We start from the raw sequence: 57,671 nt of genomic DNA, 5'->3' as shown, positions 1-57,671 counted from the left end.
TGTCGCGACAAAGTCAGACACTAATGTGTTTAGCGTCTGGTCAAAACGACGTGGTTTTCACGCTGGCTTAACCAGACGTTAAAATCACATTTTGAACATAGACAAATTCGTCTAACTTCAGTAATCAAGCGGTTTAGAAGAGGACATGTAACAAAACAAAATTTACAGTATACAAAATAAGATATTGGCATTAACTAAGCAACAGTGTGCAGTTAATTTAAAAATAATACCGCACTGGTGTACAGTTATTTTGCCAAAGGAGGAATCGAGAATGGATAAGAAAACAATAGATGAGATGGTCAATGAATTTCTAGCTAACACAAAAATGACTGATTCAGCAGGCAATAAAACAAGAGTGCCTAGAGTGCCCAAGAGACTATCAAACACTGTAGATGAAGATAATTCCTTTACAACAAGTGCCATATACAAGAAGGCTAATGGTAAAGGAAAACTTAAGATTTCTGTCTGTATTGAAGAGAGATGATTCGAAAAAAATAGGGCAGAGCTAAAAAATCAATACCATAGTATGATTATCATTATTTCGTAGCATCGCTTGCTGATATAACATTTATAGAATGTAGAGTATTATCATGCTATTATAATTATTGTCGTATAATTTCTTAATGATTACAGCCTAGCTTTTTCTATTTAACCCCTTATTCTAGGGGATTTTCGACAAAAGGCAACTACATATGTTATAATATGTATATAGTTTTTATGTTTAAGGTTAAATCGTCTTTTGTAGACGATAGTTGGTGAAGTCCTGGATAACGCAGGCATGTTTTTGAATTGTAACAGGAGAGTTATAACCATTTAAAAGGATGTGAATGGCTAGTGAATTTAGGACTGATTTTTTTTTTACTTTTTATCTCATTTTTAAGAGCATAGCAAAGTTGGTCTGAATTCAGCAAAAAGGAAGAAATGACGGTTCTCCACTATCTGCTTTTGTTTTTGCCACAATGGTAATAGACAATTGATGCATCTTGGAGACACAACTAAATATACGGGCACGTGCCCTGAAAGGATAAAAACAATCAGGGTACGGAGTAGAGGACAACTCCTTTCCCTGTTAATATAAATATTTTCATAGAAAGGAGATGCAGGAGTATGATTATGAAAATACCGATGGAGACAACTGTAAGTAACCTAAATAAGCTTAGCGAAAATGAGTACGAGCACATATCTATTCTTATTAACAATATCGTTGATAAGAAAGACAACGTTTCTGTTGCTGAAGCGCTCTCGTTTGGAGATAAGATGTGTGATAAATACTCAGATGCATTTAAGGTGCTTGCAAATTGAAAAAGCTTAACGAAGAAATAATACTTGCCTTACACGATCAACAAAAAGAAGACAGATATATCGAAAATGATATATCTGTCTTTGTTATAACTCCTGTTCTTATGTGGACAAAACAGCGCTATTGGCCTTTAGTCATTGTCACCTTTTTTAAGAAAAGAATCGAAAACAGACTGGATGTCCACTGGCTCTAATTCAGGATATGCCTTTGTCGCAGTATCCACATCCTTGATTAGCCCTATTTCTATTTGATGTTGTAAATTATCCATCATAGCATCAATAACCAATGATTCGCCGACTCCGCTCATATTCTTCACTTCCTTTCTGATTTCCGGCTCACTGTCTACATCCGTATATTTTTCAAGTGTTTTAATATCACCTTCAAATACACTGGTCAAGTAATCGAAAATCTTTTCGTTGCTCTGCTGTTTTCCGGTTCCACGCCTGATAATAATAACACTCATCAAATCGTGTTCGCTCGCAGGTTCATTTGTATTACCAATGATATCTTCCTTTTGTATCGAGTACAAGCTTACTGTATTCTTTAGCTTGGGATCTGAAACATTATTGCACACCCAAATTGAATATACTTTTTCAAGATCACCATAATTAGTGGTATCTTTAAGATCTCCAAGTTGAGAGCTTAGTTCTCTCGCTGCATAATATACAGCTCTTTGTATTATTGCATATGATGGAGAACTTGGCTTGTAATTGTTTTGAACTTCAAAATCAATATGAAGCATTACTACAATATCATTTGAAAGCTTTGGGTTTTTTACTATAAAATGCTTGTCATAAAAAATGGTTTTCTCTGTATAGGATGACATCTCTGTACCACGATCAATTACTTCTGGAGGGATGTCCTCTACAGGAATATTATCACTTATGCTTTCAGCATCAATGCTCCTGATCACCTCTTCGATTGAATAATTTCTAAATTCTGGTACCGTAAATTGCAATACAGGTGCCAATATCGCCTTATGTCCAAACATTTGCTTGACAACTTTGTCTGCTGTTGAACCTACTGCATTACCTGCAATGACAGCCCTTTTTGTTTCTTCGTTCATTTGCGATTCCCCTTTTCTGAATCTTTGTTTACAGTTACATATATATAAACAGAGACTCAGCCATAGGCGGTCTCTGATAGATAAATAATAGAGACCTGATCCCTATGCTAAAGGAGTTAAATCCTCCTTATCAGACTAATATAGTCCACATATAATTGTTCCTCATCCATTTATCACTATCAGAAATAGATGAGTCTATTACTTCCTTTTCCTAAAATACAAAATTCTGCCTCCGCTATTGAGGGCTTTACAAACTGTGCATCACAAAGACGCAGCTAACCTTAAACATAATATTATTAATTGCATTATAGCATATTTATGAGAATTTTGCTGGATTGATGCCTGATTGGGCTGTTAACTGAGAAGCTGAATGCTCAGCTGTATTCTGTTTAATGGGGAAATAAAGTTTGCGATAGATATGAGAAACATGGCTTTGACAAAAGCAAGTATGTGCGTCAAGATGTAGTTGTAAAGTTGTAAAATCAAAAGTTATAGTTAAAACGTTTTTTCACATTTCGTTAAAAGCTGTACAGAAAACTTATACCAGATACAGAGCGTCTATATATGTCGAGTCTTTTAAAGATTCCTGCTCCAAAGTATATTGTTTTCTATAACGGTAATTCGGCAAAGATGCCAGATGATATCATCGAGTTAAAGCTTTCATCTGCTTTTGAGGGTGATTATGAACCCGGAAAGTTTGAATGGACAGCTACAATGATCAACATCAGATCCGACAGAGACAGAGATATCCTTAACAAATGTAAACCACTTAAGGAATACTCCACTTTTGTCGAAGAAGTAATTGTAAACAATCAGACAATGGGTATTGAAGATGCCGTAAAGAAATCAGTTGATGACTGCATAAAGAACAATGTGCTAAAAGACTTTTTAGAGACACATAGGAAGGAGGTTGTTGATATGTGCTTGACTGAGTTTGACGAGACCAAATGGGGTGAACTCATGAAAGAAGAGGGGCACCAGAAAGGAATAATTTCTTTGGTAAAAAAAGGCAAAATATCTGTAGAAGATGCTGCTGAAGAACTTGGGCTTGATGTACCGGCAACCGAGAAGCTGCTTGCCGATAATGGCATTCAAGTTCCTTCTGTGGTGTAATCTAATCAAAATGGCTTTCAAAAGAAGACAACCCCAGATGCATTGTGGCACTTGGGGTTTTTCTTTATAGCAAATCATCTGGCCTAGGATGCTGTATGAAATAGACATGAAGATTAGTATGCCTCTCTACAGAATGCAAATCCTCCTTGATATAACTCCAAGAACCTGGTAAGGAGTCCGGAGTGCCATTTACAACATCAGTCTTTAGAAAATCAATAAATTTCTCTTCTTTGCCAATGAATCTTTCATAAAAAGCATCGGCATAGTCCTGTTTCTTATCTGCATCAAGATTACGTTCGTTGTATAAAGCATGATCAAGATTACATGACAAAAAATACATTTCATAGGGTATACCTTTTATATCCGTTATGGACAAAAGAAAGCTTATGATTTCTGACTTCTTTTTATTTCGTTCTTTGACTTTTTCAATATCTTTGCAGTAAATTCCATCATCCTGATAAACAAATCGGTAAGTCTCTCCTGCAAAAATGGCAGAACCAGGAATAAATGCTCCGTCCATATCAAAGATCTGTACTACTTGATAAATGTCACTTTTTTGGAGCTTTTGATCTTTTGTAAACCTGTCTATAACATCGTATATTTTATCTTCAACGTTTTTCGTATCAACATCTGGATCACTTGATATATCACCATTTGTGAATTTGAAAACAATGTTTTTAGATCTTCTGTAAATCTTCTTAAAGATTTTTTCGAGGGCTGTCTTATCCGATGGACCCTCGACAATAAACAAAACAGTTTTCTTTACTTCTCCCATTTCGAAACCTCCCTATTAGTTTGCTTTATGAAGGTCTTCCTCAAATTGTGGAGAAAATTGGAGGGTCACTCTATTATTGGGATTCCCAGCTTTTCTGAACGCATAACCCATTGCTATTAAATCATCTTCGTCATATAAATCTTCCTTTTGTCCTCCGACTGTAAGAGCGCGGATATAGTAGTCACGTTTGTTGTGATTTTTTTCTATCCCCACCATTCTGATATATCTATTATCGGGGTTGGTCGTTGTGCATATGATATTTTTTGCATCGAGTTTCTCGAGAATGCGCAGATTATGAGATGTAAAAATAAGCTGACCCTTCATCTCCTTATGCATTAATCCTAATAGCTCTCCAAGTAAATATTCAAAAATACCAGAATCAAGCTCATCAACCACGAGGCAAACACTGGATTCGTTAAATGCCGATATTAAATAATTAAGGATTGAAATGATTCGCTTAATACCTTCAGATTCATATCTGAAAGGAAACTTCTTTCCGCCTCGTTTTGAATATATGTTAACTTTAAACGCTTTTTTTCCATCTGGTTTTTCAAATTCTGCAGTTTTATCAAGCTCAATTTGCAGATCAGGAATAATTGATTTCAATGCAGTATTAATTGCATCTATAGTCATTGTAACCTGATCGTAGAGTTCTTTGTCTATGTCTGATTCACCTGCGATGTAAAGAGTAACCCTAGACTGAGTGATTGTATTTTCTGTAGTGCTTCTGCCATTAATTGGGATTACAATATTTGAATTAATCTGTCCCAATTGTTCTATACGTATTACATTTAGGTCTACCATTCCAAATTTCATAAGACCATGAATAATATTGCTGAAATTAATGGCTTCTTCGTCAGACTTCATTGACTTACAAGAATCGGAAACAAGCGTATTAAAGAATACGGAAATATGACGTTGAGAGCAAATCAATGCGAGCTTCTGCATTGCCCACAGGAAAGGAATTGATTTGAGATTAGCTGCATGGTTCGATTTTACTGTTAAATCCTCCTGATCCAAAAGATCTACTGCATCATAGTTTGGATTTTCAAAGTCAATATCACGCTCACTTTTCCAAGCGGACCCTCTTAACCAATAGACAAGTGTCTCTCGAATAATCTCAATTTTCTGGATTTCTTCATTCACACGTAAATAGACGGCATACTGTACTTTGTACTTGGACTGCTTTGTTTCTATATAAAAGTCAGTAACAAGCTTTGTCTGTTCTTCTTTTGAGATGATGCCGGCAAAATCATAGGGAATTGGCATTCCCATTAATACATACTTCAGTATATCAAGTGACTCTACCAAAGCAGTTTTCCCAGAGCCATTCTGTCCATAAATACCTACAACATCTGTTTTATCTGCTTTTCCCTTGGTATTTATGCTTCCATGATTCATGTAAGTAATTTCGCCAAAATTTACATTTTTCAAGTAATTAATCTCCGAACGCATAATTCTAACGCTATACCTATTATCCATTTTCCACCTCATATATTACTTTTTATACTATTTGCATATTAGTTAATGCCGAATTCGAGGAATTCTTTCTATACAATAATAATATAAATCCGACAAAATATCCAGATTAATTTGAAAAGAACAACGCTTTTAACTTTTCTTTTATTTCATTTTCAATCACATTTTATTTTTCTCCTCATAAATTAGGAAAAACAGACTTGTTTCAAGACTTGTCTTTTCTTAATATCATATCACTTATTAAGTGTAAAATTTTGTTTTGTTACATGTCCTCTTCTAAACCGCTTGATTACTGAAGTTAGACGAATTTGTCTATGTTCAAAATGTGATTTTAACGTCTGGTTAAGCCAGCGTGAAAACCACGTCGTTTTGACCAGACGCTAAACTCATACAGTGTCTGACTTTGTCGCGACAAAGGACGAATAATTTCATATGAAAGGGGACAATTTATGAAGAAACTAACAAAAGGTAGGCTTCTGTCAGGCGCGTTGGCAACAGCTCTGACAGTGGCAAACATGGGCGCTTTGATGCCCATGACAGCATTGGCAGCCGGAAGTGTTATAGACATTACCTATTACAACTCAGGTGTAGGAAGTCTTTCTGCTGATGGTAAGACATTTGAGAACAGCAAGATATATGACAGCACAGGTACTCAGATCACAGCAGCCACTGATATGGTAGCGAGTAATACGAATAAGAATGTGGTTGTGGATGAAGACAAAGATGTTGAAGATGCATATTCATTAACCGCTTACGGTAATTCATCTGGCAAAGTGTTCGAAGATGGTGCGAATGCTCCGAGTGGGTATACTTTCGCGGGATGGAGCAATGGTACTGCTGGCAAGGTGTACACTAAGAGCGCTGATGTGGACTACGAGGATGCTCATGAATTTACAGAATTGCCACAAACCACAGATATGAATCTTTATCCTGTATGGCGAGCTGAAAAAAATGATGTAACATATAATTTGAACATTCAAAATGGTGAGGCTGTTGATATTGATGCTAGCCATACTATTGCAACGGGGGCTGGTTTAGTTAAGTCATATACCTCGGGTGATAAATTGACAACTTTAACGCTAGCAGACTTTAACGCCAAGACATCAGATGCTTATTATTTTGATGGATGGACAATAGGAACTATAAATGATGATCCTAGTACAGCAACTGTTGAGACAGCATATAAAATAGCAGAGGGTGGTAGTACAAATTTTGCTATGGCGGGTAATATAACTGTTAAGGCAAACTATAAGGCATATTGGATATTAACCCCTGATGTAACGACTAACGGTACAGGAGCAATTCTTAAGAATAAATGGAGTGCTGGACCTTTTTATGCTGCAAAGGATGGAACTATAACTCTTCCTGGAACAGATGATGTTTATCTGAGCGGAAAGAAGCTTGCAGGATGGTCTAAAAAGCCTAACGATGTTGAGGCTGACTGGGTTGCTCCTGGTAGCAAAGTAACACTGTCGGCGAACACTCCATATTATGCTCAGTATGAAGACAATACAACTAATCTTACAATAACACTTACAGGTGCTAAGGTAGCAGGAGCAGCGTTCGTGGAGACATCAGACGAGTTCTCATTTGATAGTACTGCGACCGGAAGTGCGAGTGCAGTTGCAACAGCTGTAATTACATCTCTCAAGGTAGGAGAAACTCTTGATTTATCTAAGATTAGATATACAGAGACAGGTAAGGCAATTATAGGATGGAGTACAAATGCTTCAACCATGGTTAAGAGTTATGCAAAAGATGCAAAGGTTACTCTTAGTGAGAGTATACTCACAGTGTCTGGTTCCAATTATACACTTGCACTTTATCCAGTAACTGAGGAAGGTCACAATGTTGTATATAATGGAGTAACGGACACGACAACATTGTCAACTAATCCTAGCTATGTAACAAAGTATGCAGATTATATAGCAACCTATAGCGAGAGTACAAGTCATGTAGCATTGGATTATCCTAAAGAACTTATTCCTGCAGAAAATACATTTGTAGGATATGCTACGCTTGATGCTGATGTAGCTTCTCCTAGTACGAGTTTAGATATCTCAAATGGAAAGTCCACAGGTTCAGGCAAATTTTTAAATGTTGGTGATAGTTTTACTGTCGGTAATGCTCCATATAATGCTGATATTACACTTTATCCTGTTTTGTTACCCATTAAAGCAATAAGCTATAACCCTAAAGGCGGAGATGGTGAAATTGATGCAACTGAGTACGTTTATGGTGATAAAGAAGTTACACTTGCATCAGAAGGATTTACTAAGAAGGGTTATGCACTTAAGGGATGGGATACAACCAATACTGGAACAACAGTGGTATATGAACTTGGGGAAACTCTTGATGCCAACGATACAAATGGTCTTAATAACGCTACTTTAACATTGTATGCTGTTTGGGGAAATCCTGAAACATATAAGATTACATTTGTAGCAAACGGCGGTTCTGGAACAATGGATGTTCAGGAAATTACACAGCAGGCTGGAGATAAGCTCAATGCAAATGCATTCACAGCTCCTGCAGGTAAGAAGTTTGCAGGATGGGCAACATCAGCATCAGGTGATGTAGTTTACACAGATGAGGCTACAACTGAGAATATCAAAGAAGCAACAACCCTGTTTGCAGTATGGGTAGATGATGGTTCAGCAGAAGCAGCTAAGGCTGATGCAATCGCAGCAGCAGTTAAGGCAGCTGACGCAGCAGTAGCTAATCCTACAGAAGCTAGTATTAAGGCAGCTGATGATGCTATCGCAGCAGCTAAGGCAGCTGGAGCAACAGATGCAGAGCTTAAGGCAGCAACAGATAAACTTGCTACAGCTAAGACCGCTTATGCAAACAGAGGTCTCCAGCCTAATGAATCAGGTAAGTCTGACGACGGTGCATCTGTAAAGGCTACATCTGATGGTAAGGGCGTTGTTGTTACATCAACAGACAACAAGAATAAAGTTAAAATTGGCGATACAGTCAAGGTTAACGGTGTTGAATATCCTGTAGTAGAACTTGCCAAGAAGGCTATCACAGGCAAGAAGGTTAAGAACGTTACTATCAATGCAAAGAATCTTACAAAGGTTAACAAGAATGCATTTAAGGGCGCTAAGAACCTTAAGAAAGTAACAATCAAGGGCGTTAAGAAGACTTCCAAGGTTGCTAAGGCTATCGTTAAGGCAGCTAAGAAGGTAAACAAGAACGTTAAGATTGTTTACAAGAAGTAATTATTTAAGCTATTGATTAATTAAGTGTTTAGGAATAACACATAAGTATTAAGCATTAACTACTATTTCAATTAAAGAGGCTTGCAGCCGTGATGGCTGCAAGCCTCTTTTCATTGAAATAGTAGTTAATTGTACCTCTTTTTACTTTTGTATAAACCGTTAATTACTTAACTTTTACGTTACCCTTCTTAACAGCTGTTGTCTTCTTAAGAAGCTTCTTGTTGGCCTTCTTGTTAGCGCCTGTAACCTTGATTGTAGCGTTCTTCTTGATGCCATTGAAAGCGTTCTTCTTAACTGTCTCGAGCTTAGCACCCTTTACGTTGATCTTCTTAAGGTTCTTAGCATTCTTGAATGCATTAGAATTGATCTTCTTGATGGATGCAGGGATTGTGATAGTTGTAACAGTCTTGTCGTTCTTGAATGCATTTGCTGCAATCTCGGTAACTGTGAATTTCTCACCATCGATTGTTACTGTTGAAGGAATTGTAACCTTCTTTGCCTTTGTAGCAGGAGCTGTGTAAGCAACTGTCTTGTCAGCTGTGCTTGTAACTGTGAAGTTAGCATTAGCTGTAGCGTCTGTGCCTGTAGCACCTTCCTTCTGGTCGGCTGCCTTCTGTTCTTCTGCTTTCTTCTCTTCCTCGGCCTTCTTAGCCTTCTCAACTTCTGTAGCTGCCTCCTTGAATGTTGCCTCAGCAGCTGCTACATCCTCTTTTGCTGTTTCAACGAGTGCCTTTGCTTCTTCAACCCTTTCTTCTGCAGCATCAACTGCCAGCTTTGCAGCATCTGACTTTGCACCAGCAGCAACTGCTTCTTCATAAGCTTTCTGCGCTGCCTCAAGTGATGCCTCTGCTGTCTTAAGGTCTTTCTGTGCATCCTCAAGAGCGTCTTGTGCCTTTGTGAGATTTTCAGCTGTAGGATCTTTCTTTGTAGCTTCTGCTGCTTCAGCTGCCTTTGCTGCTTTATCAATAGCATCCTTTGCTGAACTTTCTGCATTGTCAGCTTCATTTATAGCTGTCTCTGCCTTCTGTGCAGCACCTTTGCCGGCATAGATAGTTGTTACAGTAAATGTACCTTTAGCATTGACTGTAGTACCGGTCTTGTTTTCAACTTCTATTGTAGCCCCAGAACCTTCTCCTATAACTGTAAGTACACCATTTTCGATGTTAAATACTTCTTCGTCATAAGTATATGTTGTACCCTTAGTTGTAATGTCCTCTGAACCAAACATGAACTTAATTGTGTGAGACTCGCCTACTTCCATATTTCCTATTGTATGGGCATAGTTCTTTCCTGCCCATGTTGTAGCAGTTGTCGGAGCTGCAAGTGTATCATCAATATAAAATTCATAAACGTTCGCTTTGACCTCAACATTTATTGCTGATATATCAGGTGTTGTTGTCTTATTTGTTGAAGCAAAGAATACAATTCCGTTATCACTATCATCTGATGCGGGAGCTGTTGTTGCTTTAAGCACGTTTCCGCTAATTGAAATACTTGCATTTGTCTTACCTGTGTCGAGTTTCCATTCGCCATCTACAGGTTCGCCATTACGGAGCGCTGTAAGAGTGATAGTTTCACCATTGAAAATGCTCGGAGCAGTTACGGTATCACCATTTTCATCAACTACGGACCATATTACATCCTTTGCATTAACTGTAATTGTTGCAACTGCTGTTCCATTTACAAGTGCCTTAACATGTGCTACGTCGCCTGCCTTAGCACCACTCTGGACTGTAATTGTTCCATTGTCTACAGTTATGTTCTTGTCATCAGAAGACCATGTAAGATTCTCTATCTCACTGCCATTAGATGTAACAAGCGTAAATGTCTTTGAATCTCCAATCAGTATATTTGTTGTTGGAGTGGTGGTTCCAAAAGATTCTCCATCTTCGTCAATCACATCATATGTAATCGCGTCCACGGTAATTGTAAGAGTAGTAGGAGTTGATGGATATACAACACCTTTTTTATCCGTATACTTAGCTGTAAATACTGCTGCACCGGCACCTACTGCTTTAATATTACCATCGTTATCAATTGTTGCGATCTTTTCGTCGTCTACACTCCACTCAAGACCATCAGCTGAACCTACCTCTTTTCCAGCAAACTTTGCAACTACCGTGGTTGTTTTACCAATCTCAAGATGACCTGCAGCATTTAGATCCTTGCCAGCTACAGCTTTCTTTCCAAGAGCGACTGTAAGTCCGTCTGCTACTGTTGTAAGTGTGTACTGTTCACCTGCTGATGTCTTATCAGAAACGCCATCTACTATCTCATAGGAAGCATTGATCTTAACTGTTCCACCTGATGTAGTCTTCACTTTATTTACAGTAACTACATTTCCGCTTATAGTTACAAATTCTGCATCTGTTGCATCATCAAGTGTAAATGTTTCATTAGAAGTTCTCTTCTCTTTTGTGCCTGCATAAAGACCAAGTTCTGCCCACTGTCCTACATAAAAACTTCCAGTTGTTTTATTATCTGCATCCTTGATCTTCAAAGCAGGTGCATCTACAACTGTAAATTTCTTTGTAGCTACCGGATTAGCAAAAGTAGTTGCCGTATTTGCCTCACCACCTGTATAGGCAATAACAGTATACTCTCCAACATCAGCCGTAGCTAAGCCTGCTCCAGCGCCAATTACTGCTGTATCCGTAAATCCTGTTCCTGTAAAAGGTGCTTTTGTTGCCTTTGTTGTGGCATCATTTCCACCGTTAACTTTTATGGTAAACTTTGCAGTTCCTGTTGCTGCAGTTGTTTTTCCATAATCCTTTACAATCGCCCATTTTATCTGTGCACCACCATTTGGATGATTGTATGTCTCAGAAGCACTTAATGAGATACCAGTGTTTGTTACATTAGCATCATTTATACCAATATTCTCACCTGTTCCAGTAAGTGTAAGCCCCGTGATATCTGCTTTAACAACTTCAATTTCTTTAATATCTAATGCCTGAATATCAGTACCCTTAGATGCAGCCCATACACCAATTTTGGCCGTTCCTGATGTCGAAGGGGTTACTGACACCTTCTTGTCTGCTCCATATGCTTCTGCTGTGGTGTAGTCACCAGATAGAGTTGCGGTTACCGTATTACCAACTGCTTTATCAACTATATAAGTCGTAGAACTATCTATGTAATATCCTTCCGCCGGAGTTCCAATTTCCAATCCCAGATCAACCGCCTGACCAGTATAGGTACTCGGACTTCCTGTTAATGTAACGACACCTTTGAGAGCCTCACCATCAGCTTTGGTCTTGAAAATATAACTCTTACTATCAACTTCAATGGGGGTATAACCTGTTCCCGTACCGTCTTGGTCATATTCAACAGCAAAAGTTGTTGTCTCTCCTGGAGTTGTAAGAGCATTAAATTTTAGTTTACCACCTAGCTCATTACCGGTGCTTCCATCACAACCGCTTGATGGTAAAGTTGCCGTCGCTGTACTATCTAATAAAGTAGCTCCATTCTTTATTTTAATCGTCCATACACCATTTGTATCCGCTTGTATATCATCTTTTATTGTGAATGTTACCGTTTTATTGGCCTCATCCTTGTCATAAAATTCACTCGATGCACTAGGATCCTTATCTGTAAAAGATATATCCCATACTGCATTATCCAAGTCAAAAGCTGCCGGTAAAGTTGATGGTTGAGGGTCAGCTGCATATGCCGTCATAGGCATCAATGCACCCATGTTTGCCACTGTCAGGGCTGTAGCAAGAGCACCTGACAGAGACCTACCTTTTGTTAGTTTCTTCATAAATTGTCCCCTTTCATATGAAATTATTCGTCCTTTGTCGCGACAAAGTCAGACACTAATGTGTTTAGCGTCTGGTCAAAACGACGTGGTTTTCACGCTGGCTTAACCAGACGTTAAAATCACATTTTGAGCATAGACAAATTCGTCTAACTTCAGTAATCAAGCGGTTTAGAAGAGGACATGTAACAAAACAAAATTTGTCACACATCTTCACAACAAAAAGTAAAAAGCAATTAACTACCATATTCAATTATCAAGGTGCGTTTACTCCAGGGAATTCTAAAAAAGAATATGAGAATAGAATAAAGGATAAAGAAAATCCTTAAACCAAATCCGGTTGTGACATTACCGGAAACAAACAAACCATTCCTCATCATGGTCTTCCGACCATTTCCCCTTCATAAGAAATTGTTAACGATTAACCATTAAGTTATTCACTAACATTAATGATTATACCACTTAACAACCAGACCTGAAGAACAAAATTATTAAAAAAGTATAAAATACATTTCATTTATTCTGTTCTTTTAGTCATGTTATATATATTCACAAGGCCAAAATAATAAAATGGGGTTTGAATTTATTTTTTATCGTAAAAAATGATTGCATAGTAATTGTGCGGTAATCTCCACTGATAGCCTTACCCTCGTATCAGAAAAGCATATATTACACCCATTACTGCTTTCCCGGATACAAAAAAACTGCCACACGGGCGTATGGCAGTTTTTCATTCATCTGACTATTCTAAACATATCCGACTTACTTATTATTTCTTAGATACTCTTAGGCCCTCAAAAATGGTCTCATAACCCCGTCCCTAGGGACCAAAATGCTTTAGAAGTTATTGTTAAGCTGCATTTTTTTATTATTACTACTAACTCTGCTGGTTCTTTTCACATCGGACTTTGTACTGAATGCGATATTGTTATCCTTCATTACTTCATCCATATTCTTTGAATTGACTTTGCCTGTAACTGTCTTATACTTATTCTCAAGTTCTTTGAGTTTATTTTTAAATTCTATATTTTCAAGCTTCTCTGACACTTTTACAAGCTCTTTAAATTGTTCTTTATACCTTTCTTCTAATCCGTTATAAGATTGATTCTTACTGATATTGAACTTAATAGAAGCCACCATAGTTTCTGCGCCACGATAAAGCTCATCAAAACTATTAATTGCATTATCTTTTTCTAGCTGAGCTGCCTTTAGTTTGTATTCCTCTTCGGATTTTTTCCTATTCTGATTATATGCATTAAGCTTTGTCTCATAATCATTCATCATCTTAATTGACTCAGAGTTTTTTCTGCCAAACAGCTTAGCAACTTTTGACTTAAACCATACCCATATGCCCGGATACTTTGGCTTTCCGACTGTTTCCTTTGCTAATGACTCTTGTCTTTGTTCTTCCTTAAATTGTTCCAAAGCCTTTTCAGATGCAGGTCTGACTTCTCTGCCGTCATAGGTTGCTGTATATTTGCCTTGTGCAATATCACCATCGGTAAAGTTTAATGCAATGTGAGCCGCAACAGTATTTGCTTCTTCATTAGTTGTGACTTTACCAAATCCATATGCCTTAGCATAAGACATTTCTTTGCCATCTTTGTTAATCTTCAGATTCTCAAGAATTGCATTAATACCAACGGGTGAAAACCTGTACAAATCATTAGCATTATTTATGTAGTCCTGCTTTATTACCTCATAATTCGATCCTTTTGCATAGGTCAATGTACTATTCAATGAATCATGGAAAGATTCCAAAGCACTGATATCATTTCCTAGAAGTGAATTAAATTCTTTGTAATCTGCACTTTCACCTACTTTGTTATTGTAACAATTGGTTGCAGCATTCCATAATTTTGTTCTTACTTTTTCATCGACATTGTTTCTTACATTACCGCTAAATTGGATAGGCATAATTTTTCCCCCTCTTCGAAAATATCATACCAGCACTTAAGTGTGCTGCCCTATTTCTTTATTACGCCCTCATTTTAAAACAGTCAGTCCAACAAATGTCCAACAAAAATTTCAAAATATAATAAAAAAAATGAAAAAAAGTTTTAAAGCATACTAAAAGGGTCTGACTCCACGTCAGACCCTCAAAAATGGTCCACTAACCCCGTCCCCTAGTATCAGAAGTTGTCAATCATATCATCCAATGCGCTTTCCATAGCGATATTAACCTTCTCCTGCATGTCGTCTGTAAGTTTGGTGTCAAGCATATCAATTATCTTATTTCCGCCTTTTGAAAACATCATGCCCTGAGAACGCTCTTCCAGATCATCCTTATGATTGTTCTCATAATTCGTCCGCATGGTAGAATCCAAAGCACGCATACCTGTCAGCGAATCGTAAGCTTTTGCAAAAGCATCTCCGAATTTTTCTTTGGCCTCTTCTACTGTCGTATAATCTTTTACGTCTTTCTTCCCAACAATTTCCGAGCTCATGTAGAGATCAGTCAGTTTACTCATGGAAGCAGAAAAATCATAACTCATAAGCGCCTCCTTTAGGTATGTAACCTATTTTCCCTCTTAAATAATTTTATCACATACCTAATATATGTATCGGCGTATACCAATTATTTATTAGTTTTTTATTAATTCCTTAACAATTAATTGTCACTTTTAAGATATGCAGAATATGCGGCTACTATCTTTTTTCCGGCTCTTGCTTTTATATATGTGCAGTCCTTTAGATACTCGGTTTCAAGTATTTCCGCGGATTTGGTTATGGCATGTATAGCCTCACCGTCGCTGTAGGGGATCATAAATTCGCACTCGGTTTTTTCCCCTTCAAGTGTGTGCTCTATGAGGGTTACCAGCTCATCAATACCTATCTTATTTTCCGCAGACATGTATATCCTGTCTCCACGAACATGCGGAATGGTCATAGATGCGTGCTCAGCATTTCCTATAACCAGGTCAGCCTTATTGAAAACGTAGATGATCGGAATAGACTGTGCTCCTATTTCCGCCAGAGTCTTCTGCGTTACCTCGATCTGAGCCATATAATCCTCATCCGAAAAATCGATCACCATGAGAAGGATATCCGCGTAGACAGCTTCAGCAAGGGTTGATCTGAATGCCTTTACAAGGGTTGTCGGCAGTTCGTCAATAAATCCAACTGTGTCCGATAAAAGAAAAGGATCATGCCCCGGTATCTCAATTCTTCTGACTGTTGTATCCAGGGTTGCAAAAAGCATATCCTTCTGCATTACGACTTTTTTATCTATATCTTCTGTATGACCGGCTTCAAGCATAGCATTTAAAAGTGTGGATTTTCCTGCGTTGGTGTAACCGACAAGAGATACTCTGGCGATATCTGAGCGCATTCTTTTTGAGCGCTGCACCTGTCTTTCATGCTCTATCTCAGATAGTTCTCTCCTAAGCTCTGCCATACGGTGCTCTATTCTTCGCCTGTCCAGTTCAAGCTTCTTTTCACCTGCACCTTTGTTGGATAATCTGCCACTACCTCCGCCCTGCCTGCTAAGCTCGCTTCTCATTCCGGCAAGTCTGGGAAGCATAAACTGAAGCTGCGCATATTCAACCTGCATTTTTGCTTCCTTGGTCTTGGCTCTGCTTGCAAAAATCTGAAGGATCAGTCCCGTTCTATCCATAACTTCGGTATCAAGTGCTCTCTCAAGGTTTCTTATCTGAACCGGGCTCAAGGTGTCTGATACGATCACTATGTCAGCATCGAGCATCTTAATAAGGTTATATAATTCCTCTACCTTGCCGCTTCCTATGAAAGTAGCATTATCAGGATGAGGAAGGCTCTGGGTAATTGTCCCAACAACCTCTATATCGCATGCAATTGTGAGCTCATTAAGTTCCCGCATTGACCTCTGAAACCTGTCATCATCGGTGCTGCCTGATGTAAGTCCCACAAGTATTGCATAGGGAGCGTCCTTCCCCTCAAAATATTCAGCATTTTGATCTGTACTGTATGTAGTTTCTTTGTAATTAGTATTCTTCTTATTCATGTTTTTTATTATATATACTTAGTGCACGGCACACAACAAAATACAATATTTACCCATAAAGAAAGAGCGTCACTTTGTGACGCCCCTTCTAAAATTTATGATGGAAGAATATTATCAGTTGTTCTTATCTTCCTTTTTCTTTCTGCTTACAGCAAGTATTGATGCGACAGCGCCTGCTGCAATGAGGATAACGATTACTCTTGCTGAGTTTGTGCTATCTTCTGTTCCTGCGCGTCTTGCTCCAAGTACTGCTGCTTCTTCGCCCTGTCCATCAGCTTCTCTGTTTACGCCGAGAACCTCACCGTTATTTGCAGGTGCACTATTTGCAGAATCATTTGAAGAATCATCGTATGAAGAATCATCGAAAGGTGCACTGTTTGTGCTTTCCTTCTTTTCTTTCTTATCCTTCTTGTCATCCTTCTTGTCATTCTTCTTGTCATCTTCTTCCGGAGGATTTTCTTCAGTCTGCTTAGTAACTGTAAGTGTTCCTTCCTCAGTTGAGATGTTATAGTTAGCTGCAAGTGTGTTTTCCTGAAGTGCATATGTAAATGTATTTGAAACAGTTCCGGGTTCGGTAATTGTTCCTGTTACATTGTATGCTGCACCTTCACCAGTGGCGAATCCTGTCTTCTCAGTGTTCTCAGAAGCTGTAACTGTAGGAGCTGTAAGAGGTGTTCCGTCGTATACCTTTGTAGCTGAAGCTGATGTAAGTACTACATCTTTCTTAAGTACGTGGAGGTATCCGATGATATCCGTCTTATCTTCTACTACAGTCTCATCCTCTGCATCAGCTGCAAGTGTTGCAGCATCATCTGTAGTAACCTTCTGACCGTCTTTCTCTATCTCAATTTCAAATTCATCTGAAAGATCAAATGTCTTTCCATCATAGAGAAGCTCGATCTTCATGTTGCTCTCGTGAAGGAAGATCGGATAATCACCTGCATCTGTTCCTGCACCACCTGTAAGGTAGAGCTGGCTGATTCTTACTGACATCTTGTCATTTATTGTTTCGTTATGCTCAGGGATAAGTACTGCACCATCAGGTAAAACAAATCCCTCTTCTGCATGTGCCTTGATGCTTCCAACAGCTGCGTTAAGAGCATTCTTAACTGCACCTGAAAGACCTGCAAAGACATCAGAATCTGTAATAGCATCTGTAATCTGGTGTGTATCAATAGTTACATCAACCTTCATATTTGCCTTCTGCTCAACACCACTGTAGTAAACAGTTGTGTCTCTGCCTGCTTCATCAGTCTGAGCAGAAAGTGCAATCTTGATCTTGTACTTATGTTCAGGATCACGCTTTGTAACAACAAGATCTCCATACTCTGATGTGATCTTGTAGTTGGTAGCCTTAGTGTTGTCCTTTAATACATACTCAAATGTATTTTCTTTTTCATCTGTGCCACCAATATCAATTCTTTCACCTGTAAACTTGGTCTTCTCGGTGTTAAGTCCTTCACCTTCTACGAAACCATCACCCTTAACAAAACCATCAACTGTGTAATCCTTATACGCATTTGCAGTTATCTCTTTAGCGTCTGTTTCACCGGCCTTAACTCTCTCATCTGCTGTAAGCGGAACACCAAGTTCAAATTCCTTGGTAAGTGTCTTAGATGTAAGAGTTACATTCCTGCGAAGGATTCTGAGGCTACCCTTTGAAACGATAAGTACTATATTTGCATTTGATGTATCCTTATCCTGATCGTCAGAATAAACTACCTCATAATCAACAGGATCATTATTTTTATTTACTATAACAGTATTATCGGTATCAAGAGTTACAGCATCCCTATTCCAGTCAGCTACATCATATTCCTGATTGTAGATAACATCTGTGTAATCAGCAAGAGATACCTTAACTTTACCATCCTTAAATGAAAGACCACCAGGAAGGTTTGTATAGCTTTCGTTTGTATTATTAGCAGTAAGGAATGCACTGTACTCTTCGTTACTAAATGCCTTACCGTTGTAAACCTTCTCAGCAGAAGGAATTGTAATTGTTGCTGTTACAGGCTTAATAACAAGGTCTCCGTTTACAATGGTCAGATCGTAGTTGTCATAATGTTTCTTTTTGATATCTTTTCCATTGAGCTGGATTTCCCAACCATTCTTTGAACCTCTGACTTTTTTTCCTGTATTTAACTTGATCTCATCTGTACCCCGGCTATCTGCTACTGTTACTACATTATTGTTAACTGTAATTGCATTCTTTCCAAGTCTGAGTGACAAGTTCATATTGTTCTTGTGTGTTGCAATCTCTTCTGCAGTATACTCAGCTGTGATTGTCACTTTTGACTTATCATAATCACTTGCGCTATAAGCAGTTCCATCATAGAACTTCTCAACACCGGGAACTGTGATAGTTACTTTTCTGGGAGTAACTGTAAGAGTTCCTTCCTTAACAATGATATAGTTTACAAAGAATCCGGTATTCTCTATAAGAGAACTTTCCTTCTTTCTAAATACGTAAACATTATCAGTCTGTTTTTTATACTTAGCGCTCTGGTAAGCATAAACCTGGTTCTTTTCCTTATCTTTAATCACAAAAGATTTAACTGTATTTGAAGTAGATCCTTTTCCTTGAATCTTACCTGAATTAACTACTTCTACCTCAAAACGATCCTTAAGATCAACATCTTTTCCATCTGCATCCTTACCTGTAGCTGTGTAGGTAAATCCTGCATCTGTAAGATCAGTACCATCATAAATCTTTTCATTAGTGTTAGAGGTGATTGTAATTGTAATGCCTGCCAAATCATCTCTTACATAATAAACCTTGAGGATAAGGGGATTCTTCTTTGTATTATCCTTTGTTACAAATCCGCTCCAAAGATTTCCTTCGCCCTCATCGAGAAGCTTAAAGACATCTTTCTTGGTACGTGTCTTATCAGCAGCTTCTATTTCAACCAATGTCTTGCCATCATTTATTGATGTATTAACATAAGCGGTTCTTAATTTTGACGCCTCATTAGTGTTCTTCGGGATAGTACCTTCTTTCGTCTGATAATAGTACTCTACCTTATAATATGCTTTGAATATTACCTGCTTATATGTGGCAATATAAGTAACATCGCCTGTGACTTTTGTCTTCTTAATATCAGCTGTTAAATACTTTGTATTATTTACATCATCCTTCTTAACCCAGCCTGTGAACTCATATCCTTCTTTTGTAGGATCCGTATCAAGAGTATATGTTGTATCACCATAATGCTGATCTTCTTTTTTGCCAAGTTCTTTCTTATCCTCATCAAGATATATAGTTTTATAATCTACAGGCTTCCACTTTGCATAAAGAACAAGGTTGCTTCTAAGAGAAAATACATCATTGGCATTATAAGTTTCTCCAGTACCATCTGGCTTAGTATTCCAATTAACAAATGTATACCCAGGATTATTGAAGGAATTGTCTTTTATTGTATACTCGCCTGTCTTTTCTTTAGATGAAACTTTTGTTTCCTTATCTGTCTTGGAATTAAGGTAATATGTCACATCGACATCAACGCCCTGCACATATCCGTCAAAATGCCATCCAGCGCCATCATTAGCATTCTTATATGTATACCATACAACATTATCTACAGAATAATTATTACCATAAAGCTTCTGTATGTTTCCTGTAATCTTATTTTTGGTATCCTCAGGCATATCAACTATACAGTTCTTGACATTTACTCCTGTGATATCATAAATATTTTTACCATCATAACCAGCTCTTTTTTTGAAATCCTCAGTTGTATAATCAACACCTACACCCTGGCAGCTATGATATTCTCCACCTTCACCCGGTGTAAATCTTGCCGTACTCTGTGGACTTGAATCCTTAGGAACATTCGTGTTCTCTGTAGGAATAAGTACGTAAAAGAATGCCCTTTTCCCAGTTACATCTTTCTTAAAGTAAACTTTAAGAGTTGTCTTTTCATCAAGCTTAATCGTCTTCTGTGAATCATTAGTCTTAGATTCATCATATGTGTAGCCTTCTTTAGTAGATTTCTTATCATCATCTGTAACCTGAGCAGTTGTTCCAATCTTACCAGATCTTACAACATTACTATCAGGCTGCTCAGGATAATTACCAAGAGAGTCTTGATAATAATACTCTACTTTGTAGTCCGCACATTTAAGGTCATATACCTTAATAATCTTAGTTGTTCCGTCTTTAGCAACTATTACTTTTCCGCTTGTGCTTTCATTACTATTAAGCTCATACTTCGTACCATCTATATTTTTATCAATTGTATCAGCATCAACTTCTGATCCAGCAACAACACCACTTACAGTCTCTGTTGTTACCTTATATTTGTTTTCAGGTGTTTCATACTTAGTAACTATAGTATAACTAGTTGTATTTTCTTCCCATACTGCATAAAGATCTAAAGTAGTACCCTTTGTTACTTTGCAGTAAGCAGGAGAGAATTCACCATTATTATATTCATATACAAGATTTATCTTGCCACTTGCATCTTTGGTTCTCCAGCCCTTAAATACATGATCTGCATAAACATTGAACTGCTCAGGTGCAGATTCTTTATTAGCGATAGTATCTATTGAAAGAACAGAATAATCTTCCTTTGTAGTATTCCATCCAAAGTTGACAGTATCTGCCCATTTTACTTCAGTGCCATCATTCTTGTGGTATACAACGTCACCCTTTAATTTGAAATCATCTGCAAAGCTAAATACATAGTCAAATCCATAAGCTCCCTGCTGTCGCCAATTATGATTTGTATAACATCTTTCTGCAGCCTCTGCATTATCCTTCTTAGTTGTTGTCTTTTCAAATACCTGGTCACCAATTTGGATAGTAAACTTGATTGTTTCAGTTGCAATCGCATACTGATCAGCACCATAATTATATAAATCTGCTCTGTACTCATAAGAATTGATGTCAGCATCCTGTCCTGTTGAATACATTTGAATAGGTTTGCCATTACTAATCTGAGCTGTTATAACAGCTTTATTATTTTTGTAATAGTTGTACTCTTCCGGATCCATGAATCCAAAGTCCAGGTGATCTAGCGTAACATGTGCATACTCAAATGTAATTCCGGAATCCTTAACATCATCCAAGTCTGCTACTTTTGTATTGCCATTATAAAGTTTTACCTTGTTATCGCCATCAGCTTTATTAAATCTATCGAACTCTTTACCATTACAAGTAGCACGTACAAATGTAAAAATCTGGTTATCTACAAAATTAACCATTTCCTTTGCAGCATCAGCTGTAGAAATGTAGTAATGATTTTTGTATCCTCTATCCAAATAAATAGTTACTTCTTTGCCTTCTGTAATATCATTTCCGAGTTCATCAACTACGGAAATATTTACAGGATACTTGTGATCTTTATGAATAAGATGATCCTCATATAATACAACAGAATAGATTGAGAAGTGCTCTGCATCAACAACTACATCTGTAGCTGTCTTGCTATCAGCTTCTGCAACTATATCAGCATCTGAAATATCATCCTCTACGTGGTAAACTGCAAGCTCTGTATCAGCACTTGCTGCTTCTTCGATCTGTGAAAATTTGATCTCTACTGTCTTCTCATCTTCGGGCTGAACGATACCCTCAGGGTTCTCTTCTGTCTTAGCACTCTCAGCCTTGAAAGTGATATCGTAAGAATATGTCTTTGCAACTTCTACATCATCACCGGTCTTCTCATCAAGAAGTTCTGTGATCTGCTCTTCAACTTCGTTCTCAACCTTTACGATGTTGAGTTCAACGTCTGCAGGAAGGACACCTTTATCTGCGGATAATGTAATCTTAATTCCATCAATTTCTTTCTCGCATCTAAATTCCTTCTCAGCCTTCATGAAGTTGGCATAGTATACAGCTCCGTCAACAAGCTGATCGCCTGAAGGAGTAAATGTAGCATCCTCTGAAACGATCACTTCGTCTTCATTTGTCCAGTTGACGAATTTGTACCCATCGTCAGCAGTAGCTGTAGCGCCGGCAGCAGCATCAGTTACCTGCTCAGACTCTATGCTGACAGTTCCACCAACACCGGCGGTATAAGTAATATTTACTACAGAAACATCCTCAGCTGTTTCTTCTGCAGCTGCATCTTCTGCAGGTGTCTCCTCTGCGGGAGTCTCCTCTACAGGAGTTTCCTCTGCTGGAGTTTCCTCAGAAGCTACTTCTTCGCTTCCTTCTGTAGATGTCTCTTCTGCATCCTCAGCAGGCTCAGCAGCTTCTTCTGTCTGCTCCTCTGCCTCAGCTGTTTCTTCTGAATCCTCTGTTGTTTCAGAAACTTCTTCAACAACTTTCTCTGCTTCTTCAGTCACTTCCTGAGAATCTTCGACAACTTCAGATTCTTCAGAAGCTTCTGCATCCGTAGCTGTTTCAAGTGTTTCAGCTTCGATTGCATTTTCTTCAGAAGCCCTCGCACCGATGCTGTTGTAATCAGACGCAAATGTAGTTGTCATTACTACAATTGCCAGCAATCCGGCAAGTTTTCTTGCAATACTTTTTCGCATAATATCCTCCTAGAAAAGATTTTCTTCATAGCACAATGTATATTTTATGATATTTTCTTTCAGCCTAGGATACGAAAAATGTAATAAAGTATGCAAAATTCGTACTTGACAAATATTAAACAAGCGAGTTCACATTTTATTCACATCAAAGTTCTTTCAAAGCAGCAAGAAGGAATTCGTATGTATTCTTTGTTGACTCTACGCTCAGCCTTTCAGCAGTTGAATGAATATCGTACAGATCAGGACCGATTGATACGCAGTCAAGATCATCGATTTTCTCAGAAAAGAGTCCACACTCAAGTCCCGCATGGATCGCTTCGATCTTAATATCCTTTTTAAAGAGCTTCTTATAAACTTCAGCCATCTTGTCACGAAGAGGTGAGTTTTCACGATAAGCCCATCCGGGATATTCGCCCGTAAGTTCATGTATTCCGCCAAAGCTCTCAACTATTATCTGCATCTTTCTGATAAGAGCTTCTTTCGCTGATGCAACTGAGCTTCTTACCGAGTAGTCGATAAGGAATGCTTCATCCAGTGTTCCGGGGCCCATGCTTGCTGCGCCTTTGCCTTCTATAGCGCCGCTTCTGCTTGAAGTGATCTTCAAAATGCCAAGGTTAAGGCTGGTCTCAACGAGTCCCTCTATAGCTGAACTCATTGCCTGTACTCCATAAGGCATAGCACAGATGCATCTAGCCAGTTCTCTTACCTGACTGCAAGGGATGATTCCCGATACAACCTCTCTCTTATCCATCATGTCAACATAGGTATCAACACTTGAATCAAGGTTAACTGATGCCATGTTGGAAACATCTCCTGTTTCCGGAAGGTGCCCTTCCTTAACCTCCTCAACAACGATCTCAAGTCCGGGATCGCGTGATCCAAGCTCGCCTTTGATATCTTCCTGCACCTTATATGCAATAGATGTAAGCTTTCCATACATTGAAAAGAAGGAAATGTCGGGTCCTTTGATATTGCCATGTCCGTCAACCGCTGCTCCCATTAGTAGAAGCTCAGCCTCACAGTCACTAGCAATAGCATTGTCGGCAACACCACCGTTTAAGCTGATCACACCAACTTCAAGTACATCAGTTACTTCAAGGAGCAGTCTTCCCATGATAACATTGGCATTTCCTCTGCCTTTGTTTATCATCTCACCTGAATGTCCGCCCAGAAGTCCCTTTACATGTATCTTAACCTTGATTCCGCTTCTGTTCTCTCTTGTAATAGGAAGAAATCCGTGAAAACGTGCGCCGCCTGCGCAGCTTACGATCATCTCGCCTTCCTTTTCATTATCGATATTGATAAGTCTTTTTCCTGCAATATCAGAGCAGTCAAGGGCAAAAGCGCCGTCCATTCCAACTTCTTCATTGGTAGTTATTATTACTTCAAGCGGAGGATGAGCGATTGTCTTGCTATCAAGGATTGCAAGGCAGCATGCAACTGCGATTCCGTCATCACCGCCAAGGCTTGTCTTGTCGGCCCATACAAACTTGCCATCTGTCATCACATCAAGACCGCTTTTTTCCATGTTGATCTTTGCATCTTTTTCCTTAACGGCAACCATATCCATGTGTCCCTGCAAAATAACAGGTTCATGGTCTTCGTAGCCCTTGGTTCCGGGCTTTTTGATTATTACATTAAGTTCCTTGTCCTGTCTTACATAGAGATCTCTGTCCTTTGCGAATTTAACGAGGAAATCGCTTATCTTCTTAACGTTATAGGAGCCATGCGGAATTTTGCATATCTCCTCAAACCATTTAAAAACTTCTACGGGTTGTAATTTTTCAAGAGCCATAATACTATATGTCCTTTCTTTCATTATTATATGTTTTTATATGTAAATGGCTTACAGGCGCTTAGCACAGAGCCCCTGCCACCATCAAAAAGCACATTTATTATACACCATATACTACAATAGAAAAAAGCTGCCATGATTTTGTTTTCATGGCAGCCCATATACCGTTAGTCGGCGGTTACTTTATTTTCAATCTCATTTACAACTGATTCTCCGGAGCCCGGTGTTACTACTTTCACAAATTCACAGCGCACCGTAACGCGGCTTGCTCCGCCCTTTGTGCAGGTAAATACTGTGAAATCCCAATCACCTTTATCCATTGCATCAACATCATAGGTTCCTATTGTCTCCGTGTAGGTCACCTCGTAGTAGTACTGCCTACCGTCTATGTCGGTAACAATGACTGTATCTCCGCTTAGAAGCTGGTTTAATTTACCAAAATGTCTCTGGTAATTATGACCGGCCACAATCAAATCATTCGAGTAAACAGAACCTTTATATCTGCAGGGTGATGTCTTAGCATTCTCCGAAGACCATTCCTGCTGTATTGGAAGTCTTATATCTATTGCAGGAATAGTGATTATTCCTATAAAAGACTGTCCGTTCACATCTACCGATTTCATATCACCTGTCGGATCTGATTCAACAGGCGAATTAGTTATCTGCGCATCAACACCTTCAAGAAGACTGGCTGCACTTACACCGGCAGCATTGTCCTCATTACGATTGTAGATGATTATGGAAATCGCTATGGCAAAACATACAATTCCAAGGAAAATAGAAACTTTACCTTTTGTGATCATAAAAATGAGCCTACTTTCTACATATTGCTATTATTATCCCCACAATTTCCATACCACTAAAAATGCTGATCATTTCTCAGTCTTACGCTTTTTCTCACTTCTAATGCCAAATCCTACAAGTACTATGCCAAGGATCGCAAGTACCGGAATAGGCCACCAGAGTTGTCCTGTCTGAGGAAGTCTTCTGGCACCGAGTACTGCGGGAAGATCTCCTATGAAATCTCTAACCGCTCCAAGCACCTCAGGAAGTGAAGATGGAGCTTCGCTCTCTGTACCGGGGTTATCAACAACAGTTGAATCATCCGGTGAGTCAGGTGAGTCCGGATTGTCCGGCGGATTATCTGTCCTCTTCGGATTACCGGGAGTTTCCGGTGTCTTGGTGTTTACAATTATAAAGCTTGTCTCATTCTGAGTGATCGTAGGTGTATAGCTCGTATCTGAGAGTATCTCTTCAACATTGAAAAAATGGCCTTTTTCATACACCCAGCTATACTGCCAGTTATTCATGCTTGAAAGTTCTACTGTTTCAAATTCAGCACCGTCACAGAATATCTTAACTGTGACAGATGAAGGTCTTGTCTTGGGGTCATCACCTGACCACTGCTTATAAACCTTGTATTCTGTAGGGTCATCAAGTTTTGACACTTCTCTCTTTGGTGCTACAACTACATCATAGCTTATATCATCCCATGTAAAGCCTGTCTGAGTTGTTCCGTCTTCATTAACAGGAAGTGTCGGTACCATTGAAAGGAATGGATAATACTGATAAAGCTTACCTTCAAATTTAAGAGGATCACTAAGTCCCATGTAAAGACCAAGTCCTACCTCACCAACTGCAGCTTCGCCGTTCTGATCGGCTGTTACAGTTGCAAAATCCGGAACATTATTAGCCTTGATATACTGAGTGAGTGTTTTGATTATCTCATCCCACTGGCTCTGCTCAGCAATTGAAAAAACATTTTTCAATGTATCCGGATTGATGGCCTTATTATAGGGAGAAAGCAGATTGAAATTACCATTTTCATCAACATCTGCAATCTTATAAATATGTGTCACTACGCCGGGCGTCGGATACGCCTCGCCCTCTCCGGCATCCTTGAATATGTATTCAACTGTGAGTGTTCCGTTTCTTGAGGTGTCTATAACACCGCTTCCGGAAGAAGATGTATCACTTGCTCCGGCATTATCAGATGCGGCAAAAGCACCGATTCCGGGAGCAGCGATCATCACCGCAAGCGCGGATGCGCATACCCCCACAACTAATTTCTTTAGATTTTTCATAATCCTCATAATTTAATTCCTCTTTGCCTATTCGGCAATATAAAAACATGTTACATCTATATAATTAGTTTATATAAAACTATTTATGTTCTGATTTTTTGTTTGATAATTCTTCTTCCTTTATGTTCTTTATAATGGTTCTCTTACTTGGTTTTGAAGTACTTATAAGGAACCAGATGAACAATATAAGAATTATCGGTGCTGCAATAAACGGTGCTACTACAACATAGCTGTATCTTGTAGCATCTGCCGGTATGATGAGCTTGGTTTCTTCGCTGTAATCAACGCGTTTTGCTCTAACAAGAAGGCGATGCGTATTTACGCCATAAGGTGTACATGTAACCAGGGTAACATAGTCTTCACCCGGATATATTCCCAGGCTTCCTGTTTCCTCCGGAAGTACGATGTTGATCTGATCGACCTCATAGGCAAAGGTCTGATCCATTATATGTAAAAGGAATGTATCTCCAACAATCATCTGATCCAAATCCGAAAAAAGTTTGGATGAAGGAAGTCCGCGATGCCCTGATAAAACGGCATGTGTGCTCTCTGTTCCCGTTGGAAGTGAGGATCCCGGAAGATGTCCTATTCCAACTTGCAAAACAGACTCCTCTACTCCATGATAAATCGGAAGATCTACTCCTATATTTTCTATTTCTATATGTCCCATGATCCCTGTCCCAGTAGGATCAAGAACCTGATAATACTCTGCAATCTGTTCGTCTGATAAATTAAAGCCGCTTCCACTTGCTGCAAGTGCTTCATTATATTTATATGCAGCTTCCCAATATGCTTCATAATCCTCTTCTGTCATATTGGACAACAGTTCATCATAGTTAGTAATTGCTCTCGACTGTGTCTTTGAATTAATGTAGTTGCTGACAGACGGATATAAAAAAATACCAAGGCCGACAACAAATATCGCCGCAAATATTAGGTTTGGAATTTGGCTTTTTAGGCCTTTTTTCTTCTTTTTCTCCATCTGTTTTCATCCAAAATATCAATCAAAACTATACTGTAAAGCTTAATTATCACTTGGTTTTCTTAAAGTTCACTCTAATCTCAAGTTCACCGCCCATTGCTTCTGCAAGTCTCTGCAAAGTAGAAATTGAAGGGTTAGCTACACCTCTCTCAATTTTAGATATGTCTGATTGATCAATTCTTGTCAGTTCCGATAACTGTTTCTGTGATAAACCAGACAGGCTTCTTGCATACGCAATTGCCCTAGCAGCAGTATTTGTATTTGTACATTTTTCTATTGTCAGTATCTTAGCACCTTGCTTCATCAGTCCGCCTCCAAGTCAAGGGTTACAGCAGTTACTCAGTTATGCCATATTTCTTATAAAGTTTTTTCCTGTCTTCCTTATTGGTAAGCGCCGCATTATATTCATCGCTGTCTGGTGTCAGAAGTACTATAAGTCTCGCAAGCATATCCTCGCCTTCATTTATTCCTTCTTTTATTCCTTCTTTTATTCCTTCTTCTCTTCCCTCATTACGTCCATCCTGTATGAGTTCCTGTATTGCTTTGCACATATTTACCTTTCCTCCAACTGCTCCCTTTGTTGATATTTTTGAATTAGTAAATTCATTTATCATGTCAACCGTACTTATATCCATGTTACTATATTCAGGTCTGCTTTTCAGTAGTTCATAGAATTCTGTCTTATTATCAGCATTATGGATAGATTCCAGCACCAATCCAAGTTCAGATGTGAATTTTGTAAAATCAGGTACCTCATGAGGTGTTATCAAATTTAGTTTATAATCATCTATATATTTTCTGAATTCCGGCTCAACATGATCAAACATATCATACAGAGACCTAGGGGCATCCCATATGTCCTTATCAAAACAGATACATAAAGTTATAACCGGTATCAGCTTATCTTCTTTACTAAATCCGGAAATATATTCATTTCCTTCTATGTCTTTTGTATTTCTATGCCGTTTTCTGGCATTTTCTACCTGTGATGCATAATTTAATGCATCATATAAATAGTGTCTTACTGGCATTGCATAATGGATATTTGCCTGTCCTTCTAACCCCAATAATACTAAAGTAGCATCCTTGCTATGCCTAACAGTACATAGTTTTAAGGCATCCCTATATTTTTGATTCTCGAATGTTTTCTCAAATTTCCTTACAAAACCTATCTCTGTAGGATCCTGTTCCACAAGATCCTCTGGCCTAATTACCTTTCTGCCCTCATATAAGTAAAAATTAAACGCATCTGCAAACACATCATTCTGTGACAGATACTCCTTTGTGAGTGTATCTCTCTTCCCCATATATCTAACTTCCTATTCAATATTGCTATAGCATGTTAGATTATATGGGATATATCCCATACTGTCAATACATGGCGCGAAAATTTGTTCGATAAAATCTTTTATATCCCCGGAGCAGTCTGATGAGACTGCTCCGAGCATACAATCGTTTCTATATATAGTCTACAGAAACAAGATTCAATTTAATGTAATAATTTTGCCTATATAATTCTTAAATACTTTGTATAAATCCCCTACTGAATTCTCTTATTATTCAGCATCAGCTTTGTTTAATTCAATAGGTATAAAGTCCTGTCCCACTATCTATCCTCCTTGCAGATAGCATTATTGCAAAAAATCTATTGTCAGATAATGTTATATTTTTTGTAAAGCTTCATTCTGTCTTCTTCTCCTGCATTTAAAGCCTTATCAAACTCCTCGCTTCCGGGAGTCAAAAGTCTTAAAAGCTTTGCAAGCCTGTCTTCCCCTTCTTTTATTCCTTCTTCTTTCCCATCCTGAATAAGTTCCTGCATTGCTTTACACATATCCATTTTCCCTCCAACATTATCCTTGGTTGATATATCTATTTTCGTATATTCGTTTATCATATCAACACTTCTGTTGAGTCCTGCTCGGTAAGTTCATCAGGCTTAATTACCTTTACTCCATTATACAAATAATAATTGAATGCATCTGCAAATACATCATTTTGCGACAAATATTCCTTTGTAAGTATGTCCTTCTTCCCCATGTAAATCATTTCCTATCCAATATATTTTTTCAGATGACCAATCTGAAAATCATAATGGATATTATAAGGGGATATATCCCATATAGTCAATAGAATTTTAGAACATTTGTTTAGTTTTTCATCAGCATTGCAAATATCTCAAAATCAGTTTATCTCAGATCAGGGGCAATCTAAGCCATTTTGGCAAAGCTTGAAATATTTGCAAACACCGGCGAAATATTATATCCACCGAAGCGGGATTATGCACCCGCTCCGGCAATATATGTTTCTATATATAGTCTACAGAAACAAGATTCAATTTAATGTAATAATTTTGCCTATATAATTCTTAAATACTTTGTATAAATCTCCTACTGAATTCTCTTATTATTCAGCATCAGCTTTTCTTCTTACTACGAAGAACACAACTGCTGCTACGATGAGAAGTCCACCAACGATGTAGAAGATTGTTGTACCAATTCCACCTGTTGAAGGAAGAATTACACCTGATGTGTTTACAACAGTAATCGGAACAACTGCAGTTCCACGGGTCAATATCGTTACTGCTTCTCTTGCCTCAAGCTTATTATAACCTGCAGGAACTGTGGTCTCTTCAAGGTAATAGGTTCCGGGATGAAGACCTCTTACATTTACACCATCTGCACTGTTAACCAAAATCTCTGTGTCTGCATCGCCAGCTGCATCAAGATAGTAACCTTTGCCATCCTTGCTTACTGTAATCTGGTTTCCACCAGTTGCGGCATCATAGAGCTTGAAGCCGGCACCATCAAGGAAATTAGTTCCGTCAGTCTTATAGAGCTGGAAGTCATAGGTTTCAACATAAACCTTATCTTCAGAGTGCTGAGCGGAATAGTCAAGTTCAACTTTGTTTTCGTTACCGGTTGCGTTGTCAATTACAGCATTCTCATTGATAGTTGCATCATACTTGACATTGATTGTTTTACCCTCATCAAGAGAAGCTACATATGATGCCTTAAACACTATTTTGATAACACGGCCATCAACTGTAACTGTCCAATTATCTGTGTCGGCATTATCAGCAACCGGAGCATCGTTAATATGAATTGTATTAGCAGTATAATCAAGGCCAGCGCTCATGGTATCAGTCATGGTAATAGCAGCATCAGTGCCTACACCATCAGTGATAACAATCTGATAGTTTACTGTTCCGCCAATTTTTCCATCTACAGGACCATTGACGTAATCATCACCACTTGTCTTTTCAGTTTTATCAATTGTCGGAATGGTATTCTTCTCAACCAGAGTTTCAATACCTGAATCCTCGTGCAGAGCACACAGAGAACCGGCACTTGTAGTCACGAAGAAGTAACCAGTACCAAGATCATCAAATTTAGCCTCGCCATTTGCACCGGTAGCAGTTTTAGTTCCAAGAGCACTTCCAAGGTTAGTAGTATGTTCTCCAAGATATGCAGCAGCTGCAGCAGCATCAAAACTTGCCCCATTATTTACATAATACTGTGATCCATCAGAGGACGCAGTAAATTCAAATCCGGCAGCTTCAAGAACAGAACCTATAGAAGCATACTCAGAAGCTGTCAGATAGTAGGATACAGCATCACCACTTCTTGTGTAGTTCAAAATCTTATATGCGGTGTAGGTCTCATTATCAATAACGTTCTGCACTTCGATACCTGTTGAAGCAGCAGCGGGTTCATCCGCAAATGCTGTGAGGCTTGAACCCATAATAAGGGTCGCAGCGAGAATTCCTGTCAGTAGTTTCTTAAATCCTTTCATATTTAACTTTTCTCCTTTTTCACAATTGAATCTTGTCTGTTCTAGACGTTTAAAGTTTCTTTATAAGTGCAAATGAGCACCTTGTTTTGAAATGCCTTTCGACATCAAAAACCTTTGTGGTTTAGTACCTGCGGGGAGCATCCCCGCGGTACTCATTAGTGTTGTTTGTTAACTGTCTTCCTGTTTTTGCCTTTTGTTATTCAGGCTTATTCCTATGAAGGATATAACAAGAAGTGCCAGGCCTCCGAAGGTAAACGGAGCAGTTCCTGTGGAACCGGTTGATGGAAGTGAATAGACTGGCGTATTATTCCAATGATTCATAATAGATACGACCCTTGTTCCATCCTGTTCCGACTCAGTAATTTCCGGTGAATAATATATATTTGACACCTCAGTTACCGTATAATTCCAAACATATCTATGCTCTGTTCCATTCTCATCCTTTATAAATTTATATTTGGGCAGATCAGAAACTGTTAATTCCCAATTATCGGAAGCTGTAACATTATATGTTTTCTCATAAGTCGGCAAAGCATTTTCGCCATCTACTGTGTCTGATGCTTTAGAGCTTTTCTTAGCATTTGAATCAGGAGCACTTACAACATACTGCATATTATATGAATAATTCTGGTTACAGTCATAAATGATAATATTCATGTCACTGTTAACCTGCAGTGTATATTCCTCGTAGACTCCATTTTTCACCGAAGAAGCCTTTATATCCGGAGAATCCTTCCTTGCATTAGGCTCCGTTTTAACACCATTTATAATTACCTCGTTATTTTCATCAGTCCAACCACCATCATTCTTCCAAAGCTGTGGCCAAAAAGTGACTGTACCACCTTTCTTTACACGCAGTAATGTATACTCTTCTATTCCATGATTTTGGCCTCTATTGTATCTGTGATCTAAACGAACTGTATAATAGTTTTCTTCAGTAGATGTTACTTCATCTCCAACTGAACCGCTTATTTTTACCTGTATAAAGCTTGGTCGTACTCCATATTGATTATTGTTATCATCCCAATCTTTTTTGACCTTAATCGAAGTATTTTCCTTTTCATTTGAGAAGAATACCGCGTCACCGGGTATTACATCTTTTCCATTAAGTTCTGAATAAAATCCAGCGGGATATGTTAAAGGAAACTCACTCATATTATTGCTGGTCTTAATCAGGAAATACAGTGGTTCGTCTCGCTTTATATAACCTTTCGGCGCTTCTACCTCAACCAGTTTGTAAGCCAGGTTATAAGTAAGATCCTGAATTGCGCAAAGTCCATCAGAAGCAGTTATATACAAGCCTCCATTTGATGAATTAGGCTTTTCAATCCAAACTCCAGAGCCTTCAGCATTTTTTCCGTAGTAATACAACTTAAACTTAGCTCCGGATAGCCTTTCTGTACTACTTTCACTATCGACCTTATAAAGATTAATACCACTTACATCAGCAATAGCACCAACCTCTTGGATCTTTAATTCAGTACTATCATCGTCGTAATAGTTTTCTACAGCTATGCCGGAAAGTTCAGCCTTATTACTAATACTTATCGTTACATCCTTCTCTCCGCTAAAGCTGTATCTATACCTGATTCTTAGATGTTTCTTATCCGGAATTTTCAGGGTAATAGTGAATATTTCATTATATTTCTGTGATTCTTCCGCCTCTGTAATATAACTATCTGTAGTATAAGAATAATCACCATTATTAAGGATATTCTCTACTTCATTTCCCTGGTCATCTTTTGTAATTTCTACTACTTCAAGAGAGTCTATAACCAAATGTGCGGCAAATTCACTGCTTGATTTAGCCGTAAGTGTATCTTTTAATTCCAATACATCACTGCCATTTAGAAGATCATCTCCATTAGGATTGATATCAATCGCATAACCTACTACATTAGCAGAATCATTTGGTCTGTAGCTATCTTTCGTAATAATGGTATCCGTATTTGTAATTGTCTGCTTCTGAGTATCTGTACCAAATGGTTCATCGCCATTTCCCTTGCTGCCAATAAGTACACTATTCTCAAAAGCCTTCTTAACTACTTCACCATCATCGCTTCCGGTCATGACTCCATCGTTAATCTTAGCTCTTATTCTAAAGAAAACAGTCTGACCTTTAGCATTATGCGTATCAAATGAAATCTTTACTTTGTTACCTTCTACGGTAGCAGTGTATACTACATTATTGGATGTTGCCTTACCACCCGTAAACTGCTTAGCATTATTGAAACTGTTATTATCGGCAACTTCCAGACCATAAATCTCTTTATCGTTATATTTGATACTATTATCGATAAAAGTACAATCATTCGGTAAAGTATCTATAACATAAATATCTTGATATTTAGTCTCATCTAAGTTCGCAGGTATGTTTGCTTTAATATTCCATGTAAGAATACCCTGTCTAAACAATGCTGTATCAGAATAAAGATACTCTGTATCACCTGAGTTATTATTTCCATCGTATTTTTCTATCGTTGGAAGACTATATTTCTGCTCAGCTTCTCCTTTAAAGCTCCGATCATAAACCCAAGCTGTATTCTTGAAGGTAGCTTCTTTAGTGCCATCCCCTACATAGCCTGTGCTAGTGAAGGTTAGTGTCTTATTCTGAGTAAGATTACTATATATTTTGATAGTAAGCGAACGATATCCTTGTGTTCCGTCGGGTAATGTAACTAAAGTCCCTTTCTCTATTCTATATGTAGTATACTTTTCTTCTCTCCAACGGAAATTGTCTTTTATAGTGTTTTTTATTGCTTTTATATCGTCATTAGTAAAGACCTGATTATCTCCTAACTCTTCATGAATTGCCCAATAATTACGTGTTCTCGGAATAATAAACCATTCTATATCAGATTCATCAGTTTTGATAGGCTTTCTATCCGTTGCATACAAATTAATATTCCATGTAGCCTTTACCACTCCATCATCATTGCCACTAAGACCACCAGCAACTTTATCTAAAAACTTTTCATTTACATAAACTTCAGCAGTAGATGAATTTTCCTCTCCCGGATCACGGCTTATTTGGGCAGTATTCTTTAAAGCACCATAATACAGGTCATCTGTAGTATATTTTTGAGTATATGTAAACACATAACAACTATAATCATCTTTTGCAAACCAGCTTTTATTGCCAGGCGTCCGTTTTTCGCCAACCTGTAGGGTTTGAGTCGTTGTGGGTGTTAAACTGCTTGGCCTTACCTCTACAACTTGCCATATTGTACTATTATTATTAGGGCTCCCATCTGATGATAAGTATGTGTCACTTATCTTATATCCCTTCAAATTCCTATTATTACTATTCAGTACAACAGTCCATACAACAGATCTAGTTCCATCTGGATTTACCACACCGGTCTTTTGTATATCCGGTATAGGATTCGTACCATACTCATTTTCGGTACTAGCCTCTTTTTCATTACTATCGTTATAATGAGATTTTGCCTCGTTACGAACTATTACCTTTTTTTCTGACCTAATAACATCTGAAGGAACCTTAAAATCATATTCAATAACATACTTCCAACCTGCTTCCAGCGCGGGAAGTGTCATGTTCCATCCATTATTACCAGTTCCTGTAAAGCCATAATTAACAGCCTCATAATTACCACTATAATCTTTGTAAAGCTTTACACTAATACCTTTATCTTGTAGCTGGCTTACGAGAGTAATATTATTTGTAATACTTGAATCATTTCTATTTTCATCAAGGACCTTGATGACATCATTTAAAATGATTTCCTTGCCACCTGTTCCTTTATCAGAAGAAAGTTCAATCTCATAATGAATAGAATCTTCATCGGGTGTTTTGGGTGTAGCTTTCTTTTGTATTGAAAGGTTAGACTTATTATCATTATTAATTCTGATAATAAACGGCTCCAGATTGTCAAATTGATATTTTTTTACATCCTCGCCATGAGTCTTATCTGATGTTGCCTGCGCCACAAAATAAAACTTACCAAGAACTGCCTGCTCATTGTTTTTCTCAGCAAAATTAGGTCTAAAGTTAAATGTAACCATACCGTCTTCTGCTACGTCAAATGAACCAATTATCTCACCATTATTATTTAAAATATCACCGCCCATTCCGATATATGGAGTGATCTCATAATCAGCCAGGTTATAGTACACCACGGTATTATCTTTACTGATAGTACCGGGATTTAGTCTGTATGAAAGTGTGAACAAGAGCAGATCTCCATTATCAACCTGCTCACCACTTTGAATTTTGGTTCCGCCGGAATATGTCTTTTTATTATCCTTCCATACTTCACTGGGATTCTTAGCTATAGAAACATCCTCAATATACATTCCGGGATCACCGACTACAGATTCAGAAGTTACAGAACCTCTTACAACACTCTCCCCTTCTGCATGTGCCGTAATGACGAATCTATTCAAAATTCCATCTAAACGGCCAATCTGAAAAAAATAGTTTAGCACCCCTGCTACGGAGAATGATGACATGGCATTGAATGCACTATTGTCATCTTCTTCACTATTTGCATCAGCTCCTTCGCCTTCAATTACTTCCCTTTTGAAGTCGTCGCTATACTGAATCTTAATCTGATTATCATCTGTTACTTCATAATTACCATTGCCATCCTCAAGATCTGATTCACTGGCAATTGTTTTTCCATACTGTTCAGGAAGTTCGAAATGGATATCCTCACTGGCAGCTACTTCTTTAGGCATTACATAATTAAGAGTAACTCTAAGATGATCACCATCTTTGATATCTTCTTCAGTTATTACTTCCCACTCACCATCTTCATTAAGTCTCTCGATGATAGTCTCAGTAACATACTCTGCAAGGTCCACAGACTCAGGAATTTCATCGGTGATATCGGAAGCATCTTCTGATTCTTTTACCTTACTATCTGAAGTGTCTGCGGAATCAGATGCAGCGCTCTGTGTCTCGTCAGATGTAGCAACTGCGGCATCCTCAGATGCTGTCTCTGATGTGTCACCTGCAGCTGCAGCATCTTCGCTTGTTGTAGTTGCATCGGCGCTTTCACTGCCCTCTGCAGCTGCTGCATCTTCGCTTGTTGTAGTTGCATCTGCGCTTTCGCTACCCTCTGTAGCTGCTGCATCTGAAGCTGCCTCTGAGCTATCAGCTGCTGTGGCATCTTCATTATCTGATGCTTCGCCGGCATTGTCAGTATTCTCAGCATCTGCATTCTCGCTGCTATCAGCTTCAGTATTTGATGCCGGTAACTCTTCCTCCGGGATAGGCTCCCAAAAGCTTGAGCCGGTATCAGTTTTTGTATCTTCACCACCTGCGTTAGCTTTATCCATGACTACACCAATACTCTCGGCGCCCTCCTCAGTCATAGCTGTTGCAGGCTTATTGAGAATGTACATTGATAATGTTCCTGTGAGAAGTGCCACACATAACATTACGGACAACCATTTCTTTCTGGTATCATGCCTTCTCAAGTATTTGTCAGCTTTAATATTGTTTTTACCCCACATTACTTCATACCACCCATAAATCTTTTAAACATAACAGTTACACACTACTCTTCTAAATTATTCTTCTTAATCTTTTTCTTACTTTGTCTTATCTGAAATCACAATTTTCCGAATACACCAAACGGATAAATTCTGAATACTACCTGTCCGATAAGCTGTTCAGCGGTTACACATCCTACTGTGCTTGAACGAGAATCAATTGATTCCGTTCTGTGATCGCCAAGTACAAAATATCTGTTCTCAGGCACCTGATAAGGAAATTCTATCTTGTCTCCCTCACCGACTCCCGTCGCGTACTTACTGGGATCTGAAACATAGGGTTCATCAAGCTCCTCACCGTTAACAAAAACACGGCCGGCATCATCGATATTTACCCAGTCTCCGGGACTTCCTACAACTCTCTTAACCAGAACCTTATTGTTGTAGTAGAAAGCAATCAGTTCTCCCGGTTCAAAGGTGCTGTAGTTATAAGCTATAACCAATTGCCCTGTCTCAAGTGTTGGAGTCATGCTGTCTCCGGTCACCTTAAGCACCGTTATGAAAAAGCTTGAAATAAGCACAGACAATGCAGCTACTACTATGATCACGACTATCGTATTTCTGAGTGTCCTTGTGTAATCATGCTTTCTGTACTCATGCTTTAATTCAGCTTTTAGTTCTTCCAAAGTAGGTTTGTAACCAAGTGTTCTTTCTTCTGTATGTGCACTATCCTTTGGATCCTCATCAGTTATCTGATTGTTCTTCTCTTCAAAATCCATGGTTATTTCCTATAAAAAAGATATATATGAAACCAAAAATTATGACTGAAATTATGCTTTGAAAATTGTGCCTGAAATTATGCTTAGAAATTATGACTGAAATTATGCATTAAACATATGTCTGAAATTATGCGTGAAACATTATGACTGAATATTATGCTTTACTTCTTTTTTATATTTTCGAACTGCTCCGCCGCTTTTTTTGCGCCGTCAAAAACACCGTTTATTGCAAGCAGAGCCTCTGCAAGAGAACCTGAATTCTCGATCTTGGCAAGCTTATCATCCACTTCCCTGCGGATTTCTTCTTTTTCCCTCTCGAGCCTTGCCCTAAATCCGGAGAACTCTTTTTCATGTTCTTCGTTTAATTCTTTGATTTCTCTCTCGTACCTGGCCTTGATGCCGGTTATTTCTTTTTCCTGTCTTGCTTTGAGCCCGGCAATATCGCCGTTACACTTCGCCTCATACTCATTTCTCTGAGCATTGAATTTGGCTCTCATCTCTGCCTTTTCTTCATCGAATTTGGCAAGAAGATTGGCTCTTTCCTCTGCCATCTGCTCAAGGAGCTGGTCTCTCTCTTTATCAAACTGCTCCTGCATTTGAACTACACGCTCTTTAGCAGCCTCCGTCTCTTCCGAATACTCAACCATCATCTGAAGAAGTTCTTTTCGGTTTAATTTTCTCAGTTCCTTCTGTGCCATGAATCTCCTTATTCATCCCCGCATGATTGCTTACAAATAGCCCCTCTTACTATTCTTAAACAGTGCCTTAATATTTGTTTTTTCGTAAAAAAAAACCCCGTTTGAATACCAAACAAGGCACGCACACAAAAATAAATATGATGCGCATACACATTATTTCAAAGCGCACCAGCAACTGGCTGTCTATTCCCCGCGAACAGACCCTTTAGCTTTGCGTCACTACCTTGCGATAGCTTTGCCCTGAATTTCTTCACTTTTGATTATCATAAACTTTTTTCAGCGATTTTTATCATAGATGTTTTGAAACTAAAAATCAATAGTTTTGGGGAAAAATATAAAAAAATTTCATACCCCCTCGGAAACGATTATTCAAGTGTTTCCAAGGGGATAACTATATATGCACTTTTTCAGTAATCGTTTATTGATTTTCCTTTTTTCGTTTCCGCCTGATATACTCCTCTCCTATTAGTGCCAAAGTCACAAGAACCGTTCCGCCTATTGTAAACGGAAGTCTTCCCGATCCGCCTGTTGAAGGAAGTGAGTATGGCTGAATATCATTACGGGTATTGGTTATTGTTAACTCTCCGCTGTTTATTCCGGGGGTATTATTCTCAGAATATTCTGCGGTGTAGTAAACGGAATTGACTTCAGTGATGTAATAGAGGTACTCGCACTTCTTTGTTACTTTTTCTCCATTCTCCTTCTTTATTTCCACATCACGATATCTGTCCAGTAAATTTCCGGAATCCCACGACCAGGTTCCATCTGCCTTAGGAGTTATTGTAATGGTCTCATGGAAATCCGTATCATCCACCACAGATGCGCTGCTGCCTGTCCTTCTAAGTCTATCTGAAGAGATACTGGGATGAAGTTCATCCCATCCATCCATCTGAGTGTTGTCTCTAACCGTAACATTCAGGTCTTTATCAACAGGAATGCTGATTTCCACAAACTGCTCACCACTGGTATCAAACAATGATGAAACATCCATTACATTTCCATTTACTGTGACTGTCGGTAAATGTCCATGTGTACTGAGATTTATTCCATATATAGTGAATTTCAGAGTTGATCCCGCTTTTACAGAGGGGAATCCGGTATAATCCGTTATATTGCCATTATTCCCGCTTCTGTGATCAACATGCACCGTGTAATAGGTTCCTGTGGGCGCATCTGCGTTAACTACATACCTTCTTGCAAGCTTTACCGAAATACTGTTTGGCTTTGTAGCAGCATCAGCATCTACCCAGTTCTTGTTTATTGTGATACTGGTCTTTTTGCTTTCATTTACAAAAGGAATTTCCTGTCCCTGAGTACAAATCATTCCGCCAAGCGCCTGAAAATCTTTCGGTATGTTCAATGGGAATTTCTTCTCATCGCTTGCACTTATGTAGAACAGCAGCTCCTTATCACTCTTTAGGTATCCTGCCGGAGGCGTGATTTCAACAAGCTTGTAGGCATTGTTAAATACAATATCCGATATAGCCATTAGGCCATCAGCTGCTGAAGTATATTCTTTTACTTCCTCCCAGGTAGTGCCATTCCACTTATAGAGTTTAAATACAGCATTTGCAAGGGCAGCTCCTGTATCCTTATCTTTTTTAAATACATTTATTCCTTTGACATCTGCATTTACGCCTGCTTTATCGATGACGAATTTTGTATCTTCCTGATCATTGTTTCCGGACACTGAAACCCCCTCCAGAGTTGCAGTATTGCTAATTTCAATTTCAGGCCAGATTCCGTCATTGGAAGCTCCTGTAAAAGTAAAGGTATATCTATACTTAACCTTCAGATGCATCTTGTCAGGTATCTTAAATACTATAGTGCCGGTATTTGAATAATGCCTCCAGTAATCCGTATATGCTGAATTTGTCGTTGTCTCATAACTGTATTTTGTTGAATCAAGCTCTTCTTCCCTTTGATTTCCCTGCTCATCAGTTATAATCTGATATACCTTTATGGAGTCATTCAAAAGAGTAGCAGCTGATTCCGCAGCACACTGAGCTACAAGATTGTCTGTCAGTGTAAGTGTGTCTCCGTTTGGCAAAAGATCCGATGCATTGGGGTTAATATCAAGACTATACTCAACAGTGTTTCTGGTGCCTTCGATACCTGTAATAGCACTCTTCGTTATGAAAGATTCTGTTTTGGTAATTGTCTGAGTCTGTAAATCCGATACTATTTCGTCATTATCCTCGGTGCCTGCTTTAACCGTGTTAGTAAACACACCTTTTTTGAGTGTTGCGAAATCAAAGTCACCATTTATCTTTGCTCTGACTCTGAGATACATATCTACTGACGAAGCGGTCATCTCACCCTTAAGTTTCTGAGGGTTGAAAGACACTCTAATATTTCTGCCATCCTTTTCAAGTTTTCCCTCATAGTTAGCAAGAGTGTTTTCTTCAAGCGGTCTTACATAATTGGTATCCTGGAAGCTTTCATCCTGTCCCAGTTCCAAACCATTAATGGTAATACCACTTTTTGTCACATAGCCATTCTCAATCAGTGTGACATTTTCAGGAAGAGTATCTGTAACAACCAGCTTGTCATATCTGGTATTGAGCGGGATTGTAAATTTGATTATCCAGGTAAGAATTCCCTCGTTAAAAAGTGCATCATCGTAATACTCGTATTGTGACGCTCCGGTTACGCGATTGCCGTCCTTTTTTTCTATCTTAAGCTTATCAAACTCTATGCTATCGCCAATCTCTTTGCCATATACAATTGCATTATTGTAAAATTTGATATCCTCGCTTCCATCGCCTCTGTAACCGTATGAGTAGTATGAAAACTTCACATTGCTGTTCAGATCTCCGTAGAAGTACACTTTAAACCCTTTATAGCCGCTTTTGTTTACTCCATTGCTGCCATTTACTGTGATCTGTTCACCCTTCTCAACTCTGATAGTACCTGCGTAATTTACAGCTGTCAGCGCACTCCTTAAGTTGTTCTCGATAACAGTTAACTGATCCTCTGTTATAACCTGCGCTGAATCACGTATTATATCTTCATAGGTCCAGTATTCAGATTTATTAGCTCCATCATTGTTGTATATCGGGGCAAGGAGTGATACGTTCCACTTAAGTTTTACCCAGTTATCGTTATCCCATTCGTAGCCATCATTCTTTTTGTCAGCATAACTGTTATCAGATATTCCTACCCAGCCCTGATACTCATTTCCCTGCTTATCTACATTTAATATCAATGCCTTATTAAAGATACCTGAGCCCCAGGAAATATCATCATTTGTGTAGACATAGCTATATGTGAAAGTATAGGTACTATAATCATCAACCTCAAACTTATAGCCGTCCTTGAGGCTTATAGTGCTACCTTGAGTAAGTGAAGGAGTTACGCCATTACCACCAACTACTGATGTAACCGTTACATTTCCTTCATAGGGCACATAATGTATAGATGAATTCATCTTCTTATCCGATAAAGTAAATCCCTTTAGATTTCTGCCCCTGGTATTAAGCTTTATAGTCCAGGTAACAGTTCTTCTGCTCTTATCTGCAGAACCTTTTTTGTATATATCAGGAAACGTTCCTACATATGTGGTATCACACTCCATGGATACTTCCTGATCTTTTCCATACTTTGCATTTGCCTTGTTATGAATTTTAAGAGCACTACCGTTATTAACGATATCGTCCGGAACTACCAGCTTATAAGTAATGGTATAGCTCTCTCCCTTTTTCAGCCCTTTAAGTGACATACTAAACTTATTACCGGAAAAGGTAGGCTGAACAGATACTGAAGAATTTTCTCCCTTCATTACAATAATTTCTTTAATAGCCTCAGCAACGTCTATTTTATTGGTAAGCTCATCGTTCTGTCCGTTATTGCCGGAGTAATCATTAAATACTGTAAGAACATCCTCCAGATTGATTTCATCACCTGACCCTTGGTTAGTTGTAAGTTTGATAGAATAATTTATAGTCTTTGTATTTGCATCAAGTGTGGCATTGCCTTTCTTTTCAATACCCAGATCATAGTTGTAAACTCTGACTATTCTTATATCAAAAGTTGCAGGGCCGCCAAAGTCGTAATGAATAGGTTTTTCATTTTCATTCTCATTAAGATTTGCCTTAGCTGCAAAGAAAAATTCACCCTCAATAGACTGAGTATCATTCAGTTTTGCAAATTCCTCTTCAAAATCAAATGTGACAATGTCTGTTTTACTATCAATAAAGAACGTACCAACATAAACATTACTCTTGTTGTATATGTAACCCTTTATGTCATTTTCCACATCAATTTCATGGTCTGCCAGATTATATTTAGGCACCTCACCTGAACTAAGTGTCCCTGCTCCAAGCTTATAAGACATAGTAAAGAGGAGTGTGTCACCATTTCCAACATCAGCACCGGATGAAATAGGTGTACCTCCACTGTATGTAAATGCATTATCCAGCCAACCGGGTTGAGGATTTTTTGTAACTGAAAGTCCTGTGATCTGCATGCCGGGAACACTTGTATAAGTCGTAAACTCACCGCTGGAGGTATTTCCGGTATTACCTTCCTCGGCATGAGCCACGATTACGAACTGGTTAAAAAAACTTGAAACAAGTCCTCCCTTTGCAAAAGGATTTATAAAGATAGCACGAAAAAAGCGATTAGCAATGCCGGCGGAGTCATTGCTTTTCTTTCCATTACCGGCATTATCATCACTGTTTTCTTCTGTTGAGTCATCACTCTGGATTTTCTCTTTTATTCCCTGCTTGTGTTCATCAGAATACTGAACTTTAACCTTATTATCTTCTGATACTTCTACTGTGCCGTCTGCACCATCGATAGACTTTTCAGTACTCTCAACTGTGCCAAATTTAGAAGGAAGCTCATAGTAGATATCATCACTTGCTGAAGCTTCTTCAGGAAGCTCATACTTAATTGTTATACGGAGGCTGTCACCGGGCATAATCTGATCTTCTGTGATTTCTTCCCATTCACCATCCGGTGTTTGGCGCTCAATAACTGTCTTCGTTACGTATTTTGCAAGATCTACAGACTCGGGGATTTCTACAGTTTTATCAGTCTGTTCCTCTTCCTCAGAAACCTCTTCCTCTACCTTCTCATAAACGAATGTAAGGTTAGTGTCGAGTTTGATTTCCATAACATCTTCAGATTCATCCTCTTCAGTCTCAGGATCATCCTTTGGAACTACTTCGTAATATTTATAGCCCTGTTCATCAGAAGCTGTATAGATCATAACCGTTATCTTCTCGATAGCGATCTTCTCTGTTTCTTCTTTATCTTCGTCGTAGTACTCGTAAATAACTTCTTTAAAGTTGTAACCATCGATGGATCTGGCATCATCTTCAAATACCATGCTGTCCATGAGATCGATTTTCTTCTCATCAGCTAAAGCTTCGCCGGCTTCATCTACGATAAGCTCGCCTTCACCATCAACATAGGAAACAGTAAGCACCACATCCTGCATAAGCTCATCTTCAAGGGCTCCTGCAAGAGTTTCCTCGTTAAGTTCTTCATCAAAGCTTTCTTCTGAATCTTCTGAGCCTTCTGCGTTTTCTGAATCATCTGAAGTTCCTTCTTCGGCTTCTTCGGAGGAATCTTCTGCAGCATCATCAGAATCTTCTGTGCCTGCCTCTTCCTCGGATGCATCTTCGTTTGACTCATCTGAATTATCTTCGTAGTTCTCTTCTGAAGTCTCTTCAGTGTACTCTTCTTCCTCGTAAGTATCATCAGAGCTTTCTTCATCCTCATAAGCTTCTTCTGTATACTCATCTTCACTGTCTGATGTTTCTTCAGTGTCTTCTACAGTCTCTTCTTCACCGCCATCGCTGTTCAGACCGGCCATCTCAAGATCATCATTCTCAAAAATCATTCCAAGTTCATCAGCACCCTCTTCAGTTACCGCAGATGCATCTCTATTCATGGCATACAAAGTCACACCGGTTACAAGCATCGTAACAATGAGCATAACTGCTAACCAGCGCTTTGTGAAATTATGCTTATTTAAATATTCCTGAATTTTTTCTTTTCCTGAATTTCTTGCCATACCAGGTACCTCATAAAAAATGCCCTGTTTGAAATACACAAACAGGGCATAACATCCAATTCATCTGCGCCATAACATTAAAAACATAAGTTACAAAAAGCACAGGCAGCTGGCTATCTGTCCCCTGACAGACCCTTTAGCTTTGCGTCACTACCTTGCGATAGCTTTGCCCTGAATAAACTATATTTACTTCTTTCCAAACATCAATCATATTTGAAATATATTTTCACACTTACTCCGCAAATTATGATAAAACATTTGATTTAAAAAATCAACGCAAAACACGAATTTTGTAAAAAAAATTTCAAACACGGTTTCCATTCGCAGGTATGAGGGTTCATTATTGCTGGGTTAAACTGGAAACTATCCTTTTTGATTTTATTTCATTGTGTCCGTTTTAGAGCATTCATTTTTAGAAAAAACCGGAAAATCATTCAACGAAATATTCAGATTAAAAAAGAATCGATTAACTCCCCTCTACCATAGTTTCATAATATATGGCAAAGGCTCGCTTTTCAATAGAATACAGACTTATTTCCCAAAGAATTCATTCTTGTTTATATTCTTTATAATTTGGTTATGTTCATTAAGAAAAAACGCATTGCCAAATTATTGGCAATGCGTTTTGTATTAGTCAATTACAATTATGCAATCTTTGCTTTAGCGATCTCTGTAAGAGTCTTGAAGCCTTCTGCATCGTTAACAGCCATCTCAGCAAGCATCTTGCGGTTGATGTCTACGCCTGCAAGCTTAAGGCCATGCATAAGGTTTGAATATGACATGCCATTAAGACGAGCTGCAGCGTTGATACGTGTGATCCAAAGAGATCTCATATCTCTCTTCTTCTGCTTACGACCTGCAAATGCAGATGTAAGAGCTCTCATAACTGACTGCTTAGCAACTCTGTACTGTTTTGATCTAGCGCCTCTATAGCCCTTAGCGAGCTTTAAAACTCTCTTATGCTTTTTCTTGGCATTCATGCCACCTTTAATTCTTGCCATTTCGTTTTCCTCCTAAAAATAATACAACTGCCATTTGTGAATGAAACTCAGATTACAGAACAACCCGAACATTCAGATTTAAACGTAAGGCAGAATCTTCTTCATTGTCTTAACGTTGGTAGCATCAACTACTGCTGCCTGTCTTAAGTTTCTCTTTCTCTTTGTAGACTTCTTTGTAAGAATGTGACGCTTGTACGCCTTGTTACGGATCAGCTTACCTGTGCCTGTTACCTTGAAACGCTTGGCAGCAGATCTATTTGTCTTCATCTTGTGCTGCATAACTATAATCCTCCTATGCTGTAAATAATTATTGCATTCTGCCGTATCGGCAGTGTAATCATCCAACAAAAAGTTAATGAACAATTACTATATATGTAACTCACATAGTGAGAAACAATATCATTATCAGTTGCTTCTTACTTCTTCTCTGTAAGGAACATTGTCATACTACGTCCCTCAACCTTGGGCTGCTTGTCAATAACAGCTACATCTTCAAGAGCTGCAGCAAAATCAGTAAGAATATGTGCGCTTGCACTCATATGAGCCATCTCACGTCCTCTGAATCTCAGGGTTATCTTTACACGATTACCTTTTTCAAGGAACTTCTTAGCAGCATTAACCTTGGTATTAAGGTCGTTTGTATCGATGTTGGGAGACAAACGGATCTCCTTGATCTCAACGTTCTTCTGCTTTTTGCGAGCTTCTTTTTCTTTGCGAAGCTGCTCATACTTAAATTTGCCATAGTCAACAATACGGCATACCGGCGGTTTTGCGTTAGGTGCAATCTTTACAAGGTCAACTCCGGCTTCATCAGCAAGCTTTCTTGCTTCCTGAATGGACATAACGCCAAGCTGTTCCCCGCTCTCGCCAATTACACGTACTTCTTTGTCCCTTATCTGCTCATTGATAAATAAATCGCTAATGGCTTTATACCTCCAAAAATAAAAAGTGGACTCACAAAGGAGTCCACATACTATTCTAAACCCGGCTAAAACTAATCACATCGCCATATTTTAGATGTATTAACGCCTGCAAGCCCTTGCCGCAGGGTGAGAGTGGAAACCTCTGCTTTGTTTTCATACTGTGTTAATATACCATCGTAAAGAGCCGATGTCAACACTATTTTCAAAAATTATATTTCGTAAACGACGCCAAGCTCTGCAAGTTCTCTGTCAACCTGGTCATAATCACTGAAAACTATGCCGTTCATGCCGACATTCTTTGCCGCATCGATATTTCTCTGCATATCATCTATGAATACACATTCTTCAGGTTTAAGATCATATCTTTCCATAATAAGCTTGTAAATTGCAGGATCGGGCTTAATGACTTTATCTCTGTAGCTTAAGATTCCGCCGTCAACTTCATCCAAAAACTCATTCATGAAAGGATTGGCTTCAAGAGCCTGCTTTGAAAAGTTTGATAAAACAAGGACTCTGTAGCCTGCCTTCTTAAGGGCCTTTATCCAGGGGATCGTTCTCTCCCTCTTTTTAAGAAGGCCTGAAAGATCATCAAATCCCTTCCTTATCTCATCTTCTATCTCGGGATCATTTTTCACAAAGCCGTCTATTATGCCTTTTGTATCAAGAACACCTCTGTCAAACTCATCCCAGTCGGATGTTCTCACACTGGCATCTCCGATCCTCTGAACCATAGCTTCATCAAAGCCTTTGTTCCTAAGGAAATCATCCCAGCAAAAATCGACGAGAACTCCGCCTATATCAAAGATAACAGTACTTATTTTGTTATCTGTTTTTTCGGATGCATCCACATCTTTTGAAGAAACGTCATTTTTGCCGTAAGGATCAGCACTTGCGATTGTTCTCGTACCAGTGATAGCTGAGTATGCCCACAGGATCAGCCAGATTGCGATCGGGATTGCAACTGTCGCAGCCGCACACATAATAAATGTATTAAATGTTTCAGCGCTTCCGGTAAGTCCCTGGATCAGCAGTACTATATACATTCCTACAAGCAGGACCACTCCGAGAAGAGCTATAACTCTTTTAAAAACAGGTGTCTTTTCGTTATTCACATCAAACCTCCTATAAAACTGACAAAAAGGGGTTGTCCATAATAAGACAACCCCATAAGATTACAACAATATTCTGTTTTTGTACAGTTATTACTTTTTAAGAGGGCTCTCTCTGTAGATGATATCTTCTCTAGCAGGTCCGTTAGATACCATAGTGATCGGATATCCGATTTCCTTCTCTATGAATTCAATGTACTTTCTGCAGTTTTCCGGAAGGTCCTCATATTTCTTGATTCCGCGAATATCGCTCTTCCATCCGGGAAGTGTCTCATATACAGGCTTAGCCTTTTCAAGAAGGTGTGTTACAGGGAATTCCTTTGTAACTTCTCCATTGATCTCGTAACCAACACAAACCGGAATTTCATCAAGATAGCCGAGTACATCGAGGACAGTGAACGCAACATCAGTAGCACCCTGAAGTCTGCATCCATACTTACTTGCAACGCAGTCATACCAACCCATACGACGAGGACGACCTGTTGTTGCACCGTATTCACCGCCGTCGCCACCGCGTCTTCTGAGCTCATCAGCTTCATCACCGAATATCTCTGATGTGAATGCACCTGCACCAACTGCAGAAGAATAAGCCTTATTTACAACTACAATCTCCTTTATCTCATAAGGAGCAATACCTGCGCCGATCGCACCATATGCAGCAAGTGTTGATGAAGATGTAACCATAGGATAAATACCGTGGTCAGGATCCTTCATTGTACCAAGCTGACCCTCAAGGAGGATTGTCTTGTTTTCCTTAATAGCCTTATCAAGGAAAAGTGATGTATCGCCAACATAAGGCTCAACCATGTCTCTCCACTCATGAAGTGTATTAAGAAGCTCAGCTGCATCAATTTCAGGCTTATGATAAAGCTCTCTCAAAAGGATGTTCTTTGTAACAAGTACTCTCTCAACCTTTTCTTTAAGAAGCTCTTCATCAAAAAGTTCATTTACCTGGAAACCAACCTTTGCATACTTATCTGAATAAAAAGGTGCAATACCTGATTTTGTTGAACCAAATGACTTACCGCCAAGTCTCTCTTCTTCATACTGATCAAAGAGGATGTGATAAGGCATAACGATCTGGCAACGATCTGAAATCATAAGATTCGGCTTCGGTACGTTCTTTTCGATAACCGAATTAAGTTCCTTCATAAGAACAGGGATGTTAAGTGCAACACCGTTTCCTATTATATTAGTGATCTTCTGGTGAAAAACTCCGGACGGAAGAGTATGAAGTGCAAATTTGCCATACTCATTTACTATTGTATGTCCTGCATTGGCACCGCCCTGGAAACGTATTACCACATCAGCCTGATCGGCCATCATATCAGTGATCTTACCTTTTCCCTCATCACCCCAGTTTGCTCCAACTACTGCTTTTACCATAAATATCTCCTTTATACATTATAAATGTTTGATAATGTCCCTCTAAAAAACAAAGGGATCTTTTTATTAAATCCATAAATGAATATACTCTATTATTATTTATAAGTAAAATTGATATTTATTATATAATGCATAAGTGTATCTTATAACTTCCTGTTTTTCTTCAAAAAAGGAAATAACCCACACGAAGTTAAATATTTTCTTCAAAAATCAGTTCCAGAAGTTTGCTCGCAGCCACAGACATCGGCCGCTTTTCATCTGTAACCACGCACATATGGCGTTTTGGGATCATTTGCTTTAGTCTAAGTTCAAATAATACTCCGGAGTCTATGTACTCCTTAGCAAAATCTCTCACAACGCATCCTACTCCAAGATTTCTTAGAGCAAACTGAACGATCATATCGCTTGTGGCAAGCGCAAACTCAGGATGTATTGTGACGCTGTTTTTGGCAAGAAAGTCTTCTATATATCTACCGGTACTCGTCTGCCCTTCTAGAATTATCATAGGAAGATGTTCAAGCTCTTTTAGATCAAGCATATGATTTTTATAGGAAGTAAAACGTCTTCCCGCTATAAAAATATCCTCTATATCGCGGACGTTTCTAAACCTAAGGCTCGTATCTTCTTCTTCGCTTTCTTTTCTTGTAGCATTTCCTATAGAAGAAACTATTCCAAAATCTATCACGTCATCCGATAGATACTTTAATGTTTCAGGGGTTGGACCGTTTGTGACAGATACTTTTATCCCGGGATAGCGCTCATGGAATTTCTCAAGATACGGAAGCAGAAAAAATCTAAGTGTCATGTCACTTGCCCCGATTCTTACTTCACCTGCATCGAGCCTTAATATTTGCGAGAGCCTCTGCTCTCCAAGTTCAAACTGCTCGTACCCTTTTGAGACATATCTAAAAAGGATCTCCCCTTCACCCGTGAGCTTTATGCCCCTTCCCGTTCTTCTGAAAAGGCTGGTCCCCAAGAGGCTTTCAAGCTGTTTTATCTGCTGACTTACAGCGGGTTGTGATATATTAAGTTCCTGCGCGGCAAGGGTGATACTCCCACATTTTGCCACGTGATAGAAGACTTTATAGTATTCTAAATTATTGGTCATATATGCTCCTTAAAAAGTATTAAATCAACATTTATTTTGGTAAAAATGCACTTAATACACAGTTTATTTTAGCACGTTTGACATTGTTTAATAGCATAAAACATGATAACATGAAGAATATTAGTTTACGATTTACAAAACTATTTTTATTGTTACTTAAAAAGTATTTTCTTATATATTAATCTAAACATTGTAGTACCAATAAGGAGATGACTTTATGCTTCATATCAAATCACTTTCGGAAGGGCTGGATCTTTTCAAGGCTCTCGGCTCTGAAATCAGAATAGAAATAATCAAAATACTTCTTGAAGAAAACGGCATGAACATGAACGAGCTTGCATCCCGCCTCAACATAACCAACGGGGCACTTACAAGTCACGTCAGAAAGCTTGAGGAATGCGGCGTTATCACTGTCAGCAACGAAACAAGCGGCCACGGCAATCAAAAGATATGTTCAGTACATCTTGATAAGATTCTTATCGATGTTCAGGATGAAACCCGTGATGAAGATATCTACACTACTGCGATCAAGGTCGGCCAGTTTTCGGATTACAATGTATATCCCACATGCGGTCTTGCTTCATCAACTCAGCTTATTGGTCAGGTAGATGACACCAGATATTTCTCACACCCTGACAGATATAATGCTGATATTCTCTGGTTTACAAAGGGATATGTAGAGTATGTCATCCCCAATTTTATCCCTTTTAATCAGAAAATTGATGAGATCTGCATATCAGCAGAGCTTTCCAGTGAAGCTCCCGGAGTCAACAATGTATGGCCGTCTGATATTTACTTTTATCTAAATGATACTTTCCTTGGAACCTGGATCTCACCCGGAGATTTCGGAGACGTAAAAGGTATATTTACTCCCGATTGGTGGTTCCCCAACTGGAATCAGTATGGATTATTGAAAATGCTTGTTATAAATCACCGCGGAACATTCATCGATGGACTTCAGATTTCCGATGTTTCAATCGATAAATTTAATCTTACAAGTAAGAGCAGCATCAAGTTCAAGTTTGAAGTTCCGGAAGATGCTGACCATGTTGGCGGTCTGACAATTTTTGGCAAAAACTTCGGTAACTACAATCAGGATATCGATGTAAAAATAGCATACAGCCCCATCGATCCTGAGAATGCGCAGCAGTAAAACAAAATAAATAAAACCATAAGAAAACTCATCCTTCCGGATTTTCCGGAAAGATGAGTCTTCTTTTTTCTACTATTAATTTATTTCATAATCGTAAGTAGCAAAGTCTGCTTTGAGTGAAATCTTATTTCCATCCTTTTCCCATGTGAAGGTCATAACAGAGCCGTCCTTTTTAATATCAAGCTTACTGTCAAATCCAAATGCAGGATTGGTATTTCTTATCCTAAGGAGTTCAAGCTGTTTCTGAACAACAGGCTTTTTGAGCATTTCCTTAATATCATTATTTGTAAGATTTGTTCTGTTGATCTCTTTATGTCCGCCGGCTCCTGCTCTCTCTACAGCAGCATAGTCATTTTCCCCTGCAAAGAGATCAAGATACCAAACCTGAGGCTTACCGGGCATAAACATCTGCACGGCTCTTGCAAAAAGCATCTTCTTATCATCAGCACCAAGTGCGCTGTAATAAGTTGAGTTAACCTGATAGTACATGTTTTTCTGGCCGTGAAGATTCTTAACAAGACCGCCTCTTCCAACAATTGTATCAATTAGACTCTCTATTTCCTTATCATCAATAAAGCCCTTAAGATCAAGAACAGGAATTCCGTCGTGGCAGCCAAGCATGTTTACTACGCGGATCTTCTTTTCCATGATCTCATTAGCCCAGCGCTCAAGAGCTGCACCATCCTTCTGTTCCATAGCATATATAAGAAGTCCCGGAAGGAAGAAGTCATAAGTCATGTAGCCCTTGGATGCAACCTTCTCATAAATACCTGCACTGTAGCTGTCATGAATTTCAGGAAGGAGCTTAAGTCCGTTTTCATCCGCAAGAGCTCTTACTTTTTCAAGGACATCCCATGTATCGGGCTCATTGAGGAAGTTCTTTTTGCCTGGTTCCTTTGGAGCATAAGCAAATGCATCGAGTCTTACGATCGCAGCTCCGTAACCTGATAAAGTTTTTAAAGTATTCTTATAATGTTCCCATACAAGATCTGATTTTATATTCAGATCCATCTGTCCAAGATACTTTCTTCCGCATGCAAGGAACTCCAGAATTCCTTCACGATATTTCGTATATTTTCCAAAATCAATTTCTTCAGGTGTCTTGCCATTTTTCAGTTCTCTGCATACAAGCTCTGCAATCTTTGTAGCAGTTGCATACTGAACTCTGTCAGCATCAGCATTGCCGTTTTTCTCGTTGTAATCTGCAACAGCACCAATTATGTCCTGAGCATCAGGCATTCTGTACTGCACTTCCTGATAGAATGTGTTCCAATATGGGATTTCTTTTCCATCGGGCATGCGCACCATAAGTATCGGTAGTCCCGGCTTTCTGAAGAACATATCCTTTATCAGTTCCTTGTCGGGCTGAATATATCCGCCCTCTGTCATCTCGCCCTTACCTTCCCAGAACTTATTCCAGTTGATGAAGAAATCTGCATATTTAGACTTCTCACCATTCTTAAGAAGATCCTGGAACTGAGGTGATAAAACTGATGCATGGTTCAAGATAAAATCAAGCTTTAAATCAATTCCAAGCTTGCGAAGTCTATCCATGTCTTCTTTAGATCCAAGTTCCTGATTGATCCCATAATCAATTACTGAAAAACCGCGATCAAGGTCAGTGTTGTAGATGCTCGGAAGAATGTAAAAAGAACTGAATGTATCCTTAAAGTCATCTCCTTCAAGCATGGTTACTATATCGCCCAGAGTACCGCCGCAGCTGTCGGGATACGCATTGAGCATAGGTCCGTTATCAACAAATTTACTCATAATATTCTCCTTAAAAAACTATCTCTCCTTACATAAATCAAACTACATTAAAATCAAAGTCCCATGAGCTTTTTGTATTCATCATAGCTTATGATCTCGCCTGCTTTACTGATAATGATCTTTGCCTTGTGAGCCTGATCCATAAGTTTGTTCTGCTCGAGTTCAAGTACCATCATTGTGAACGGGCTGTCTACCTTACCATCACGGTTTCTGCTTCTTCTGTGCTCAAGAGTCTCCTGGGGAGTGCTGTTAAGAAGAACAGGAATATCCACTTCCTTCATGTAGTCTGTGTTTCCGTGTGTCCACTCAATGATAAGAACCTGCTTATCCTTCATATCAACTTCATCGTACCAAAGCTGAGTCTCATCTCTTCCCATTCTCTTAAGCCAGAGTTTATCAGCGCCATCCTTGAAGGCTCTAAGAATGCTGTCAACCTCTTCAAAATCTGTTTCATTTGGTGTTCCAAGATAGCTGTTAAGCCCTTTCTTTCCTGCTTCAAGATATGATGAAAACCAGGCATTTTCTTTTGCGTGCTCAGCGTTTGCATCATCACCTGCAGCCTGCCATTCCTGAATTTTTGCAAAGTTATCCGAATTCATGTTACCTGCATCAACAAGACCTCTTATTGCGCTCTGTCTGAAAACATGAAGCCTCTCTGCGTCGTTATACATCGGAATTCTGTGAGGATAATTATCTCCTGACATTGTGTAGCTCCCGATTCCTGATTTCTCAAGCATATATGAAAGAAGTGAAGCAATTTCAGATTTACCGACACCTGAGCCACCGCAAACTGTTATAACTGCTCTTCCGTACTTATTGGAAGAAGTTACTTTTGCAAGTTCCTCAAGTAATACAGGAAAAATAGTCCTTGCCTTGGCAATGTGACTCTCTCCTATTTCAATCTTGTCTCCAGGCATATCTCCATGTGGTATATCAGAAGGAATCTCGATAGCTGTAGCTGCAAGCTTTTCTATCATCTCTTCTGTAATCGCATTTTTGGGACTGATTTTTCCATAATTTGTATTCATTTGTACTTCCTTTCAAAGATAAAATAAATATTTAAAAAGTTTCTGACGGCACTTATGCGCAAATGTCATAAACGTTTTTCCGTTTATGTCTCAAATGCCTTATTTCCTATAATTATGTGCATTTTCAATTTTTGACACCGCATTTCCCCCGTGCTATTTTTACACTATATCCAAATTTTTTTGTTTGTCAAAATATTTTTTTAGGGGCTATATTTTTTTCATGATCACAATCAAAGAAATTGCGAAGCAATTAAATATGAGCACCACCACAGTATCCAACGTCATTCACGGCAAGACCGGAGAGGTGTCTGATGCAACAATAAAAATTGTTGAGGACTACCTGAAAAAAGTTGATTATGTTCCAAACATCAACGCAAGAAATCTTGCTCAGAATGAATCCAAGATAATAGGTGTTGCACTCAAAGCAAGAGCAGACAAGTATGAAAATCTTTTAATGGATCCGTTCGTCTCGGAGCTGATAGGCGGCATAGAAGAGTCTATCCGAAAAGCGGGATACTTCATGATGCTGTATATCTCAAGAGATACCGACGAGATCATGAGACATGTATCCACTTGGAATGTTGATGGTCTTCTGCTATTCGGTATGCTAAATGATGACGGTATCAGAGTAAGCGAGCGCTACAAAAAGCCAATCGTCTGCATAGACACTTACAGCATTGAAGGCCTAAAGCACTTTATCAACGTGGGACTTGATGACGAAAAGGGAACTTTCGAGATGGTAAATTACATGATCAGCCTTGGTCATAAAAAAATCGCCTTCTTGTCAGATAACCTAAACGGTGTAGACTATGCAAGATTTTCAGGATACAAGAGAGCTCTGTCAGAGGCCGGCATTGAGTTTCAGAAGGACTGGTTTTTGAAGATCAATCCCAGAAGCAAAGAAGTTCAGGCGTCTCTTGAAGATATCTGCAAAAAGATCACCGGCTTTGATGCAGTTATGTGCGTATCCGATCTGTATGCCGTTCAGCTTATCAGTTCTCTCAACGACAGAGGAATCAGAGTCCCTGAAGATGTATCGGTCGCAGGATTTGACGACACACTTCTTGGTCAGCTCCACAGACCAGCTCTCACAACCGTTCATCAGGACGTAAAAGGAAAAGGTATCGTAGCCACTGAGACTCTGCTGAAATGTATCCGTGGAGAAAAGACTCCAAAACAGATACAGATCCCAACAAAACTCGTCATAAGAGACACTGTTATGGACATAAGGTAATACAAAAAATATATAAAAACTCTTTTTTCTGAGCAACTTGCACAACACAGGCAGGTTGCTCTTTTTCATGAAAACTTCATTTTCAGTTTACCTGTCCGCCCAGGATCTGCCTTCTATTTCAGCAGCTTTTATAAACCTCGTTCACCTCCAAAATTTATGCATTTTTAATAATTCCGTCAGCTCAGTATTTATCAGCTTTTGCGCATAAGGCGAAAACAAGTATATGATTTTTTTGTAAAAATAGCTTGAAAATGTTTTCTTTACGTGCTATTTTGAACTTAGCATAAAACTTATGCGCAAAAGTAACCGCTAATCAATTGGTTTGGTTAGCAAAGTGCACAAAAGGAGGGTAACATGAAAAAGAAAGCATTATCTATTCTTCTTGCCGGAACAATGGTTCTTAGCATGACAGCATGCGGCGAATCAACCGGCGCAGACACAGCATCTGACACGGCTGAGTCTACAGCAGCAGAGTCAACAGAAGAAGCTGCTGAAGAGACAACTGAAGCAACTGAGGAAACAGCTGATGCAGCTACAGAGGCAGCTCCTCAGGATGCAATCCGTCTTCTTAACGGTAAGCCTGAAATTGATTCACAGCTTCAGGAACTTGCTGCAAAGTACAAGGAAGAGACAGGAAACGAAGTTACTATCGAGACTATCGGTGGTGACACAAGTGCCGGTGATGAGCTTAAGAAAATGTTCCAGGCTGACAACATGCCTGACATCTTCGTTATCGAAGCCAACCAGGCTGCTACTTGGGACGGAATGCTTGCAGATCTTTCAGGTGAGCAGTGGACAGAAGATACAGATTTCGAACTCGTAGACGATGCAATGGGAACAATCGGCTTCCCTTACACAGTTGAGGCTACAGCTCTTGCATACAACGCAGACATCCTTGAGGCTGCCGGTGTTGATCCTTCAACTCTTACAAGCCCTGATGCTTGGCAGACAGCAGTTGAGACTCTTGATAGCAAGAAGGATGAGCTTGGTCTTACAGCTGTATTTGGTTGGTGTGCTGAGCCTGCTAACCTTGGCTGGTCTTCAGGTACACACGTATTTGGTCAGTATCTTGATGCAGGTCTTGCACAGGATGACACAACTTATCTTGATCTCCTCAACGACGGCGGTCAGATTGATGAAGAGAGAATGGCAAACTTTGCTAAGTTCATCGGTATGATGAATGAGTATTCAGATCCCGATCTCCTTGTAGACGGTACATATGACAACCAGGTTGCAGGTTTCGCTGCTGGTAAGTATGCATTCGTAACTCAGGGTAACTGGATTAACGCAACTGTAACAGCTTCTAGCGATTACACAGGATTTGCAATGGGATTTGCTCCTTATGCATTCGAAGATGGCATTGATACAATCATCGCTGGTCCTCCGAGCTACTGGACAGTATATTCAGAGGGTAAGGTTGATGCTGCTAAGGCATTCCTTCAGTGGGTATCAGAAGATTCAGCTCAGGACATCCTTGTAAACAAGGCTGGTCTCATCTCACCTTTCAATGATTGTTCATACGCAGCTGCTGATCCTTTCTATGCAAGCATCAAGAGCTACATGGATGCAGGCAAGACTTCAGGATGGCACACAATGCTTAAGAAGGACGGTCTTCAGAACGTAACATGTCAGGTATTCGCTGACTATGCTATGGGCAAGCTTGATGCTGACAGCTTTGTAACAACAATGGCTCAGGTTATTTCAAGCTACTACGCTAACTAATAATTTTTTTGAGGGGCAGGGCAAAATGCTCTGCCTCTTTTCTTCTATATATATTATAGAAGGAATAGAGGTTTTCTTAATAATTATATGGGGCAACAAATTACAGGCTTCCTGAAGGTAAAGGAGATTACAGTATGAAAACACCATCTGCTACAAAAAAAGCATTTTCATTCCTTTGTCTGATTGCCGGTCTTGTGCTTGTCATATGGTCTTTGGCATTAGATATCATGAAATCTGATGCATCATTTCGCGGAGCCACTTTGATAATCGGAGTAGTTGCTATCGTTGCAGGTCTTTACTACTTTCCTACTCTTAAGCACCACCGTACGATCATCAATATTCTTTTCCTGTTTCCGCTGCTTTTTGCATTCGCGGTTACAGTAATCATTCCGCTAGTTCTTGGTATCGGTTATTCATTTACCGACTGGAACGGTATAAGAATG

Annotated in this window: 37 protein-coding genes and 2 riboswitches (1 of these 39 cut by a window edge); of the genes, 8 read left to right on the top strand and 29 right to left on the bottom strand. The window is 39.0% G+C overall.

The genetic code is table 11. From position 1 onward, the window contains the following. Nucleotides 1–271: 271 nt before the first annotated feature. A complete protein-coding gene (locus tag T543_RS10460) occupies nucleotides 272–484 on the top strand; it encodes a hypothetical protein (RefSeq protein WP_035768140.1) in 213 nt (70 codons plus the stop codon). Between the two features lie 629 nt (nucleotides 485–1,113). After that, on the top strand, nucleotides 1,114–1,302 hold the full coding sequence (locus tag T543_RS10455; RefSeq protein ID WP_155843233.1) for a hypothetical protein: 189 nt from the start codon (nucleotides 1,114–1,116) through the stop codon (nucleotides 1,300–1,302). Nucleotides 1,303–1,430: 128 nt separating this feature from the next. Here T543_RS10455 and T543_RS10450 read toward each other — a convergent pair whose 3' ends face one another. Beyond that, nucleotides 1,431–2,366 carry a hypothetical protein gene (locus T543_RS10450; RefSeq protein WP_051638697.1) on the bottom strand — a complete coding sequence of 312 codons (936 nt, stop codon included), beginning with the start codon at nucleotides 2,364–2,366 and terminating at the stop codon, nucleotides 1,431–1,433. A 564-nt stretch (nucleotides 2,367–2,930) separates the two neighbouring features. On the opposite strand from T543_RS10450, the gene T543_RS10445 reads away from it, so the two are divergent. Then, nucleotides 2,931–3,479 carry a hypothetical protein gene (locus tag T543_RS10445; RefSeq protein WP_051638696.1) on the top strand — a complete coding sequence of 183 codons (549 nt, stop codon included), beginning with the start codon at nucleotides 2,931–2,933 and terminating at the stop codon, nucleotides 3,477–3,479. Nucleotides 3,480–3,543: 64 nt separating this feature from the next. Here T543_RS10445 and T543_RS10440 read toward each other — a convergent pair whose 3' ends face one another. Further along, nucleotides 3,544–4,254 (bottom strand): hypothetical protein, encoded by a 711-nt coding sequence (locus T543_RS10440; RefSeq protein WP_035768136.1) that lies wholly within the window; start codon nucleotides 4,252–4,254, stop codon nucleotides 3,544–3,546. A gap of 15 nt (nucleotides 4,255–4,269) precedes the next feature. Beyond that, complete coding sequence (locus T543_RS10435) at nucleotides 4,270–5,736, bottom strand: AAA family ATPase (protein ID WP_242839502.1); 1,467 nt, start codon at nucleotides 5,734–5,736, stop codon at nucleotides 4,270–4,272. Nucleotides 5,737–6,182: 446 nt separating this feature from the next. Between T543_RS10435 and T543_RS10430 the strand changes: the two genes are divergently transcribed. Next, nucleotides 6,183–8,957 (top strand): InlB B-repeat-containing protein, encoded by a 2,775-nt coding sequence (locus tag T543_RS10430; protein WP_035768134.1) that lies wholly within the window; start codon nucleotides 6,183–6,185, stop codon nucleotides 8,955–8,957. Between the two features lie 163 nt (nucleotides 8,958–9,120). Here the strand turns inward: T543_RS10430 and T543_RS15315 are convergent, their stop codons facing one another. The 24 genes from T543_RS15315 to T543_RS10315 all read right to left on the bottom strand — a co-directional run bounded on the left by T543_RS15315 (nucleotide 9,121) and on the right by T543_RS10315 (nucleotide 50,321). Beyond that, on the bottom strand, nucleotides 9,121–12,720 hold the full coding sequence (locus T543_RS15315) for a leucine-rich repeat protein (RefSeq protein ID WP_051638695.1): 3,600 nt from the start codon (nucleotides 12,718–12,720) through the stop codon (nucleotides 9,121–9,123). Between the two features lie 834 nt (nucleotides 12,721–13,554). Then, nucleotides 13,555–14,634 carry a hypothetical protein gene (locus T543_RS10420; RefSeq protein ID WP_035768132.1) on the bottom strand — a complete coding sequence of 360 codons (1,080 nt, stop codon included), beginning with the start codon at nucleotides 14,632–14,634 and terminating at the stop codon, nucleotides 13,555–13,557. Nucleotides 14,635–14,849: 215 nt separating this feature from the next. Further along, nucleotides 14,850–15,212, bottom strand: a complete 363-nt coding sequence (locus tag T543_RS10415; RefSeq protein WP_035768130.1) for a hypothetical protein — start codon at nucleotides 15,210–15,212, stop codon at nucleotides 14,850–14,852. Nucleotides 15,213–15,328: 116 nt separating this feature from the next. Beyond that, nucleotides 15,329–16,699: a GTPase HflX gene (hflX, locus tag T543_RS10410; protein WP_081830021.1), complete on the bottom strand. Its 1,371-nt coding sequence runs from the start codon at nucleotides 16,697–16,699 to the stop codon at nucleotides 15,329–15,331. Nucleotides 16,700–16,813: 114 nt separating this feature from the next. Next, on the bottom strand, nucleotides 16,814–23,179 hold the full coding sequence (locus T543_RS10405; RefSeq protein ID WP_035768128.1) for an InlB B-repeat-containing protein: 6,366 nt from the start codon (nucleotides 23,177–23,179) through the stop codon (nucleotides 16,814–16,816). Nucleotides 23,180–23,324: 145 nt separating this feature from the next. After that, nucleotides 23,325–24,974, bottom strand: a complete 1,650-nt coding sequence (locus T543_RS10400) for an aminoacyl-histidine dipeptidase (RefSeq protein WP_035768126.1) — start codon at nucleotides 24,972–24,974, stop codon at nucleotides 23,325–23,327. Between the two features lie 167 nt (nucleotides 24,975–25,141). Next, a complete protein-coding gene (locus T543_RS15310) occupies nucleotides 25,142–25,777 on the bottom strand; it encodes a sortase (protein WP_051638694.1) in 636 nt (211 codons plus the stop codon). A gap of 69 nt (nucleotides 25,778–25,846) precedes the next feature. Continuing rightward, the gene (locus tag T543_RS10390) at nucleotides 25,847–27,067 is read right to left on the bottom strand and encodes a Cna B-type domain-containing protein (RefSeq protein ID WP_035768124.1); all 1,221 of its coding nucleotides are present in this window, start codon (nucleotides 27,065–27,067) and stop codon (nucleotides 25,847–25,849) included. 70 nt (nucleotides 27,068–27,137) lie between these two features. Next, nucleotides 27,138–28,040, bottom strand: coding sequence for a class C sortase (locus tag T543_RS10385; RefSeq protein ID WP_081830020.1), 903 nt, complete (start codon nucleotides 28,038–28,040; stop codon nucleotides 27,138–27,140). A gap of 49 nt (nucleotides 28,041–28,089) precedes the next feature. Continuing rightward, nucleotides 28,090–28,344, bottom strand: coding sequence for a helix-turn-helix domain-containing protein (locus tag T543_RS10380; protein ID WP_051638693.1), 255 nt, complete (start codon nucleotides 28,342–28,344; stop codon nucleotides 28,090–28,092). A gap of 31 nt (nucleotides 28,345–28,375) precedes the next feature. Then, a complete protein-coding gene (locus tag T543_RS10375; RefSeq protein WP_051638692.1) occupies nucleotides 28,376–29,347 on the bottom strand; it encodes an RpnC/YadD family protein in 972 nt (323 codons plus the stop codon). A 344-nt stretch (nucleotides 29,348–29,691) separates the two neighbouring features. After that, entirely contained in the window at nucleotides 29,692–29,934 is a 243-nt protein-coding gene (locus T543_RS10370; protein ID WP_035768121.1) for a hypothetical protein, read from the bottom strand. Then, nucleotides 29,931–30,077, bottom strand: a complete 147-nt coding sequence (locus tag T543_RS15880) for a hypothetical protein (RefSeq protein WP_155843229.1) — start codon at nucleotides 30,075–30,077, stop codon at nucleotides 29,931–29,933. The genes T543_RS10370 and T543_RS15880 overlap by 4 nt, the downstream gene beginning before the upstream one ends. A 366-nt stretch (nucleotides 30,078–30,443) precedes the next feature. Further along, nucleotides 30,444–31,832 carry an isopeptide-forming domain-containing fimbrial protein gene (locus T543_RS10365; protein WP_035768120.1) on the bottom strand — a complete coding sequence of 463 codons (1,389 nt, stop codon included), beginning with the start codon at nucleotides 31,830–31,832 and terminating at the stop codon, nucleotides 30,444–30,446. 168 nt (nucleotides 31,833–32,000) lie between these two features. Beyond that, nucleotides 32,001–37,313 (bottom strand): SpaA isopeptide-forming pilin-related protein, encoded by a 5,313-nt coding sequence (locus T543_RS15305; protein WP_051638691.1) that lies wholly within the window; start codon nucleotides 37,311–37,313, stop codon nucleotides 32,001–32,003. A gap of 98 nt (nucleotides 37,314–37,411) precedes the next feature. Next, nucleotides 37,412–38,071 (bottom strand): signal peptidase I, encoded by a 660-nt coding sequence (gene lepB, locus T543_RS10355; RefSeq protein ID WP_081830019.1) that lies wholly within the window; start codon nucleotides 38,069–38,071, stop codon nucleotides 37,412–37,414. Nucleotides 38,072–38,232: 161 nt separating this feature from the next. Beyond that, entirely contained in the window at nucleotides 38,233–38,769 is a 537-nt protein-coding gene (locus tag T543_RS10350) for a hypothetical protein (protein ID WP_035768118.1), read from the bottom strand. Nucleotides 38,770–38,936: 167 nt separating this feature from the next. Then, a riboswitch (cyclic di-GMP riboswitch) is annotated at nucleotides 38,937–39,019 on the bottom strand. A gap of 168 nt (nucleotides 39,020–39,187) precedes the next feature. Then, nucleotides 39,188–44,794 carry an LPXTG cell wall anchor domain-containing protein gene (locus T543_RS10345; protein WP_035768116.1) on the bottom strand — a complete coding sequence of 1,869 codons (5,607 nt, stop codon included), beginning with the start codon at nucleotides 44,792–44,794 and terminating at the stop codon, nucleotides 39,188–39,190. Nucleotides 44,795–44,895: 101 nt separating this feature from the next. Continuing rightward, nucleotides 44,896–44,975: riboswitch (cyclic di-GMP riboswitch) on the bottom strand. 463 nt (nucleotides 44,976–45,438) lie between these two features. Then, on the bottom strand, nucleotides 45,439–45,795 hold the full coding sequence (rplT, locus tag T543_RS10340; protein ID WP_035768114.1) for a 50S ribosomal protein L20: 357 nt from the start codon (nucleotides 45,793–45,795) through the stop codon (nucleotides 45,439–45,441). 78 nt (nucleotides 45,796–45,873) lie between these two features. After that, nucleotides 45,874–46,074, bottom strand: a complete 201-nt coding sequence (gene rpmI / locus T543_RS10335; protein WP_022760514.1) for a 50S ribosomal protein L35 — start codon at nucleotides 46,072–46,074, stop codon at nucleotides 45,874–45,876. Between the two features lie 137 nt (nucleotides 46,075–46,211). After that, a complete protein-coding gene (gene infC / locus T543_RS10330; RefSeq protein WP_035768111.1) occupies nucleotides 46,212–46,703 on the bottom strand; it encodes a translation initiation factor IF-3 in 492 nt (163 codons plus the stop codon). A gap of 224 nt (nucleotides 46,704–46,927) precedes the next feature. After that, complete coding sequence (locus tag T543_RS10325; RefSeq protein WP_242839501.1) at nucleotides 46,928–47,830, bottom strand: HAD family hydrolase; 903 nt, start codon at nucleotides 47,828–47,830, stop codon at nucleotides 46,928–46,930. A 90-nt stretch (nucleotides 47,831–47,920) separates the two neighbouring features. Next, complete coding sequence (locus tag T543_RS10320; RefSeq protein ID WP_035768109.1) at nucleotides 47,921–49,213, bottom strand: adenylosuccinate synthase; 1,293 nt, start codon at nucleotides 49,211–49,213, stop codon at nucleotides 47,921–47,923. A gap of 190 nt (nucleotides 49,214–49,403) precedes the next feature. Further along, the gene (locus T543_RS10315) at nucleotides 49,404–50,321 is read right to left on the bottom strand and encodes a LysR family transcriptional regulator (protein WP_035768107.1); all 918 of its coding nucleotides are present in this window, start codon (nucleotides 50,319–50,321) and stop codon (nucleotides 49,404–49,406) included. 217 nt (nucleotides 50,322–50,538) lie between these two features. Here T543_RS10315 and T543_RS10310 point away from each other — a divergent pair, with 217 nt between their 5' ends. After that, nucleotides 50,539–51,474 carry an ArsR/SmtB family transcription factor gene (locus T543_RS10310; RefSeq protein ID WP_035768105.1) on the top strand — a complete coding sequence of 312 codons (936 nt, stop codon included), beginning with the start codon at nucleotides 50,539–50,541 and terminating at the stop codon, nucleotides 51,472–51,474. Between the two features lie 75 nt (nucleotides 51,475–51,549). On the opposite strand, the gene T543_RS10305 is transcribed toward T543_RS10310, so the two are convergent. Next, the gene (locus T543_RS10305) at nucleotides 51,550–53,244 is read right to left on the bottom strand and encodes an alpha-amylase family glycosyl hydrolase (RefSeq protein ID WP_035768103.1); all 1,695 of its coding nucleotides are present in this window, start codon (nucleotides 53,242–53,244) and stop codon (nucleotides 51,550–51,552) included. A 53-nt stretch (nucleotides 53,245–53,297) separates the two neighbouring features. Beyond that, nucleotides 53,298–54,272, bottom strand: coding sequence for a nucleoside/nucleotide kinase family protein (locus T543_RS10300; RefSeq protein WP_330369986.1), 975 nt, complete (start codon nucleotides 54,270–54,272; stop codon nucleotides 53,298–53,300). 220 nt (nucleotides 54,273–54,492) lie between these two features. Here T543_RS10300 and T543_RS10295 point away from each other — a divergent pair, with 220 nt between their 5' ends. The 3 genes from T543_RS10295 to T543_RS10285 all read left to right on the top strand — a co-directional run. Continuing rightward, entirely contained in the window at nucleotides 54,493–55,506 is a 1,014-nt protein-coding gene (locus T543_RS10295; protein ID WP_035768101.1) for a LacI family DNA-binding transcriptional regulator, read from the top strand. A gap of 354 nt (nucleotides 55,507–55,860) precedes the next feature. Then, nucleotides 55,861–57,228, top strand: coding sequence for an ABC transporter substrate-binding protein (locus T543_RS10290; RefSeq protein ID WP_035768099.1), 1,368 nt, complete (start codon nucleotides 55,861–55,863; stop codon nucleotides 57,226–57,228). A 134-nt stretch (nucleotides 57,229–57,362) separates the two neighbouring features. Then, a protein-coding gene (locus T543_RS10285) for a carbohydrate ABC transporter permease (protein ID WP_035768097.1) crosses the window boundary here: on the top strand, nucleotides 57,363–57,671 show its start. Its footprint extends 747 nt past the window's final position; 309 of the gene's 1,056 nt are visible here — the first part of the coding sequence; the start codon lies at nucleotides 57,363–57,365; its stop codon lies off the right edge, out of view.

This window comes from Butyrivibrio sp. NC2002, assembly GCF_000702265.1.
GTDB lineage: Bacteria > Bacillota > Clostridia > Lachnospirales > Lachnospiraceae > Butyrivibrio.
Note: the sequence above shows the minus strand (reverse complement) of the source record. Positions and strands in the feature narration are given on the sequence as shown.

Excerpts from the sequence above, each read along its gene's own strand:
- T543_RS10305 (WP_035768103.1), bottom strand. The coding sequence starts at position 53,244 with ATGAGTAAATTTGTTGATAACGGACCTATGCTCAATGCGTATCCCGAC.
- T543_RS10390 (WP_035768124.1), bottom strand. The coding sequence starts at position 27,067 with ATGAGGATTATGAAAAATCTAAAGAAATTAGTTGTGGGGGTATGCGCA.
- T543_RS10290 (WP_035768099.1), top strand. The coding sequence starts at position 55,861 with ATGAAAAAGAAAGCATTATCTATTCTTCTTGCCGGAACAATGGTTCTT.
- T543_RS10405 (WP_035768128.1), bottom strand. The coding sequence starts at position 23,179 with ATGCGAAAAAGTATTGCAAGAAAACTTGCCGGATTGCTGGCAATTGTA.
- T543_RS10385 (WP_081830020.1), bottom strand. The coding sequence starts at position 28,040 with ATGGAGAAAAAGAAGAAAAAAGGCCTAAAAAGCCAAATTCCAAACCTA.
- T543_RS10310 (WP_035768105.1), top strand. The coding sequence starts at position 50,539 with ATGCTTCATATCAAATCACTTTCGGAAGGGCTGGATCTTTTCAAGGCT.
- T543_RS10365 (WP_035768120.1), bottom strand. The coding sequence starts at position 31,832 with ATGAAAGGATTTAAGAAACTACTGACAGGAATTCTCGCTGCGACCCTT.
- T543_RS10380 (WP_051638693.1), bottom strand. The coding sequence starts at position 28,344 with ATGAAGCAAGGTGCTAAGATACTGACAATAGAAAAATGTACAAATACA.
- T543_RS10415 (WP_035768130.1), bottom strand. The coding sequence starts at position 15,212 with ATGAGTTATGATTTTTCTGCTTCCATGAGTAAACTGACTGATCTCTAC.
- T543_RS10420 (WP_035768132.1), bottom strand. The coding sequence starts at position 14,634 with ATGCCTATCCAATTTAGCGGTAATGTAAGAAACAATGTCGATGAAAAA.
- T543_RS10315 (WP_035768107.1), bottom strand. The coding sequence starts at position 50,321 with ATGACCAATAATTTAGAATACTATAAAGTCTTCTATCACGTGGCAAAA.
- rplT (WP_035768114.1), bottom strand. The coding sequence starts at position 45,795 with ATGGCAAGAATTAAAGGTGGCATGAATGCCAAGAAAAAGCATAAGAGA.
- T543_RS10320 (WP_035768109.1), bottom strand. The coding sequence starts at position 49,213 with ATGGTAAAAGCAGTAGTTGGAGCAAACTGGGGTGATGAGGGAAAAGGT.
- T543_RS15310 (WP_051638694.1), bottom strand. The coding sequence starts at position 25,777 with ATGATCACAAAAGGTAAAGTTTCTATTTTCCTTGGAATTGTATGTTTT.
- T543_RS10440 (WP_035768136.1), bottom strand. The coding sequence starts at position 4,254 with ATGGGAGAAGTAAAGAAAACTGTTTTGTTTATTGTCGAGGGTCCATCG.
- T543_RS10300 (WP_330369986.1), bottom strand. The coding sequence starts at position 54,272 with ATGAATACAAATTATGGAAAAATCAGTCCCAAAAATGCGATTACAGAA.
- rpmI (WP_022760514.1), bottom strand. The coding sequence starts at position 46,074 with ATGCAGCACAAGATGAAGACAAATAGATCTGCTGCCAAGCGTTTCAAG.
- T543_RS10370 (WP_035768121.1), bottom strand. The coding sequence starts at position 29,934 with ATGATAAACGAATATACGAAAATAGATATATCAACCAAGGATAATGTT.
- hflX (WP_081830021.1), bottom strand. The coding sequence starts at position 16,699 with ATGAATAAGAAGAATACTAATTACAAAGAAACTACATACAGTACAGAT.
- lepB (WP_081830019.1), bottom strand. The coding sequence starts at position 38,071 with ATGGATTTTGAAGAGAAGAACAATCAGATAACTGATGAGGATCCAAAG.
- T543_RS10350 (WP_035768118.1), bottom strand. The coding sequence starts at position 38,769 with ATGGCACAGAAGGAACTGAGAAAATTAAACCGAAAAGAACTTCTTCAG.
- T543_RS15880 (WP_155843229.1), bottom strand. The coding sequence starts at position 30,077 with ATGGGGAAGAAGGACATACTTACAAAGGAATATTTGTCGCAAAATGAT.
- T543_RS10455 (WP_155843233.1), top strand. The coding sequence starts at position 1,114 with ATGAAAATACCGATGGAGACAACTGTAAGTAACCTAAATAAGCTTAGC.
- T543_RS10295 (WP_035768101.1), top strand. The coding sequence starts at position 54,493 with ATGATCACAATCAAAGAAATTGCGAAGCAATTAAATATGAGCACCACC.
- T543_RS10445 (WP_051638696.1), top strand. The coding sequence starts at position 2,931 with ATGTCGAGTCTTTTAAAGATTCCTGCTCCAAAGTATATTGTTTTCTAT.
- T543_RS10400 (WP_035768126.1), bottom strand. The coding sequence starts at position 24,974 with ATGGCTCTTGAAAAATTACAACCCGTAGAAGTTTTTAAATGGTTTGAG.
- T543_RS15305 (WP_051638691.1), bottom strand. The coding sequence starts at position 37,313 with ATGTGGGGTAAAAACAATATTAAAGCTGACAAATACTTGAGAAGGCAT.
- T543_RS10430 (WP_035768134.1), top strand. The coding sequence starts at position 6,183 with ATGAAGAAACTAACAAAAGGTAGGCTTCTGTCAGGCGCGTTGGCAACA.
- T543_RS10345 (WP_035768116.1), bottom strand. The coding sequence starts at position 44,794 with ATGGCAAGAAATTCAGGAAAAGAAAAAATTCAGGAATATTTAAATAAG.
- T543_RS15315 (WP_051638695.1), bottom strand. The coding sequence starts at position 12,720 with ATGAAGAAACTAACAAAAGGTAGGTCTCTGTCAGGTGCTCTTGCTACA.
- T543_RS10375 (WP_051638692.1), bottom strand. The coding sequence starts at position 29,347 with ATGGGGAAGAGAGATACACTCACAAAGGAGTATCTGTCACAGAATGAT.
- T543_RS10460 (WP_035768140.1), top strand. The coding sequence starts at position 272 with ATGGATAAGAAAACAATAGATGAGATGGTCAATGAATTTCTAGCTAAC.
- T543_RS10450 (WP_051638697.1), bottom strand. The coding sequence starts at position 2,366 with ATGAACGAAGAAACAAAAAGGGCTGTCATTGCAGGTAATGCAGTAGGT.
- T543_RS10435 (WP_242839502.1), bottom strand. The coding sequence starts at position 5,736 with ATGGATAATAGGTATAGCGTTAGAATTATGCGTTCGGAGATTAATTAC.